Annotated in this window: 54 protein-coding genes, 1 other RNA gene and 1 pseudogene (2 of these 56 only partly in view); 21 read left to right on the top strand and 35 right to left on the bottom strand. The window is 65.9% G+C overall.

All coding sequences use genetic code 11. The features are described from left to right. The 6 genes from ilvN to miaA form a co-directional block, all read right to left on the bottom strand. A protein-coding gene (gene ilvN, locus QW881_RS02385; protein ID WP_315756361.1) for an acetolactate synthase small subunit crosses the window boundary here: on the bottom strand, positions 1-12 show its 5' portion. 531 nt of this gene lie to the left of the window's left edge; the window shows 12 of its 543 coding nt (coding positions 1-12); its start codon is at positions 10-12; its stop codon lies off the left edge, out of view. A 151-nt stretch (positions 13-163) separates the two neighbouring features. Beyond that, positions 164-1,147 carry a threonine dehydratase gene (locus QW881_RS02380; protein ID WP_315756362.1) on the bottom strand — a complete coding sequence of 328 codons (984 nt, stop codon included), beginning with the start codon at positions 1,145-1,147 and terminating at the stop codon, positions 164-166. 257 nt (positions 1,148-1,404) lie between these two features. Further along, positions 1,405-3,174 (bottom strand): acetolactate synthase 3 large subunit, encoded by a 1,770-nt coding sequence (locus tag QW881_RS02375; RefSeq protein ID WP_315756363.1) that lies wholly within the window; start codon positions 3,172-3,174, stop codon positions 1,405-1,407. Between the two features lie 826 nt (positions 3,175-4,000). After that, positions 4,001-4,576: a hypothetical protein gene (locus QW881_RS02370; protein WP_315756364.1), complete on the bottom strand. Its 576-nt coding sequence runs from the start codon at positions 4,574-4,576 to the stop codon at positions 4,001-4,003. 78 nt (positions 4,577-4,654) lie between these two features. Continuing rightward, the gene (locus tag QW881_RS02365; protein ID WP_315756365.1) at positions 4,655-4,915 is read right to left on the bottom strand and encodes a FitA-like ribbon-helix-helix domain-containing protein; all 261 of its coding nucleotides are present in this window, start codon (positions 4,913-4,915) and stop codon (positions 4,655-4,657) included. 31 nt (positions 4,916-4,946) lie between these two features. Beyond that, entirely contained in the window at positions 4,947-5,864 is a 918-nt protein-coding gene (gene miaA / locus QW881_RS02360; RefSeq protein WP_315756366.1) for a tRNA (adenosine(37)-N6)-dimethylallyltransferase MiaA, read from the bottom strand. Positions 5,865-5,867: 3 nt separating this feature from the next. Here miaA and serB point away from each other — a divergent pair, with 3 nt between their 5' ends. From serB to arsH, 7 genes are all read left to right on the top strand, one after another. Beyond that, entirely contained in the window at positions 5,868-6,758 is an 891-nt protein-coding gene (gene serB / locus QW881_RS02355) for a phosphoserine phosphatase SerB (protein WP_315736884.1), read from the top strand. 563 nt (positions 6,759-7,321) lie between these two features. Continuing rightward, positions 7,322-7,585 carry a hypothetical protein gene (locus QW881_RS02350; protein ID WP_315756367.1) on the top strand — a complete coding sequence of 88 codons (264 nt, stop codon included), beginning with the start codon at positions 7,322-7,324 and terminating at the stop codon, positions 7,583-7,585. A 459-nt stretch (positions 7,586-8,044) separates the two neighbouring features. Continuing rightward, entirely contained in the window at positions 8,045-8,341 is a 297-nt protein-coding gene (locus QW881_RS02345; RefSeq protein WP_315713353.1) for a metalloregulator ArsR/SmtB family transcription factor, read from the top strand. 53 nt (positions 8,342-8,394) lie between these two features. After that, positions 8,395-9,390 (top strand): permease, encoded by a 996-nt coding sequence (locus QW881_RS02340; RefSeq protein ID WP_409998988.1) that lies wholly within the window; start codon positions 8,395-8,397, stop codon positions 9,388-9,390. Positions 9,391-9,406: 16 nt separating this feature from the next. Further along, a complete protein-coding gene (locus tag QW881_RS02335) occupies positions 9,407-9,643 on the top strand; it encodes a thioredoxin family protein (RefSeq protein WP_315756369.1) in 237 nt (78 codons plus the stop codon). Continuing rightward, complete coding sequence (locus QW881_RS02330; protein ID WP_315756370.1) at positions 9,628-10,143, top strand: heme-binding protein; 516 nt, start codon at positions 9,628-9,630, stop codon at positions 10,141-10,143. Before QW881_RS02335 ends, QW881_RS02330 begins: the two co-directional genes overlap by 16 nt. A 78-nt stretch (positions 10,144-10,221) precedes the next feature. Then, complete coding sequence (arsH, locus tag QW881_RS02325; RefSeq protein ID WP_315756385.1) at positions 10,222-10,923, top strand: arsenical resistance protein ArsH; 702 nt, start codon at positions 10,222-10,224, stop codon at positions 10,921-10,923. Positions 10,924-11,860: 937 nt separating this feature from the next. Here the strand turns inward: arsH and QW881_RS02320 are convergent. From QW881_RS02320 to QW881_RS02265, 12 genes and pseudogenes are all read right to left on the bottom strand, one after another. Beyond that, positions 11,861-13,363 (bottom strand): Do family serine endopeptidase, encoded by a 1,503-nt coding sequence (locus QW881_RS02320; RefSeq protein WP_315736881.1) that lies wholly within the window; start codon positions 13,361-13,363, stop codon positions 11,861-11,863. A 226-nt stretch (positions 13,364-13,589) separates the two neighbouring features. Next, positions 13,590-13,796: a DUF2065 domain-containing protein gene (locus QW881_RS02315; RefSeq protein ID WP_008960820.1), complete on the bottom strand. Its 207-nt coding sequence runs from the start codon at positions 13,794-13,796 to the stop codon at positions 13,590-13,592. A 120-nt stretch (positions 13,797-13,916) separates the two neighbouring features. Continuing rightward, positions 13,917-14,855: a protease modulator HflC gene (hflC, locus tag QW881_RS02310; protein WP_315736879.1), complete on the bottom strand. Its 939-nt coding sequence runs from the start codon at positions 14,853-14,855 to the stop codon at positions 13,917-13,919. Continuing rightward, entirely contained in the window at positions 14,852-15,979 is a 1,128-nt protein-coding gene (gene hflK, locus QW881_RS02305; protein WP_315736878.1) for an FtsH protease activity modulator HflK, read from the bottom strand. The genes hflC and hflK overlap by 4 nt, the downstream gene beginning before the upstream one ends. Positions 15,980-16,227: 248 nt before the next feature. Further along, positions 16,228-16,740, bottom strand: coding sequence for a dihydrofolate reductase (locus QW881_RS02300; RefSeq protein WP_315755145.1), 513 nt, complete (start codon positions 16,738-16,740; stop codon positions 16,228-16,230). Beyond that, a complete protein-coding gene (locus tag QW881_RS02295) occupies positions 16,737-17,222 on the bottom strand; it encodes a GNAT family N-acetyltransferase (protein ID WP_315736874.1) in 486 nt (161 codons plus the stop codon). Before QW881_RS02295 ends, QW881_RS02300 begins: the two co-directional genes overlap by 4 nt. A 3-nt stretch (positions 17,223-17,225) precedes the next feature. Continuing rightward, the gene (locus QW881_RS02290) at positions 17,226-18,020 is read right to left on the bottom strand and encodes a thymidylate synthase (protein ID WP_315755144.1); all 795 of its coding nucleotides are present in this window, start codon (positions 18,018-18,020) and stop codon (positions 17,226-17,228) included. Positions 18,021-18,209: 189 nt separating this feature from the next. Further along, positions 18,210-18,389, bottom strand: a pseudogene (locus tag QW881_RS02285) (tripartite tricarboxylate transporter substrate binding protein BugD); the annotation flags it as partial. Between the two features lies 1 nt (position 18,390). Next, complete coding sequence (locus QW881_RS02280; protein WP_315755143.1) at positions 18,391-19,905, bottom strand: tripartite tricarboxylate transporter permease; 1,515 nt, start codon at positions 19,903-19,905, stop codon at positions 18,391-18,393. Between the two features lie 7 nt (positions 19,906-19,912). After that, the gene (locus QW881_RS02275) at positions 19,913-20,692 is read right to left on the bottom strand and encodes a tripartite tricarboxylate transporter TctB family protein (protein ID WP_315755142.1); all 780 of its coding nucleotides are present in this window, start codon (positions 20,690-20,692) and stop codon (positions 19,913-19,915) included. 97 nt (positions 20,693-20,789) lie between these two features. After that, the gene (locus QW881_RS02270; RefSeq protein ID WP_315713367.1) at positions 20,790-21,323 is read right to left on the bottom strand and encodes a chromate transporter; all 534 of its coding nucleotides are present in this window, start codon (positions 21,321-21,323) and stop codon (positions 20,790-20,792) included. Continuing rightward, positions 21,320-21,916, bottom strand: a complete 597-nt coding sequence (locus QW881_RS02265) for a chromate transporter (RefSeq protein WP_315755140.1) — start codon at positions 21,914-21,916, stop codon at positions 21,320-21,322. Before QW881_RS02265 ends, QW881_RS02270 begins: the two co-directional genes overlap by 4 nt. A gap of 95 nt (positions 21,917-22,011) precedes the next feature. On the opposite strand from QW881_RS02265, the gene ssrA reads away from it, so the two are divergent. The 7 genes from ssrA (at position 22,012) to feoB (ending at position 27,690) form a co-directional block, all read left to right on the top strand. Then, positions 22,012-22,366, top strand: a transfer-messenger RNA (tmRNA) gene (gene ssrA, locus QW881_RS02260). Positions 22,367-22,645: 279 nt separating this feature from the next. Further along, entirely contained in the window at positions 22,646-23,176 is a 531-nt protein-coding gene (locus tag QW881_RS02255; protein WP_315755138.1) for an SspB family protein, read from the top strand. Positions 23,177-23,273: 97 nt separating this feature from the next. Continuing rightward, positions 23,274-24,698, top strand: a complete 1,425-nt coding sequence (gene fumC / locus QW881_RS02250; RefSeq protein WP_315755137.1) for a class II fumarate hydratase — start codon at positions 23,274-23,276, stop codon at positions 24,696-24,698. 238 nt (positions 24,699-24,936) lie between these two features. Continuing rightward, a complete protein-coding gene (locus QW881_RS02245) occupies positions 24,937-25,122 on the top strand; it encodes a DUF4169 family protein (RefSeq protein ID WP_315736863.1) in 186 nt (61 codons plus the stop codon). Then, positions 25,122-25,409, top strand: a complete 288-nt coding sequence (locus QW881_RS02240; RefSeq protein WP_315755136.1) for a ribbon-helix-helix domain-containing protein — start codon at positions 25,122-25,124, stop codon at positions 25,407-25,409. The genes QW881_RS02245 and QW881_RS02240 overlap by 1 nt, the downstream gene beginning before the upstream one ends. Positions 25,410-25,516: 107 nt before the next feature. Further along, complete coding sequence (locus tag QW881_RS02235; protein WP_315713372.1) at positions 25,517-25,792, top strand: ferrous iron transport protein A; 276 nt, start codon at positions 25,517-25,519, stop codon at positions 25,790-25,792. A gap of 20 nt (positions 25,793-25,812) precedes the next feature. Continuing rightward, positions 25,813-27,690, top strand: coding sequence for a ferrous iron transport protein B (gene feoB, locus QW881_RS02230; protein ID WP_315736861.1), 1,878 nt, complete (start codon positions 25,813-25,815; stop codon positions 27,688-27,690). A gap of 16 nt (positions 27,691-27,706) precedes the next feature. Here the strand turns inward: feoB and QW881_RS02225 are convergent, their stop codons facing one another. Beyond that, positions 27,707-28,495: an NAD(P)H-dependent oxidoreductase gene (locus QW881_RS02225; RefSeq protein WP_315755135.1), complete on the bottom strand. Its 789-nt coding sequence runs from the start codon at positions 28,493-28,495 to the stop codon at positions 27,707-27,709. An 89-nt stretch (positions 28,496-28,584) separates the two neighbouring features. Between QW881_RS02225 and QW881_RS02220 the strand changes: the two genes are divergently transcribed. Continuing rightward, positions 28,585-29,508 (top strand): LysR family transcriptional regulator, encoded by a 924-nt coding sequence (locus QW881_RS02220; RefSeq protein WP_315755134.1) that lies wholly within the window; start codon positions 28,585-28,587, stop codon positions 29,506-29,508. Position 29,509: 1 nt separating this feature from the next. Here QW881_RS02220 and QW881_RS02215 read toward each other — a convergent pair whose 3' ends face one another. The 11 genes from QW881_RS02215 to QW881_RS02165 form a co-directional block, all read right to left on the bottom strand. Beyond that, positions 29,510-31,381 carry a bifunctional sugar phosphate isomerase/epimerase/4-hydroxyphenylpyruvate dioxygenase family protein gene (locus QW881_RS02215; protein WP_315755132.1) on the bottom strand — a complete coding sequence of 624 codons (1,872 nt, stop codon included), beginning with the start codon at positions 31,379-31,381 and terminating at the stop codon, positions 29,510-29,512. Next, positions 31,378-32,115, bottom strand: a complete 738-nt coding sequence (locus tag QW881_RS02210) for an ABC transporter ATP-binding protein (protein WP_315755131.1) — start codon at positions 32,113-32,115, stop codon at positions 31,378-31,380. Before QW881_RS02210 ends, QW881_RS02215 begins: the two co-directional genes overlap by 4 nt. A gap of 11 nt (positions 32,116-32,126) precedes the next feature. Then, the gene (locus QW881_RS02205; protein WP_315755130.1) at positions 32,127-32,870 is read right to left on the bottom strand and encodes an ABC transporter ATP-binding protein; all 744 of its coding nucleotides are present in this window, start codon (positions 32,868-32,870) and stop codon (positions 32,127-32,129) included. Further along, the gene (locus tag QW881_RS02200; RefSeq protein WP_315755129.1) at positions 32,867-33,865 is read right to left on the bottom strand and encodes a branched-chain amino acid ABC transporter permease; all 999 of its coding nucleotides are present in this window, start codon (positions 33,863-33,865) and stop codon (positions 32,867-32,869) included. The genes QW881_RS02205 and QW881_RS02200 overlap by 4 nt, the downstream gene beginning before the upstream one ends. Then, positions 33,862-34,737, bottom strand: a complete 876-nt coding sequence (locus tag QW881_RS02195; RefSeq protein ID WP_315755128.1) for a branched-chain amino acid ABC transporter permease — start codon at positions 34,735-34,737, stop codon at positions 33,862-33,864. Before QW881_RS02195 ends, QW881_RS02200 begins: the two co-directional genes overlap by 4 nt. Before the next feature lie 71 nt (positions 34,738-34,808). Beyond that, positions 34,809-35,945, bottom strand: coding sequence for an ABC transporter substrate-binding protein (locus tag QW881_RS02190; RefSeq protein ID WP_315755127.1), 1,137 nt, complete (start codon positions 35,943-35,945; stop codon positions 34,809-34,811). A gap of 79 nt (positions 35,946-36,024) precedes the next feature. Then, on the bottom strand, positions 36,025-36,906 hold the full coding sequence (locus tag QW881_RS02185; protein ID WP_315755126.1) for a shikimate dehydrogenase: 882 nt from the start codon (positions 36,904-36,906) through the stop codon (positions 36,025-36,027). 121 nt (positions 36,907-37,027) lie between these two features. Beyond that, positions 37,028-37,969 (bottom strand): LysR family transcriptional regulator, encoded by a 942-nt coding sequence (locus QW881_RS02180; protein WP_315713383.1) that lies wholly within the window; start codon positions 37,967-37,969, stop codon positions 37,028-37,030. A gap of 31 nt (positions 37,970-38,000) precedes the next feature. After that, entirely contained in the window at positions 38,001-41,768 is a 3,768-nt protein-coding gene (locus QW881_RS02175) for an AsmA-like C-terminal region-containing protein (protein ID WP_315755125.1), read from the bottom strand. Between the two features lie 169 nt (positions 41,769-41,937). Next, complete coding sequence (locus tag QW881_RS02170) at positions 41,938-43,170, bottom strand: cytochrome P450 (RefSeq protein ID WP_315755124.1); 1,233 nt, start codon at positions 43,168-43,170, stop codon at positions 41,938-41,940. 70 nt (positions 43,171-43,240) lie between these two features. Beyond that, on the bottom strand, positions 43,241-44,542 hold the full coding sequence (locus QW881_RS02165) for an MFS transporter (RefSeq protein ID WP_315755123.1): 1,302 nt from the start codon (positions 44,540-44,542) through the stop codon (positions 43,241-43,243). A 457-nt stretch (positions 44,543-44,999) separates the two neighbouring features. On the opposite strand from QW881_RS02165, the gene QW881_RS02160 reads away from it, so the two are divergent. Next, positions 45,000-46,376, top strand: coding sequence for an IS30 family transposase (locus QW881_RS02160; protein WP_315715219.1), 1,377 nt, complete (start codon positions 45,000-45,002; stop codon positions 46,374-46,376). Between the two features lie 391 nt (positions 46,377-46,767). On the opposite strand, the gene QW881_RS02155 is transcribed toward QW881_RS02160, so the two are convergent. From QW881_RS02155 to QW881_RS02145, 3 genes are all read right to left on the bottom strand, one after another. Continuing rightward, a complete protein-coding gene (locus tag QW881_RS02155) occupies positions 46,768-47,580 on the bottom strand; it encodes a class III extradiol ring-cleavage dioxygenase (RefSeq protein WP_315755122.1) in 813 nt (270 codons plus the stop codon). Between the two features lie 214 nt (positions 47,581-47,794). After that, complete coding sequence (locus tag QW881_RS02150) at positions 47,795-48,229, bottom strand: DoxX family protein (protein ID WP_315755121.1); 435 nt, start codon at positions 48,227-48,229, stop codon at positions 47,795-47,797. A 232-nt stretch (positions 48,230-48,461) separates the two neighbouring features. Continuing rightward, entirely contained in the window at positions 48,462-49,160 is a 699-nt protein-coding gene (locus QW881_RS02145) for an outer membrane protein (protein WP_315736843.1), read from the bottom strand. A gap of 354 nt (positions 49,161-49,514) precedes the next feature. On the opposite strand from QW881_RS02145, the gene QW881_RS02140 reads away from it, so the two are divergent. The 4 genes from QW881_RS02140 to QW881_RS02125 all read left to right on the top strand — a co-directional run bounded on the left by QW881_RS02140 (position 49,515) and on the right by QW881_RS02125 (position 53,150). Then, positions 49,515-50,432 (top strand): LysR family transcriptional regulator, encoded by a 918-nt coding sequence (locus QW881_RS02140; RefSeq protein ID WP_315755120.1) that lies wholly within the window; start codon positions 49,515-49,517, stop codon positions 50,430-50,432. Positions 50,433-50,474: 42 nt separating this feature from the next. After that, positions 50,475-52,178: a SulP family inorganic anion transporter gene (locus QW881_RS02135; RefSeq protein ID WP_315755119.1), complete on the top strand. Its 1,704-nt coding sequence runs from the start codon at positions 50,475-50,477 to the stop codon at positions 52,176-52,178. A gap of 200 nt (positions 52,179-52,378) precedes the next feature. Next, positions 52,379-52,609, top strand: a complete 231-nt coding sequence (locus QW881_RS02130) for a hypothetical protein (protein WP_315755118.1) — start codon at positions 52,379-52,381, stop codon at positions 52,607-52,609. A gap of 268 nt (positions 52,610-52,877) precedes the next feature. Beyond that, a complete protein-coding gene (locus QW881_RS02125; protein ID WP_315736838.1) occupies positions 52,878-53,150 on the top strand; it encodes a GCG_CRPN prefix-to-repeats domain-containing protein in 273 nt (90 codons plus the stop codon). 176 nt (positions 53,151-53,326) lie between these two features. Here QW881_RS02125 and QW881_RS02120 read toward each other — a convergent pair whose 3' ends face one another. Continuing rightward, on the bottom strand, positions 53,327-54,748 hold the full coding sequence (locus QW881_RS02120) for an FAD-binding oxidoreductase (RefSeq protein ID WP_315755117.1): 1,422 nt from the start codon (positions 54,746-54,748) through the stop codon (positions 53,327-53,329). Positions 54,749-54,820: 72 nt separating this feature from the next. Here QW881_RS02120 and QW881_RS02115 point away from each other — a divergent pair, with 72 nt between their 5' ends. Continuing rightward, positions 54,821-55,327: a thioesterase family protein gene (locus tag QW881_RS02115; RefSeq protein WP_315755116.1), complete on the top strand. Its 507-nt coding sequence runs from the start codon at positions 54,821-54,823 to the stop codon at positions 55,325-55,327. A gap of 16 nt (positions 55,328-55,343) precedes the next feature. On the opposite strand, the gene QW881_RS02110 is transcribed toward QW881_RS02115, so the two are convergent. Continuing rightward, positions 55,344-56,410, bottom strand: the 3' portion of a protein-coding gene (locus tag QW881_RS02110; RefSeq protein WP_315755115.1) for a helix-turn-helix domain-containing protein. It continues 472 nt past the right edge of the window; only the last 1,067 of its 1,539 coding nucleotides appear in the window; its start codon lies beyond the right edge, outside the window — the gene reads right to left on this strand; the stop codon is at positions 55,344-55,346.

The raw sequence follows: 56,410 nt of genomic DNA, 5'->3' as shown, positions 1-56,410 counted from the left end.
TGGCTGGTTCATTGGTGTCCCCTTGTTCCCTCTGCCGTCATGCCCGCGCAGGCAGGCATCCGGTCGACGCCGGCCGTCGTGAGACTCACGATTGCCGCGGCGTACTGGATCGCCCGGTCGCGCCGGGCGATGACAGTGGTTTGTGTGGCAGGCCGGGTGCGCATCATGCAGCTCCCGCTTCGGCATGAGCGGCCGCCGGCATCACCCAGCGCCTGAACAGGTCGAGATCGATGTTGCCGCCGGTCAGCACCAGGCCGACGCGCTTGCCGGCGAGCCTGCCCTTTTCCTGCAACGCACCTGCGAGCGGTGCCGCGCCGGCGCCTTCGGCGAGATTGTGGGTGTCGGTCCAGAGAATGCGCACGGCCTCGGCGATCTCGGCGTCGCTGACCTGCACGATGCGCGAGGCGCCTTTAAGAATGATCGCCAGCGCATCGGCATCGGGACTGCGGGTGGCAAGGCCGTCGGCGTGCGTATCGGCGCTGTTGGTCGTCACGACGGTGCGGGCCGCAAACGACAGCGCGTAGGACGGCGCCTCGGTCGATTGCACGCCGACGATCTCGGTCTTCAGGCCCAAGAGATCACGCGCCAGGATGCAGCCGCAGATGCCCGAGCCCTGCCCGATCGAGACGTAGAGCACGTCGAGATCGGGCCCGCTGCGGAACAGCTCCAGCGCGTAGGTGGCGACGCCGCGCACGAGATCGGGATGGAACGACGGCACCATGTGCAGGCCGTCGCGCGCGGCGTGGCGGCCAGCCTCCTCGCGCGCCTCCTGGAAGTCGCTGCCGTGCTCGATCAGCTCGGCGCCGAACGCCGCCATGGCGCGGTTCTTCTCGACCGAATTGCCACGCGGCACGTAGATCGTCACCGGCAGGCCGTTGCGGCGGCCGGCAAACGCAACGCTCTGGCCATGATTGCCGCGCGTCGCGGTGATCAGGCCGCGGACGTCCGGCCGCGTGCGCTTGAGGTTGTCGACATAGACCAACCCGCCGCGCACCTTGAAGGCGCCGGCCGGCGTATGGTTCTCGTGCTTGACGACGACATGCGTCCCCAGCCGCTGCGCCAGCAGCGGCCACGCATGCGCCGGCGTCGCCGGCACCGCGGCCGCGACGATGGCGTGGGCGGCTTCGAGCTCGGCTAGTGTGAACACGGCCGCCTCCTGATCACAGTTGTCATGGCCGCGAAAGCGGGCATCCAGTACGCCGTCGCCGTCGTGGGACTCATGATGGCCGCGGCGTACTGGATCGCCCGGTCCCGTCTTCGCCAAGGCTTCGACGAGACCGCGCGTTCAGGGCGCGCCGAAGCTTTAGCGAAGGCGGCAAGCCGGGCGATGACGGCGGAGTTTGAGGTGGGCATCCTGCTCACGATCGATTCTCACATCAGCGCTTCATTGCCACCAGGTTCAGCTCACACCAGCGCCTTGCCGCCCGCGAACGCCGCGGCCGGATCGCTCGCCTCGGCGGGCAGGATCATCTCGTTGTGCGCCTTGCCGGACGGAATCATCGGGAAGCAGTTCTCCAGCGCCGCGACGCGGCAGTCGAATAGCACCGGCTTCTTGACCGAGATCATCTCCTTGATCGCGCCGTCGAGATCGCCGGGCTTAGACACCTGCAGGCCGACGCCGCCATAGGCTTCCGCCAGCTTGACGAAGTCCGGCAGCGCCTCCGAGTAGGAATGCGACAGCCGGTTGCCGTGCAGGAGCTGCTGCCACTGCCGCACCATGCCCATGTATTGGTTGTTGAGGATGAAGATCTTGACCGGAAGCTCGTACTGCACGGCCGTCGACATCTCCTGCATCGTCATCTGCACCGAGGCGTCGCCGCCGATGTCGATGACGAGGCTGTCGGGATGCGCCACCTGCACGCCGATCGCGGCCGGCAGGCCGTAGCCCATGGTGCCGAGCCCGCCCGAGGTCATCCAGCGGTGCGGCTCCTCGAAGCCGTAGAACTGCGCCGCCCACATCTGGTGCTGGCCGACCTCGGTGGTGATGTAGGTGTCGCGCCCGCGCGTCAGCTCGAACAGCCGCTGGATCGCATATTGCGGCATGATCACGTCGCGGTTCGGCTTGTAGGCCAGCGAGTTGCGCGCGCGCCAGGTGGCGATCTGCTGCCACCACGCCTTGATGTCGGGCTTCTTCGCCTCGGCCCTGAACACCTGCAGGATGTCGGCGAGCACGTCGCCGCAATCGCCGATGATCGGCACGTCGACGCGGATGTTCTTGTTGATCGAGGACGGATCGATGTCGATGTGGATCTTCTTCGAGTTCGGCGAGAACGCGTCGGTGCGGCCGGTGATGCGGTCGTCGAAGCGCGCGCCGACGCACAGCATGACGTCGCAATCATGCATCGTCATGTTGGCCTCGTAGGTGCCGTGCATGCCGAGCATGCCGAGCCAGTTGGTGCCCGACGCCGGATAGGCGCCCAGCCCCATCAGGGTCGAGGTGATCGGGAATCCCGTGACCTCGACCAGCTCGCGCAGCAGCTTCGAGGCTTCGGCGCCCGCATTGATGACGCCGCCGCCGGAATAGATCACAGGCCGCTTGGCGCCGGCCAGCAGCGCCACCGCCTTGCGGATCTGCATCGCATCGCCCTTGACGCGCGGGGCGTAGGAGATGTGCACGTCGGACTTGCGCGGCGGATGATAGGTGCCGGTCGCGAACTGCACGTCCTTCGGCACGTCGACCACGACCGGGCCCGGACGGCCGGTGGTGGCGACGTAGAACGCCTCGTGCAGCACCTTCGCCAGATCGTTGACGTTGCGGACCAGCCAATTGTGCTTGGTGCAGGGCCGGGTGATGCCGACCGTGTCGCATTCCTGGAACGCGTCGTTGCCGATCAGATGCGTCGGCACCTGGCCGGTGATGCACACCAGCGGAATGGAATCCATCAGCGCATCCGCCAGCGGCGTCACCATGTTGGTGGCGCCGGGGCCGGAGGTCACCAGCACCACGCCCGGCTTGCCGGTCGAGCGGGCATAGCCCTCGGCAGCGTGGCCGGCGCCCTGCTCGTGGCGGACCAGGATGTGCTCGACCTCGCTCTGCTGGAAGATCTCGTCATAGATCGGAAGCACCGCGCCGCCGGGATAGCCGAAGAGGTGCTGCACGCCGTGGTCGATGAGCGCGCGCACGATCATCGCGGCGCCGGTCATCTGGTTCGGATCGTGGCTCTTGTCGGTCATGGCAGGCTCCGGATCGCTTCTGTCAGCGGCTTGTCGTCTTGGTCGGTCGGGTCTAGCGGATGGTTTCGGTCAGTGGCTCGGCTGGTCGGTTCGATGGCTTCCGGGCAATAAAAAAGGGCCCTGGAAGGCCCTGCGCACCGCTCGGAATTTGGATGGCCGCTAGCCATCCCCGGCGGTGCGCCTGGGTACGACGGCGATAAGGAGAATGGAAATAAAGTTGCGCATGATGCCGAGCGAGCTTCCCAAAGGTTGCGCGAAACATAGCCAGCCATGCCCCAATGTCAAGGCAAAGCCAGCCTGCACGCGCGATTTTGTCAGGTTAACGCGGAATTCGCCGTTCGGCGAGCGGTAATTTGGCCACCCCGGGCGTTCCGCGGGAGTGCCCGCGACGGGTCAATCCCAAGGATTGATCAACGAAAGCCCGAGCCCGGCGAAATCGCCGACATTTTGCGCGGGGCCGGACAAGCAAAGTGTCAGCTGGCAACGGCTACTCGGCCCAGCTTTCTCAATACTGGTTTTTGACATTATAAGCCATTGAAAAAACGCCGGATTTGAGAATCCTTGCGAAATCTCAGGCATTTAACTATACTAAAGGGCGTGACGCTGCACCAATGTGCAAGATTGGTACAGCGCCACGCCTATACTATGGTGGTTGCATTGCTCCCACCTCCTTCAAGTCCCGACGCCTTCCGTGGCTGCGCCGGGGTAGTTTCTGAGCTGGCGAAACCAACCCTGCCACCCTCATGGTGGCTGCCCCTTGCATCGGTGCACACGGCCTGAAAGCAAGAGGGATTCATGCGGCGGGCCCTCGGCCCGCCGTTCGTATTTAGTTATCTCGCTCCAGCTGAGTTATGGAGTAGCGGCGACGTCTCGGGGGCTGACCACCGCGCAAGCGTACGAAAAGTTTGCCCTCTTTGCTGAACCAGTGCTCCTTGGCAATGCAGCGGTATACGGTCGGCATGATCGCATTGCTGGGAACACCGGACCACCAGCGCTTTTCAACCCCCTCAAGAATTTCAGCTGAAGTCAAACCGCGCTTGCCCTGCTGTTCGGCGTCAAGCAGTAGCCGTGTCACCATTTCAGGAACGGTCGGGATGCCCTCGGGGCGAGGTGAACCCAGGCCCGGGGGCCTTCTCGGGAGAACAGATGCCTCCACGCTCCCGGAAGCCGACTCCGGATTGTCGTCCGCAGAACCGGCATCGGCAGTCGCAACCTGACTGGCATTTTCGTCTGCCCAGCGCGCTAGGACGCGCTCGACCATTGCCACTTCTTCTTCTTCCTTCGCCCGCTTGGCGGCCAAGGCTTCCAGCCGAGCGCGCTCGGCCGCTTCTTTGGCGCGAAGCTCCTCAATCTTGGCCTTACGGGCCCGCAAGAGTTCTAGGGGATCAGTGACATTTGCCATGTTCACCTTATGGGCCTTCAGGCCAATGTGCGCAAGCCGATCCAATAGTCCAACGAAGTCTGACAGTGGATTAAACGTTCACGAGTCTGTGAAGACGGACGTGTTCCACGTTTTGGAGAGCCAATGCAGACCTTCCTCCAAGTCGACGCCGGGCCTGGACAGAGCGTAGAGCCAGCTGCCGAACGGCTGGGCATCGTCGAGCGCGGCGGTTTCATCTTGTGCGAGCCCTTTCAGCGCTTCCAAGAGAAACGTTTCGAGGCTGTGACCGTGACGTTGCGCTCGACGCCGCAGCAATTCCATCGTTCGGTCGTCCACGTCGCCGATGAGAATATCTGCCATCTCACGTCTCCCCGCGTTGGTGCTTTCCCGTTCACCAGTTCGCCACCCACGCCCGCGCCTGCTCCGGCGTCATCCACCCGAACTCCGGTAGCTGATGCCGAAACCAGGTGAACTGCCGCTTGGCGTAATGGCGGGTGTCGGCCTTGCCGATGACGGCCGCCTCCTCCCGCGTGATCTCCCCGCGGAGATAACGGATCAGCGCCGGCACGCCGTGCGCCTTCATGGCCGGGAGCAGCGGATCGAGCCCGCGGGCCGCCAGCTGTTCAACCTCCTCCGGCGCGCCGCGATCCAGCATCAGATCGAACCTCGCGTCGATCCGCGCATAGAGCGTCTCGCGCTCCGGCGCGATGAACAGCGCCCGATAGCTGCCCGCCGGCAGCAGCGGCGGGGTGGTCTCGGCATGCCACTCGGCCAATGGCCGACCGGTGGCTTCGATCACCTCCAGCGCGCGGGCGACGCGGGTGCGGTCGCGCACGTTCAGCCGCGCGCCCGCCGCCGGATCGCGCCGCGCCAGCTCGGCATGCAGCGCCTCGACCCCGTCGCGGTCGAGCCGCAGGCGCACCGCGTCTCGGACGTCGTCAGGGACGGGCGGGACCGCCGCCAATCCCCGTGTCAGCGCTTTGAAGTACAGCCCGGTGCCGCCGATGAAAATCGGCAGCCGCCCGGCCGCGTGCACCTCGGCAAGAACGACCGCGGCATCCTGGACATAGTGGCCGGCCGAGTAGTTCACGGCTGCGTCGACATGGCCGTAGAGCCGGTGCGGCACATCAGCCTCGTCGTCAGGTGTTGGCCGCGCCGTCAGGATTCTCAGGTCACGGTAAACCTGCATGGAATCGGTGTTGATGACGACCCCGCCCGCTTTTTGCGCAAGTTCCACCGCCAGCGCCGACTTGCCGCTGGCGGTCGGCCCTGCGATAAGCACGGCTTTGTTGATCCCTGGCAAAGTCACCTGATGTCTCTCGTCGCCACCTTCATCTGCAATCCCGCCGATCCCGCGCTTGATACCACGATCGTGGAGGCCTTCCTGGCCGTGCTGCCCTCGCCGGGCACGCCGCGCTGGCTGTTCGACGAGGTCGCGATCGACATCCCCTTCGCCCACGACGGCGAGGTCCACAAGCTCGAGGCGCGCCTGCGCGACCTGCGCGGCGACATGCCGATCGACATCGTCGTGCAGCCCGAAGCCGTCCGGCGCAAGAAGCTTTTTCTCGCCGACATGGATAGCACCATGATCGGCCAGGAATGCATCGACGAGCTCGCCGACTTCGCCGGGCTGAAGCCGCGTGTCGCCGCCATTACCGAGCGCGCCATGCGCGGCGAGATCGCGTTCGAGCCGGCGTTGCGCGAACGCGTCGCATTGCTGAAGGACCTGCCGGTGAGCGTCGTCGACGAGGTCCTGACCAAACGCATCAAGCTGACGCCGGGCGGCCGTCATCTGGTGATGACCATGCGCGCACACGGCGCCTATACCTGCCTGATCTCCGGCGGCTTCACGCTGTTCACCAGCGCCATCGCGGCCAAGATCGGCTTCCAGGAGAACCGCGCCAATGAGCTCGTCATCGATGGCGGCAAGCTCACCGGCGAGGTGCGCGAGCCGATCATCGGCCGCGACGCCAAGCTCGCCACCCTGATCGAGCTGCGCGAGTCGTTCGATCTCGACGAGATCGACACCCTGGCGGTCGGCGACGGCGCCAACGACCTCGGCATGATCGAGGCGGCCGGCCTCGGCGTCGCCTATCACGCCAAGCCCGCGGTCTCGGCCGCCGCCTCGGCCCGCATCGACCACGGCGACCTCACCGCCCTGCTCTATGCGCAAGGCTACACGCGCGATCAGTTCGTCGACTGACGAGGCCGCCGTCGCGGCGCGGATGTCAAACGACGCGTGCAAACGAAGCGCAAATACAGCGCCCTCTTCCCTTGTTGTGAGAGAGGACGCATTCATGGGCAGCCGCCAGGCCGTCATTGCGAGCGCAGCGGCGCAGCGAAGCAATCCAGAGTCGGACGCAAGGCTCTGGATTGCGTCAGCGCTTCGCGATCAGCGCGGCCTGCTGCGCGTGACATCTGATCAAAGTTTTGCGAATGCTCGGCGATCGCAATCGGACGCCGTATACGAATCGCCACCGCAAGCAAAGCCGTTACGAAAAGCCTGATCAGCACATAATTAGGATTTTATTTCAATCCAATGCACTCGCACGTAACTTCATTCCAATCTCATCTCAGATCGCAGATCAGATCATTCGCCCTCCGCATCAAGGCGGGGCGCGCAGTGTCGTTTTAACCGCATCACCAATCGATGAATTGTCAAATCATGCTGCAGCGCATATAAAGCTGACAAGGCTAGGGAGTGTCCAAGGAAACGAAAGCGATTGCACGCGATGCAATCGATCATCGTCACAAAAGGACCTCCCGATGACCATCAAGCACATCATTCCCGGCTCTCTTCTTGCCCTCGCGCTGCTGACCGGCGCGGCTGTCGCCGGTGAGCTGCCGAGCTACGAAGTCGGCGCGCTGCCGGCCACCCCGCACCAGCTTTCTGTCGTCGGTGCATCCGCCGCGCAGCAGACCATCGCCGCGGACAGCGCCGCCTCCCCGCACCAGCTCGCCGTGCTCGCCCAGCACCGTCGCAGCGCCGCTCTCGTCGCTCCGACCACCGTGGGCAGCGCTCGCAACTGAGCGACGCGAGCAACCCATCGTCACATAGGCAGCGCGCGTCTCGCTCGGCGAGGCCGCGCTCCCTATCCGAGAAAACGCGTGGCGTCGCGCGTGGTGAAGATCCTGGACATCCGCTCCGCGGACAGCCCAGACGCCCGGCCCGCTGCACCTTTGGGTCTTCGAGGCCAACATCGCCGCTCTCCGCTTTCATGCCCCGCTCGGCGGCCGCGTCGTCGAGACCAGTCGCACGGACATTCCGGCCGCCGGCGGCAAGACCATCCTGCGCGTGCATTGGCCTGACGCCAAGCAGCTCGCCTAATTTCCCAACCTGGATCTCGCAGGGCGTCGCCGCGCGGGCCATGCATCACCAGCCATTGTCAGCCTGACGCCGCGCGCCGCGCCGATTGCCGGTCAAACCGGACATCCATAACCATTATATGCGCTATTGCGCAAATACGAAAATACGCATATATCGCCGCCATGTCCGATCCTGTCCCGCTGCTCGCCGCTCTGGCCGAGCCGACCCGTCTCGCCGCCCTGCGCATCCTTTGGGACGGCGGCGAGCATTGCGTCTGCGAGCTCATGCGGCAGCTCCGAGCAAGCGCATCGCGCATGAGCCGGCACATGTCCGCCCTCAAGGCCGCCGGTCTCGTCATCGACCGGCGTGACGCCCAGTGGGTCCGGTATCGGCTGAGCCCTGACCTGACGCCCGATCGCCGCGCCATCCTCGACGCCGTCATGGCGGCCATGCCTGAGCCGAACAGGAGCGCAGCATGAAAACCGAAGCTTCGACCTATCCTGACGGGTCGGCATCGGCTGCGATCTGGATCATGGCGACGGCAACTGCCGTCGCGATGTGGTTTGCGATCTACTGGCAGCTTGAGGCGCTCTCGGCATGGCTGGTGTCGTTGCTGCCGGTGCCCCGCGGCAGCCATCTGGAACAAGCCACGCGCTTCTTCGTGTTCGACGCGCCCAAGGTGCTGATGCTGATGACGCTGGTCGTATTCGGCATGGGCGTCGTGCGCAGCTTCTTTTCAGCCGAGCGAACCCGCGCATTGCTCGCCGGCAAGCGCGAGGGCCTCGGCAACGTCGCGGCTGCGATCCTCGGCGTATTCACTCCCTTCTGCTCGTGCTCGGCGGTGCCGCTCTTCGTCGGCTTCGTCTCGGCGAGCGTCCCACTCGGCGTGACCTTCTCGTTCCTGATTGCGGCGCCAATGGTGAACGAGGTCGCGCTCGGCCTGCTGTTCGCGCTGGTCGGCTGGAGGATCGCCGCGATCTATCTGGCCTTCGGCCTGGCGGTCGCGATCGTGGCGGGATGGATCATCGGACGACTGCATCTCGAAGGCTGGCTCGAGCAATGGGTTCGCGACGTGCGCGCAGGACAGGCGGAGCTGCAGCCCGATTCACAGACCGTCGCCGATCGGATCCGGGCCGGGATCGACGCGGTGCGCGACATCGTCGGCCGCGTCTGGGCCTGGATCATCATCGGCATTGCGGCGGGCGCATTCATTCACGGCTATGTCCCGAACGACCTGCTCGCCTCGATCATGGGCAAGGACCAATGGTGGTCCGTGCCGGCCGTGGTGCTGATCGGCGTGCCGATGTACGCCAACGCTGCGGGCATCATTCCCGTCGTCGAGGCGCTGCTCGGCAAGGGCGCGGCGCTCGGAACGGTGCTCGCCTTCATGATGAGCGTCATCGCGCTTTCGTTTCCCGAGATGCTCATTCTGCGCAAGGTGCTGACGCTCCGGCTGATCGCTGTCTTCGCGGGCGTCGTCGCCGCCGGCATCGTCGCCGTCGGCTATCTCTTCAACGCCCTGTTCTGATGAAAGGACAAGCCCCATGAAGAACGTCAAAATTCTCGGCTCCGGCTGCAAGCGCTGTGTTCAGACCGCAGCAATGGCCTCCTCGGAAGCAAGCAAGCTCGGCATCGAGATCGAGCTGGAAAAGATCACGGACTTCGCCGACATTGCCCGGTTCGGCATCGCCTCGACGCCGGGCGTGGTGATCGACGGCAAGGTCGTCCATGCGGGCGGCCTGCCGAAGCCAGAAGACATGGCGAAATGGCTGTCAGCGTGATGGTGTTGCGTCCGCTGCTCACAGCGGTCCTCCTGCTCGGCCCGGCTGTCGTGGCGCGCGCCGACGACCCCACGTGGACGCGCCGGATCATCGCGCCGGACACGGCGCTCAAGGCGGCACAGGCGGCGCTCGCGGAGTGCCGCAAACGCGGTTGGCAGGCTGCCGTGACCGTGAGCGATCCGTCGGGGCTCGCGCTGGTCACCCTGCGCGACCGTTTCGCCGGCTGGCATACCCTTGAGGCCGCGACGGGCAAGGCGAGGACAGCCGCGAGCTGGCGCGAGGCGACGAGCACGCTCGCAGCCCGGCTGGCACGACCGGACGCCGCGGAGCGGGCCATCGTCAATGTTCCCGGCGTTGTCATGGTCGGCGGCGGCATGCCAATAGAGGCCGCTGGCCAGCAGGTCGGAGCGATCGGCGTATCCGGCGCGCCCGGAGGCGACAACGACGACATCTGCGCGAAGGCCGGCATCGAAGCGGTCGCTGCGGACATCGCGTTCTGAGCGCTTGTACCGGCGGATCTCGAACGAGGACGGCCAACGCCGATCATTTTGCCGGAGGATACCGCGTTGTCTGACACGATGCCTCAATTGGACGAAACCTCATTCCGTGCCATCGACCGCGCGAAGCTGCTGGAGCCTGCGCTCTCCTCCCACCCTCCGCGAATCCTGTTGCTCTACGGATCGCTCCGGCAACGCTCGTTCAGCCGGCTGCTGACCGAGGAAGCGGCGCGCATTCTCGTGCGCTTCGGCGCGGAGACACGGACTTTCGATCCGCGCGGCTTGCCGCTGGTCGACGACGCCGAACCGGATCATCCGAAGGTCCGCGAGCTGCGCGATCTCGTGACCTGGTGCGAAGGCATGGTGTGGTGCTCGCCGGAGCGGCACGGCGCGATGACCGGCGTGATGAAGACCCAGATCGACTGGATCCCACTGTCGCTCGGGGCCGTCCGGCCGACGCAGGGCAAGACGTTGGCCGTGATGCAGGTCAGCGGCGGCTCGCAGTCGTTCAACGCGGTCAATCAGCTTCGGGTGCTCGGCCGCTGGATGCGGCTGATCACCATCCCGAACCAGTCATCGGTGCCAAAGGCGTTCGCGGAGTTCGACGACACCGATCGCATGAAGCCGTCGTCCTACTACGACCGCGTCGTGGACGTCATGGAGGAGCTCGTCAAGTTCACGCTGCTGACGCGCGACCGGGCGGACTATCTGGTCGACCGCTATTCCGAGCGCAAGGAAAGTGCCGAGGAATTGTCGAAGCGGGTCAACCAGCGGTCGCTGTGAGACTCCGGCCGCGCGCTCCACCCTGCGCCGGAACGTCGTCGCCGGCCAGCCGGGGGCGGGGCAATGGCTTCTGAAAAAAATAATATTCTTGCGCTTTATCTGAAATCATGATTGTCTATGCGCATCCCGCCTCACCGCAGAGGGGCGTAGCGCGCGATCGTCACGACACGCGAGGTGGGGATGCGATGGCCGCGTTGTTGCCGCAGCGTGTCTTCGGGCACGCCGACGAACGGCGATGCGCGGACGTGAAGTCGCAGCGTCCTGATACCCCGATGCTGGTATCACGCGCAGTGCGCGCAAGCGCATTGTCGCAATGGTGGCCAACAAGCCCGGCGCACCAGGGAGACTGCGTATAAGCGTGAAGACCGTCGCGCAGGGAATGCCGGTTGAATCGGCTTTGCCTGTGGTACCTGCCGCCTGCATTTTTTCCGCAGGCGGGCCATGGGTGAGGCCTTCACCCGGCATTCCCTGCGCCCTCTGCATTTCGAGAGGGACGAACTGATTGCAGACCTCGGGCGCGATGCGCCGCGAGACTGCAAAGCTATGTCGATCGCTGTTTGAGCCGTGAATTCGCCTTGCGAACCGTCGTCGTCCCGGACAAGCCACGGCGCGCGCCAGCGCGTCGGGGCGCCGATCCGGGACCCCTACGCCGCGGCCGTCGCGACGAGCAAACGGCCAATGATCAGCCCGCCCCAAACTGCTCCCTGGGGCTATGGGTCCCGGCTCAAGGCCGGGACGACAGCGGAGTGTGTGGCTGCCGTAGGGTGGGCAAAGCGGCCGTCCGCAGGGCGGCAGCGTGCCCACCGTCGTGCAGCGAACGCAGAAGCCACATGGTGGGCACGGCGCGCGAGGGAGCGTCGCACCAAGCGTAGGTCACGGTGCGCCTTTGCCCACCCTACGCACCGTGCCCCGCGATGTGGAGGCGTGGACTCCTGCCCTACTGCAAACTCAACGCCACGAAGCGCAGCTCGCCGTCGGCGTTGGAGACGAGCAGCAGCACCGACTTCTTGCCGTCCTTCTTGAGCTGGTCGACGCGCTTCTTGATGTCGACGCCCGAGGTCACCGCCTCCTGGGCGACCTCGACGATGACGTCGCCGGCCGACAGCCGCTTCTCGGCGGCATCGGAGGCCTGGTCAACGCCGGTGACGACGACGCCCTTGACGCTGTCCTTGATCTTGTAGCGGGCGCGCAGGTCCTTCGACAACGCGGCGAGATCGAGCCCGAGCGCCTTCTGGGTCACCGGCTTCTCGGCCGGCTCGTCCTTCTTGATCGCCGCCTGCTGCACCTTCTCGGTATCCTCGAGCCGACCGAGCTTGACCTTGAGCGTCTGCTCCTGGCCCTTGCGGATGACGATGACGTCGACCTCCTTGCCGACGGCGGTGTCGGCGACGATGCGCGACAGGTCCTTCGGCTCCTTGATGTCATGGCCGTCGAACTTGACGACGACGTCGCCCGGCTCGATGCCAGCCGGCTTGGCCGGTCCCTTGTCGTCGACGCCGGCGACCAGCGCGCCGCGCGCCGGCTTGATGTTGAGGCTTTCCGCGATCTCGTCGGTGACGCCCTGGATGCGTACGCCGAGCCAGCCGCGGCGCAGCTCGCCGAACTGGCGCAGCTGGTCGACGACGCCGGCCACGGTCTTCGACGGCACCGCGAAGCCGATGCCGATCGAGCCGCCCGACGGCGAGATGATCAGCGTGTTGACGCCGATGACCTCGCCCTCGAGGTTGAACAGCGGGCCGCCGGAATTGCCGCGGTTGATGGCGGCGTCGGTCTGGATGTAGCTGTCATAGGGTCCCGACGAGATGTCGCGGTTCTTGGCCGAGACGATGCCGGCGGTGACGGTGCCACCGAGGCTGAACGGGTTGCCGATCGCGACCACCCAATCGCCCAGCCGGAGCTTGTCGGAGTCGCCGAACTTGACGACGGTCAGCGGCCGCGGCGGCTTGAACTTGAGCACCGCAAGGTCGGTCTTCTTGTCGACGCCGACGAGCTCGGCCTTGATCTTGGTGCCGTCGTTGAGGATCACGTTGATCTCATCGGCATCGGCAATGACGTGGTTGTTGGTGACGACAACGCCCGAGTCGTCGACGATGAAGCCCGAGCCCAGCGAGTTGGTGCGGCGCGGCGAGTTGTCGGCACCGCCCCGGCCGCCCGGACCGCCGCGGCGGTTCTTGAAGAAGTCGTCGAAGAACTCCTCGAACGGCGAGCCCGGCGGCACCTGCGGATTGGCGTTCCGCCCCTCGGACGAGCCGCCCTTGGGCTCGACAGTCTGCGAGGTCGAGATGTTGACGACGGCGTCGATCACCTTTTCGGCGACATCGGCGATCCCCTCCGGCCCCCGCGCCGAGGCCGGGGCCGGCGCGAGCGCCCAGCCCGCGGCAAGAACCGCCGCGGTCAGGATCGGGCGCAGTCGACGGCTGAAAGCAAGGGTTGCGGTCATCGGGCGGATCTCCAGAAAAGTCGGCAAATTCAACCGTTACAGTGCGCCGGAACCGGCGGGGGACGCAAGCACGCCGGATCGGACCGCGGATTCATCATTGAGGGCGACCTAATACGGCAAAATGGCGCAGCCATCGCCTCACAATGGCGTTGGCCGGCCGGCGGACCGTCGTTTGCCGCGGCCGCCCCTCGTTCGGCGAACGCGCAAACGCACAACAATCCGCCGCTCAGATCGGTCGCCGGATCACCCAGATCAGGACCAAACCGGCCACCGCGGAGCCGATGCCGACCGCGCGCAGCACGTTGTCGGGCGTGGTCATCGCGGTCTTCATGGCCCGCCGCATCCACTCCGGACTGGCCGCGAACATCAGGCCTTCGAGCACGAACAGGATACCTAATCCGATGAGGAAATCGGAAAACGCAATGGACCTCATCCGACCCGGACCTCCCGTTCGACCTTCTTGACATGTAACGGGGCGAAGCAACGGCTTCGCCCCGTCCATGTCAACTCCTATTCGCCCGGATCAACCGCCCTGGGCATCAGGCAGGTGCCATCAGGGCTTGGGCGCCGGCACCGCGACGGCCGCGGTCGAGCCGGCGGTGGACGACGTCTCCGCCGCCGGCTTCCCCGAGGGGTTGGCGAAGTAGCGGAAGAACTCCGAATCGGGCCGCAGCAGGAAGCGGGTGTCGCCGGATTTCAGGCCGTTCTCATACGCCGTCATCGAGCGATAGAAGGCGAAGAAGTCGCGGTCCTTGCTGTAGGCCTCGGCGAACAGCCGGTTGCGTTCGGCATCGCCGGCGCCGCGGGTCTGCTCCGCCTGCGAGTTGGCCTCGGCGACGATCACGGTGGCCTCGCGATCGGCCTTGGACCTGATCTCCTGGGCCTTCTGGCCGCCGAACGCCCGGAACTCCTCGGCCTCGCGCTGCCGCTCGGTCTTCATCCGATTGTACACCGCCTGGCTGTTGGCCTCCGGCAGGTCGGCGCGGCGGATGCGGACGTCCACCACCTGGATGCCATAGGCGTCGGCCTCCTTGTCGAGCTGATCGCGGATCTTGCGCATCAGGCCCTCGCGCTCGTCGCGCACGACTTGCGTGAAGGTGACCTCGCCGAGCACGCGGCGCAACGAGGCGTTGAGCAGCGTGCCGAGCTGGACGTTGGCGGTCTGGATTGAGCCGACGCTCTGGTAGAATTGCAGCGCGTTCTTGATCTTGTAGCGCGCGAAGGCGTCGACGACGAGCCGCTTCTGGTCGAAGGCGATCACTTCCTGCGAGGGGTTCTCGAGGTCGAGGATGCGCTTGTCGATCGAGATCACGTTGTCGATGAACGGCGCCTTGAAGTTCAGGCCAGGCTCGGTGACGACGTCGACCGGCTTGCCGAACCGCACGACCAGCGCCTGCTCGGTCTGCTGCACGGTGAACAGCGAGCTGTAGCCGATGACGACGAGCACGAGCACGGCGACGAGCGCGACGATGCCTGCAACGGGGGACCTCATCGGACGCCTCCCTGCTGAGCCGCCGGCGCCGTACGGCGCGGCAGGAGATCGCCGAGCGGCAGCAGCGGCACGGGGCCGCCGGAGGCACCGCTGTCGAGCACGAGCTTCTCCGAGCCGCCGAGCACGCGCTCCATGGTCTCGAGATAGATCCGTTCGCGGGTCACGTCGGGCGCCTTCTTGTACTCGTCATAGACCTTGAGGAAGCGCGCGCTCTGGCCCTTGGCCTCGGCGATCGCCTGCTCCTTGTAGCCTTCGGCGACCTGCAGGATCTGCGCGGCGCGACCGCGCGCATCCGGCACGACCTTGTTGGCGTAGGTCTGGGCTTCGTTCTGGAGACGCTCGAGGTCGGCACGCGCCGCCTGGACGTCGCGGAACGCCTCGATCACCTGGGCCGGCGGATCGACCTTCTGCATCTGCACCTGGGTGATCTGGATGCCGGAGCCGTAGTTGTCGAGCGTCTTCTGCATCAGCTCCTGCACGTTCTGCTCGATCACGGTGCGGGCGCCGGTGAGAATCGGCTGGATGTTCGACCGGCCGATCACCTCACGCATCGCGCTCTCGGCCACCGCCTTCACGGTGCCCTCGGGGTTCTGGATGTTGAACAGGAAGTCGGCGGCGCCCTTCGGCTTGATGCGCCAGAGAACGGTGACGTCGACGTCGACGATGTTCTCGTCGCCGGTCAGCATCAGGCTTTCCTCGGGGACATCGCGACCGCCGCGGCCGCGCCGGCCGGGATCGTCATTGGCGGTGATGCCGATCGAGATCGAGTTGACGCGCAGCGCCTTGGGCAGCAGCACGGTCTCGATCGGATAAGGCAGGTGATAGCGCAGGCCCGGCTGCTCATCGCGGACATATTTGCCGAAGCGGAGCACAACGCCGAGCTCCTCGGACTGCACGCGGTAGATGCCGGAGGCGAGCCAGATGATGATGGCGCCGAGCACGATCAGCAGGACGCCGGCGGTGCCGAAGCCGCCACCGGGGATGAACTGCTGCAGCCGGTCCTGGCCGCGCCGCAGAAGATCTTCCAGGTCGGGCGGCCTTGGACCGACCGGTTGCGGTCCCGAGCCCCAGGGCCCCTTCGGACCCTGACCCCACGGGCCTCCGCCCTGATTCTTCCACGCCATCGATCGATCTCCTCCGAGAGGCTGAGTGTGCACCAACGCCGGCCCCGACGGTCGCCGGGTTATAAGGGACGGCCCCGCCCCTTACAACGTAGCGCTCCAGCTAAGCCCGAACCGGGTTTTGTCAATGTAAACAGGGCCGGAAGCGCCGGTTTGCCGCGGCCTCAAATCCGCCACGCGGCCAAACAACGCGACTTCATCATTAACGGACGGTCTTGAACGGCCGTCGCGCCGGTCCCACTGGCAAACGCTCACCGCCGCCGGCGATAGGTGACGTAGGAGAATTCGGCCTGATCGTCAGGCCCCGAGGCATGGCGCTCCCGCGCCACCTCCTCCCATTGGGCCGGGTCGATCGCCGGAAACACGGTATCGCCAAGCGGGCTCGCATGCACCTCGGTGATCTCCAACCGGTCGGCGATCGGCATCGTCGCAGCAAAGAGCTCGGTGCCTCCGATGACCGCGATCTCCGCGGCTGAACGCCGCAGCGCATCACCACGCGCGATGCCGAGCGCTTCATCAACGGTATGGGTCACGATCGCGCCCGGCGCGCGAAACTCGGAATCGCGGGTGACGACGATGTTGGTGCGGCCCGGCAGCGGCCGGCGCGGAAACGAGATGAAGGTCTTGCGGCCCATCACGATCGGGCGCCCCATGGTCATCGCCTTGAAGCGCTGCATGTCACTCTTCTGCCGCCACGGGATCGCACCGGCGGCGCCGATGATGCCGTTGTCGGCGACTGCGACGATCAGCACGATCTCGATCACGGCGCCCTCTCCGCGAGCTGAGCGAGCGCCTCGCCCATGACCTTGCAGAGCTTCCAGTCGTCCATCAGCTCGGCGCCGAGCGACTTGTAGAAGGTGATCGACGGCGCGTTCCAGTCGAGCACCGACCATTGCAGCCGCGCCCAGTTGCGCTCGACACAGGTGCGGGCGAGATGGCCGAGCAGCGCCTGGCCGATGCCGTTGCGGCGGAACGCGGGGCGGACGAACAGGTCCTCGAGATAGATGCCGGGCTTTCCGGCGAAGGTGGAGAAATTGACGAACCAGACCGCAAAGCCCGCGACCTCGCCGTTCCACTCGGCGATGTCGCAGAACAGCGTGGGATGCGCGCAGAACAGCGCCGCGGCGATGTCCGCCTCGCTGGCTGAAACCTCGTGCGAGAGCTTCTCGTAGTCGGCGAGCTCCCGGATCAGCGCGAACACGCTTCCGATGTCGTCAGGCCGGGCGCTGCGGATCGACAGTGGCATGCGTCAGACCGCGACCTCGGCCTTGATATGCGGATGCGGATCGTAGCCGGCGAGCGCGAAGTCCTCGTAGCGGAAGCCGAAGATGTCCGTGACGTCCGGATTGAGCGTCATGGTTGGCAGCGGACGGGGCGCGCGAGTGAGTTGCAGCCGCGCCTGCTCGATGTGGTTGGAATAGAGATGCACGTCGCCGAAGGAGTGCACGAATTCGCCGGGCTTCAATCCCGTCACCTGCGCCACCATCATCGTCAGCAACGCGTAGGAGGCGATGTTGAAGGGCACGCCGAGGAACACGTCGGCCGAGCGCTGATAGAGCTGGCACGACAATTTGCCGTTCACGACGTAGAACTGGAACAGGCAGTGGCAGGGCGGCAGCGCCATCTTCTCGACATCGGCCGGGTTCCAGGCGGTCACGATCAGCCGGCGCGAATCCGGGTTGCGCCTGATCATATCGATCACGCCCGCGATCTGGTCGATATGGCCGCCGTCCGGCGTCGGCCAGGAGCGCCACTGATAGCCGTAGACGGGGCCGAGATCGCCATTGGCATCGGCCCATTCGTCCCAGATCGTGACGCCGTTGTCGTGAAGGTATTTGATGTTGGTGTCGCCCTTCAGGAACCACAGCAGCTCGTGCACGATCGCCTTCAGCGGCAGCCGCTTGGTGGTCACCAGCGGAAAGCCGGCCGCAAGGTTGAAGCGCATCTGGTGGCCGAACACCGACAGCGTGCCGGTGCCGGTGCGGTCGTGTTTCTCGGCACCGTCGGACAGGATGCGTTCGAGCAGGTCGTGATACTGGTGCATGGTGCGCGCTGGCGGCCTTTCGCAGAAGGCGGCGAATTTAACGGCAGGAATCGCCCGGCCCTAGCCTCGACTCGGCCCGGTCACCAATTATACCCCGAAAATTGTCGGCCGCCGCCGCAAATGACGCAAATGAGAAGGGCGGAACCGTCCGTTTCGCCCTGCCCCTTCCGCCTCGATGGTCGTCTCGCGCTAGCTCGCCGGCTTGAGCACCGCGGTCCATTTGATGATTTCCGCCTTCACCAGCGCCGCCAGCGCTTCCGGCGTGCGGTCCGCAGCACCGGGAATGACGCTATCGAACTCAAGCAGGCGCTTGCGGACGCCCTCGTCGTCGAGCGCCTGGGCAGCGGCGGCGTTGAGCTGGCCCGCGAGGTCAGCCTTCGCTTTCCACGAAAACCTCGTCGCGCTTGCGGCGCAGCGTCGGCAGCACCGCCAGCACCAGCAGTCCCGCGGCAATCGCGAGCAGCACGGCGGACAGTGGCCGCGTCAGGAACACCGACCAGTCGCCGCGCGAGATCAACAGCGCGCGGCGCAGGTTCTCCTCCATCAGCGGCCCCAGTACCATGCCGAGCAGCAGCGGCGCCGGCTCGAAATCATGCTTGATCAGCCAGTAGCCGACGAGGCCGAACGCGCCCGCCAGGACGACGTCGACCGGCGCGTTGTTGACGGAGTAGATCCCGATCGCGCAGAAGATCACGATCGACGGGAACATCAGCCGGTATGGCACGCGCAGCAGCCGCACCCAGATGCCGACCAGCGGCAGGTTGATGATGATCAGCATGAGATTGCCGATCCACATCGAGGCGATCATGCCCCAGACCAGATCAGGCTGCTTCTGCATCACCTGCGGGCCCGGCACGATGCCGTGGATGGTCATCGCGCCGACCATCAGCGCCATGACCGCATTCGGCGGAATGCCGAGCGTCAGCAGTGGAATGAAGGAGGTCTGGGCCGCCGCATTGTTGGCGCTCTCCGGCGCCGCGACGCCCTCGATCGCACCGCGACCGAACCGCGACGGATCTCGCGCGAGCTTCTTCTCCAGCGTATAGGCCGCGAACGAGGCGATCACCGCACCGCCGCCCGGCAGGATGCCGAGGATCGAGCCGAGCACCGTGCCGCGCAGGATCGCCGGCGTGGAGTCTTTCAGATCCTTTCGGGTCGGCATCAGGCCGGTGATCTTCTTCTGCACGAGGTCGCGGTCCATCTCCGCGCCGGCATCGAGATTGCGGATGATCTCGGCAAAGCCGAACACGCCCATCGCGACGGTGGCAAAGCCCAGGCCGTCGGCGAGCTCGGGAATATTGAAGGCCATGCGCGAGACGCCGGTCTCGATGTCCGAGCCGACCATCGACAGCAGCAGGCCGAGCACGATCATTGCGATCGCCTTCAGCACCGAGCCCTTCGCCAGCACGACTGCGAAGATCAGGCCCAGCACCATCAGCGAGAAATACTCGGCTGGGCCGAACGCCAGCGCGAGCTTGGTCAACGGCGCGCCGAGGATCGCAATCAGCACGGTGGCAACGCAGCCGGCGAAGAATGAGCCGATCGCGGCAATCGCCAGCGCCGGACCGGCACGGCCCTGCTTCGCCATCTGGAAGCCGTCGAGCGCGGTTACCACCGACGTCGCCTCGCCAGGAATGTTCACCAGGATCGACGTGGTCGAGCCGCCATACTGCGCGCCGTAATAGATGCCGGCCAGCATGATCAGCGCGCCGACCGGCGGCAGGCCGAAGGTGATCGGCAGCAACATCGCGACGGTGGCGATGGTCCCGATGCCCGGGAGAACGCCGACCAGCGTGCCGACCAGCGCGCCGATCAGGCACATCAGCAGATTGATTGGCGACAACGCGACGGCGAAACCGTGGGCGAGATTAGCAAACAGATCCATCACGCCCTCACTGCAAAAGGAAACGCGGCAACAGCGGCATCGGCAACCCCAGCACGTAGGGGAACAGCAGCGCGCAGCCACCGGTCAGGCAGATGCCGACGATCAGGGCCTCGCGCCAGCGCGTCTCGGGGCTGCCGATCGCCGCGATCAGGAAGCTTGCAAGCCCCGTGACCAATAGTCCGAGCGGGCGAATGGAGACGGCGAAGGTCAGGATCGCGAGCGAGACGAACAGCGGTCCGCGCCAGTGATAGGTCGCAAGCTGCGCGCCTTCACTCACGACGCCGATCACGGCCACGGCAGCTCCGAGCCCCAGCAGCAGCAGACCGAACATCCGCGGCGCAGTTCCGGCACCGAACGAGAAGCCGCGCATGCCCTGCAGATCGCTGGAGGCCCACAACGCGAACAGCGCGATCGCCATCAGCACGACACCACCGAAATAGTCCTGCGGCGCGCGTGGACGTACCATGAATGTGAACACCGCGACCGCGATCAGCGGATAGGTGTAGATGAGAGCCAGCAGAACATCGGAAGACAGCGATGTCTTGCCGCTTGCGGCATATTGCTGCGCCAGGCTCGGGATCGCAATTGACAAGGCCGACGCATGGGCCGCAATGACCTGCAGCGGACCGCGTCCGGATAGTGGCGCCACGAGACCCGCCAAGGCGATCAGCAGTTCGATGATCTGTGGCGCGAAGGCAAGGACCAGAATGATCGATGCGCCGGTCGCGCTGCGGGCAGCCGGCATGCCCGCCGTTTCGCCCGACAATTGGCCCGTGGTCTCGGCCATGCCTCGCCCTCCCCGATCGGCCTTGATGGCCGGCACTGTTTTCGTTCGGCGGCCCGGAGCAAACCGGTCGCGCTTCTATTTTGCCTAGCGACTTTCCCTAGAGAAGGCCAGCAAAACCAAGACAGCCGCCCGCGGCGAGCAGCCAGAGCGGATTGAGTCGCGTCATAGATGCAACGACTGCGGCAAGGACCGTCAGCGCGAACGCCCGCCACGTCTGGTCGGAAGCCTGACCGAGAATCCATGCGCTCGCCGCCATCAAGCCGATCGACAGCGGCACCAGCGTCGCCTGCAGCATGGCGGGCCAGCGCGCATCCCGCGCATTCGAGAGCCAGCGGCTGACAAAATAGGAGAGCACGGCGGTGGGACCGCACATCGCGATCGTCGCGACCGCCGCACCTGCCACGCCTGCGACCGAATAGCCGATCAGGGTGACGATCAGAACGTTGGGCCCGGGCGACAATTGCGAGAGTGCGAACAGATCGGCGAACTGTTTGTCCGTCATCCAGTGCCGGGCCTCGACTGCAACACGTTGCAGTTCGGGAATCGCCGCCACTGCGCCGCCAACCGCAAACAGCGAGATCAACGCAAAGGTCCAGAACAGCTGGAACAGCGGATTGTCGTCCCCGCTCATCGTGCCCGCCGCGTCTTGGCATAGGTGACGGCAAGGCTGAGCGGCACGGCCACCAGCAGAACCTCCTGAAGCGGCAGGCGCGCCAGCCCGATCGCCACGAACACGCCGACCACGACGACGAGGCCCGCCACGTCGCTCTTCTTGAGGAGCGGCGAGATCATGCGAAACACCACCGACGCCAGCAAGCCCACGGCCACGCAGGACACGCCAGCAAGCCCCCGTCGCCACGTGTCGGCTTGTCCAAAATGACCGTAGATGGCGCCGAGAGAGGTGATCAGCAGCATCGGAGGCCCGAGCAGGCCGGCAAAGGCAGCGATTCCGCCCGGGACACCGCGCAACCGCGCGCCGAACACCACGGAGAAATTCACGATGTTGGGTCCGGGCAGGAAATGGCAGAGCGCGAAGGTCGCGTTGAACTCCTCCGCCGTCATCCAGCGATGCTCATCGACGATTGCACGCCTGGCAAACACCAGCACGCCCCCGAAGCCCGACAGCGACATTTTCGCGAATGCGAAGAAGAGCGTGCGAAGGTTGGGCGGGTGTTCGGCGATGCCGGCCGCGGGAGAGGCAACCCGCGCAACTTCGGAAGGCATGCCGCACTGTAGGAGGACAAAAACCAGAATGCCAAGGTTGAACCAGAGGGTTCCCGGCAGCCGCCCACATTTTTGTCGCGCGCCGCGGCGTTTCGGCCCTGTGCATCCGCCGGCCGGGGGCCTATATAGAACCTGCCGGCTTGCCGGCTATGGAAATAAATCGCCGTCGAAATAAACCATTCGGACCCGGGGGCGGTACCCGGCGCCTCCACCAAAGCCCACCGACAGATGGGTTTTGGCGGGGGCGAAATAGGATCGACGAGGGCGTAAAGGGCGAGCTTTTTCCCGGTATTGTTCCGCCGTTATCGGGCTACTGCAATAGTTGCCAACGACAACTTTGCTCCGGTTGCTCAGGCTGCGTAACGCAGTTTGAAAGACCACCTTAAAGTCCTAACGGGTTAAGCTCCGTTAGGCGGGGTTCGGAGGCACCTGGCAACAGAAGCCTCCACTTTCACGTTCCTCCGCTTTAACCTGTCTTCGCTTTAACTCATCTCCGCTTCAGGGCCGTGCTGTCCCCAGCTTTTTGGCGCGGCTTCGATTCATTCCTTCGTTGACCGGACTTCCGCCAGCTTCTACCCGTTCCCATATCTGGCGATCGACCGGCATGGCTGCTGACCTCAGCGCCGATGCCGGCTACGATGTGATTGACGCGAGTCGGGAATGCTGCTGCCTTGCCGGGCGCGGCGGCCCGAAGCGTCGGGCGCAGCCCTACACGACACAGGACCGATCATGGCGACGGATCATATTCGATACGATGTGCTGGCGCGCGACGCGTTGCGCGGGGTGCTGCGCCGGGTGCTGAGCGACGCTGCCGCCCATGGGCTCCCAGGCGAGCATCATTTCTTCATCACCTTCGTGTCCAAGGCCGAGGGCGTGAAGCTGTCGCCGCGGCTGCTGGCGCAATACCCGGAGGAGATGACGATCATCCTGCAACACCAGTTCTGGGATCTGGTGGTTTCGGAGGATCGGTTCGAAGTCGGCCTGTCGTTCGGCGGCATCCCTGAGCGCCTCGTGGTGCCGTTCCACGCCATCAAGAGCTTCTTCGATCCGTCGGTGCAATTCGGACTGCAGTTCGAGCCGTCGGAGGCGATTGCCGAGACGCCGGCTGCGCCGAAACTGCCGGCCGCCCCGGCGCCGTCGGCCCTTGCCGGTCCGTTGCCTGCGACGCCGGCCGAAGCCGGCGACGACAAGCCGCTCCCGCCGGCCACGCCAGGAGAAGGCGCCGAAGTCGTGCGTCTGGACCGTTTCCGCAAGAAGTAGGCGCATTCGCCCCCGCGCGGAACGACGGTGGGATCACTAGATTGAAGCATGCTCGAACCGGTCGACGCCGGTTCGCAACCAATGACGGGCATGCTTCATGGCACATTCAGCTAGTTCATCATCGCAGGGATCGACGCGCACGGAGACCGACAGCTTCGGCCCGATCGAGGTCGCCGCCGACCGCTATTGGGGCGCGCAGACCGAGCGCAGCCGGCAGAATTTCCGCATCGGCCACGACCGCATGCCGATCGGCATCGTGCGCGCGCTCGCGCTCGTGAAGATGGCTGCGGCGCAGACCAATCGCGAGCTCGGCCTGCTCGAGCCGCGCATGGCGGACGCCATCGTCCAAGCGGCGCAGGAGGTCATCGACGGCAAGCTCGACGACCACTTTCCGCTGGTCGTCTGGCAGACCGGCTCGGGCACCCAGAGCAACATGAACCTCAACGAGGTGATCGCCAATCGCGCCAGCGAACTGCTCGGGGGCGAACGCGGGACCAAGAAGCCCGTACATCCGAACGATCACGTCAACATGAGCCAGTCGTCCAACGACTCCTTCCCCACCGCGATGCACATCGCCGCGGCACGGGCGATCTCGGGCCATCTGGTGCCGGCGTTGTCGGAGCTGCTGGCGGCGTTGCGCGCCAAGCAGGACGCGTTCGCGGACATCGTCAAGATCGGCCGCACCCACACCCAGGACGCCACGCCGCTCACGCTCGGCCAGGAGTTCTCCGGCTACGCCGCGCAGGTCGAGAGCGCGATCGCAAGAATCGAGACGGCGGCGCGAGATCTCTTGCCGCTGGCCCAAGGCGGCACCGCCGTGGGCACCGGCCTGAACGCGGATCCGAAATTCGCGAAGCTGTTCGCCAAGCATGTTGCCGACATCACCGGCTGGCCCCTCACCAGCGCCGCCAACAAATTCGAAGCGCTCGCGTCCAACGACGCCTATGTGTACGTACATGGCGCGCTCAACGCGGCGGCCACTGGCCTGTTCAAGATCGCGAACGACATCCGCTTTCTCGGATCGGGCCCCCGCTCGGGATTGGGGGAATTGATCCTGCCGGAGAACGAGCCCGGCTCCTCGATCATGCCGGGCAAGGTGAATCCGACGCAGTGCGAAGCACTCACGATGGTGTGCTGCCAGGTGTTCGGCAATCACACGGCGATCACCATGGCCGGCAGCCAGGGGCATTTCGAACTGAACGTCTACAAGCCATTGCTCGCACATTGCATGATGCAGTCCATACAATTACTAGGTGATTCAGCGCGTTCATTCAGCGAACATTGCGTGACGGGAATTCGCGCCGACGAGAATCGGATTCGAGAGCTGATGCAGCGCTCGCTGATGCTGGTGACGGCGCTTGCGCCGAAGATCGGCTACGACAATGCGGCCAAGGTCGCCAAATCAGCGCATCAGCACGGCACGACGCTGAAAGAGGAAGCTTTAAGGCTCGGTTTCGTGTCTGAGGACGAATTCGACCGCCTCGTGCAGCCCGAGAAGATGACGCGGCCCGGACGACCCTGACGGTAGCCCCGTAGTACTACGGGGGGTGATGCAATTCTCGCCGTTAACCCCTAAAGGATACTCTCGACTACAAGTTCTGCTGCGTTTGGTGAGTAAACAAATCCCGCTCGCAACGACGCGACTGGCCCTCGAACTATCAGGGAGCGATGACGTGATTGTCTGGAGAACGCCTGAGCTCATCCGCGCAATGCGCATGCTCTCGTCACGACGTTCGATGGCTTAGATGATTGGAGCAAGCATGGGTGATGTCATCAACTTGAAACGTTTCAGAAAGCGCGTGGAGCGCGATGAAGCAGCGAAGGTTGCCGAAAGCAACCGCGCTCGCTTCGGCAGGACGAAGTCCGAACGCGCAAATGACGCGCAACGCGACAAGCGCGCGAACGAATTACTCGATCAACATCGTATCAATGGCGAGGACGCGTGATGAAGTCGCCCGTCGTAAAACGTTCAATCGTGGTCGCTGGCCACAAGACCAGTGTCAGCCTCGAAGAGGCCTTCTGGAACGGCATGAAGGAGATTTCGGGTCTCCGTAACATGACCCTGTCCGAGCTGGTCGGAGAGATCGACAACAATCGCCAGCAGGGCAACCTGTCCTCGGCGATCCGGCTGTTCGTGCTCGACCACTTCAAGAGCCGCGCCGCAGCTTCTTCGGGCCTCGAGCCGAAGGCGGCGGTGGACACCCGGCACACGGCAGCCGTCGCGGCTCCTTGAGGCAGATCAGACGGCGGTCCGCCCGGCCTGTTTAAAATCGCTCTAAGAAGCCGCTGCATTGCACATGCCGCGCTTGACCTCTTGGCACGCGATTGAAAATACAGGCTATGAGCGAAATCTGCGATACAAGGCCGCCTCAGCCGCTCGGTCTTGCCCGGCGAGGCTATACCGGAACAATCCAGCATCTGGCCGCGGGCGGCGCGAGCTCGTCCCTGCCGGACGTCGAATTGGAGAGCCGGCTGATCGAACTGGGCTTCGTCGAGGGGGCCCGGGTCGAAATTCTGCATGAGGGGATCGTCGGGCGCGATCCGATCGCCGTGCGTGTCGACAACATCACCGTCGCGGTCCGCCGGCGCGAGGCCATGGCCGTCATCGTGGCATAGGCCGCGCGGAAAGCGTCGTCATGGAAAGCCCTCTGCTGCATCTGGCCCTGGTGGGTACGCCCAACAGCGGCAAGACCTCGCTGTTCAACGCGCTGACGGGAAGCCGCCAGAAGGTCGCGAACTATCCCGGGGTCACGGTCGAGCGCAAAGAGGGCGCATTCGTCACCCCGCAGGGCCGCCAGGTCTCGCTGGTCGACCTGCCCGGCACCTATTCCTTGCGCGGTCGCAGCCCTGACGAGGAAATCACCAGGGATTTCGTGCTGGGACGTGCCACCGGCGAGGTCCTGCCCGATCTGGTGTTGTGCGTCGCCGACTCCACCAACCTCAGGTTGACGATCCGGCTGCTGCTCGAGCTCAAGAGTACCGGCCGGCCGCTGGCGCTGGTGCTCAACATGTTCGACATCGCCAAGCGGCGCGGCGTCACGGTCGACGTCCCCGCCCTGTCGCTAGCGCTGGGCGTGCCGGTGGTGACGTCGATCGCCGTGCGCAAGGGCGGCACCGACGACCTGCTGCGGCTGACCGACGAGCTCCTCGCCCGGGCGGCCGCGGCCACCGGAGAGCGCGCCAACACTTGGCGTCCTCTCACGGTCCCGGAGCTGCGCGCCACCCAGCGCGAGGCCGACCGTATCATCGCGGAGACGGTCAGCTTGCCCGAGCGGCCCGATACCTGGACCGCCCGGATCGATGCCATCGCGCTGCATCCGGTCGGCGGCCTGCTGATCCTGCTGGCGATCCTGTTCGTGATGTTTCAGGGGGTGTTCGCCTGGGCCCAGCCGCTGATGCAGGTGCTATCGGCGGCCTTCGACGCGCTCGGCCAGCTCGTTCACGACGAGCTTCCCGAAGGCCTGCTGCAGAGCTTCCTGCAGAACGGGGTGATCTCCGGCGTCGGCAGCGTCATCGTCTTCCTGCCGCAGATCATCATCATCTTCCTGTTCATCCTGCTCTTGGAAGATTTCGGCTACATGGCGCGCGCCGCATTCCTGATGGACCGCATCATGGGCGGCGCCGGGCTGCATGGCCGCGCCTTCATCCCGCTGCTCTCGAGCTTTGCCTGCGCCATTCCCGGCATCATGGCGACGCGCGTGATCGATAACCGCCGCGACCGGCTCACCACGATCCTGATCGCGCCGCTGATGACCTGCTCGGCGCGGATCCCGGTCTATACGCTGATCATCTCGGCCTTCATCCCGCCGACCAAGGTGTGGGGCCTGGTCAACCTGCAGGGCCTGGTGATGTTCGGGCTCTACGCCGCCGGGATCATCAGCGCGCTGCTGGTGTCGTTCCTGGTGAAGTTCTTCCTGATGCGCGACTACCAGCCGGCGCCGTTCATGCTGGAGCTGCCGGACTACAAGATGCCGCGGCTGCGCAGCATCGCAATCGGCGTCTACACCCGCGCCAAGATGTTCTTGCAGCGCGCCGGCACCACGATCTTCGCGATGATGGTGCTGATCTGGTTCCTGGCGTCGTTCCCTCAGCCGCCGGAGGGGGCGACCGAGCCCGCGATCAATTACAGCCTCGCGGCGATGATCGGCCAGGCGATCGCCCCCCTGCTCTCGCCGGTCGGCTTCAACTGGCAGATCGCGGTGGCGCTGGTGCCCGGCATGGCCGCCCGCGAAGTCGCAGTCGCCGCGCTCGGCACCGTCTATGCGATCGAAGGCGGCAAGGAGGCCGCCGAGCAGATCGGACAGGTGCTGGCCAGCAAATGGAGCCTCGCCACGGCGCTGGCGCTGCTCGCCTGGTACATTTTCGCCCCGCAATGCGCCTCGACGCTCGCCGTCATCCGCCGAGAAACCGGCAGCTGGCGCTGGATGGCCGTCACCTTCTTCTACATGTTCGCGCTCGCCTATGCGGCCGCGTTCGCGACCTACCACATTGCGGTCGCGATGGGCGCGGGCTGAGCCCGCGCCCTCCACGTCAGCGCGCGGCGTCGACATGCAGCGCGAAGCCGCGCGCGTCCGGCGCGCCGAGCTCGGGACGAAGCTGCATCGACGGGATCAGATAGTCGCCGTGGTTCTGCCGCCGGTACGGGGTCGGCTGATCCGTGAACAGCGTCCGCATGCGCTCGCGCAGCCGCTCGGCGATCGCGGCAAAGCCGGCATCATCGAGCCGGTTGACCCGGTGCGCCACGAACGCCGGCAGCACGTCGAAGCCGGGATAGAACAGGATGCCGTGGTTGATCGGAAACAGGAGATCGTCGATCGGCCCGTTGATGCCGCGCTCCGAATAATGCTCCTGCCAGCCGCCGGTGGTCACGACCAGCATCGCGCGCTTGCCGGCAAACACACCCTCGCCATAGCGGTTGCCCCAGCGCTTGTCGCTGTGCTCGCCGACGCCATAGGTGAAGCCATAGGAATACACCCGGTCGACCCAGCCCTTGAGGATCGCCGGCATCGTGAACCACCACAGCGGAAACTGCAGGACCACCGCGTCGGCCCAGAGCAGCTTGTCCTGCTCGGCCCTGACGTCCTCGGTCAAGGTGTGGGTCTTGAAGGCCTCGCCAGACGCGGTGGCGACGTTCAGAGGCCCGTCCGGCGGCAACAGCGGGAAGTCGGCGCGGTCGGTGGCCGACTTCCAGCCCATCGCATAGAGATCTGAGACCCGGATCTCGTGGCCCTGGGCCTTGAGCTCGGCGACGGCGACCTCGCGCAGCGCACCGTTGAGCGATCGGGGTTCGGGATGGGCGAAGACGAGCAGCACGTTCATGGCTTGGATCCTTTGCTGGAACAGCCGGAACATAGACGTGCGCCAACTTATCCACTATATGGCCTATATCGATAACATTAAGCTGTTTTATGGATAAATCAGACATCAGCCTCATCAACATGCGCAGCTTCGTCCGGGTCGCCGAGCGCGGCAACCTGTCGGCCGTGGCGCGCGAGCTCGGGCTGGGCCAGTCCACCATCTCGCGTCACCTTCAGGAATTGGAGGATGCGATCGGCGTGCCGCTGCTCAGCCGCACCACCCGGCGCGTCACCCTGACCGACGAAGGCAGCCGCTACTACACGAACTGCGTCCAGATCCTGCGGCTTATCGAACAGGCCGGCGACGAGGCGCGCGGTGCGCGCGGCGCTGCCAGCGGCATCATCCGGATTTCCTGCACGGCGGCCTTCGGCATCCTGCATGTCGCGCGGCTGGTCTTCGCGTTTCAGGATCGCTATCCGGACATCGCGATCGATCTCAATTTGACCGACGAGCGCATCGACCTCGTGCGGGAGGGTGTCGACATCGCGCTGCGTCTCGCTCCGCTCACCGACAGTTCTCTGAAGCTGCGGTCGCTCGGCCACTCGCACCGGCTGCTGGTCGCTTCTCCCGACTACCTCGCGAGACGCGGCACGCCGCGCACGCCGCAGGAACTGATCGGGCATGACGGCATCCGCATGACCAACGTCGCGGGTAGCGAGTCGCTCGTCGTCATGGGACCCGATGAAGAACGCCATGAGGTGCCGTTCAGAGGCTGCTTCCGCACCAATCACGGACTCGCGGTTCGAGAGGCCGTGCTGTCCGGGCGCGGTATCGGCGGGAGCCATGCGTGGCTGGTCGACGATCTCATCGCGGCTGGCAGGCTGACGGTCATCCTGCCCGACCACCGTCTGCCATCGACTCCCCTCAACATGCTGATCGTCCCGGAGCGCGCCGGCATCGCGCGCGTGCGGCTGCTGATCGACTATCTCGCCGAGGAGATCGTCCGCCTGCCCGGCATCCGGCCCGAGCCCTGAGCTACAGCCGCGGCATCGCGTCCGGCCGCACCTCGCGCGCCTGCGCGGCCAGCCGGATCGCGGCATTGGCCGCACCGAAGCCCTGATAGTTGCGCCGCTGCACGATCTCGAAGAAGAAGCGCTCCTCGAAGATATGGGTGTAGACCTGGAAGAACTCGGCGTCGCCGTCGCGGTCGTACAGGATCTCGTTGGCACGGAGCGCTGCGATCGTCTCGGGCGCAAGATCATACTTGGCTTCGAGATCGTCGTAGTAGTTATCGGGAATGTCGAGGAAGCCGGCGCCGCGGGCGCGCATCTCGGCCACGGCGGCAAAAATGTCGTCGCAGGAGAACGCGATGTGCTGGACGCCGGAACCGAAGAACTCGGAGATGAAACGCGAAGATAAGGTGCGCGTCGCCGAGGAGCCGTTGAGGATGAAGCGCAGGCTGCGATCGCCGTTGACGATCGCCTGGCTCTGCACGAGGCCTCGGGGGTCGGCGATCTCCATCTGCGGCAGCCGCGAGAAGTCGATGATCCCGGCATAGAACAGCAGCCAGGACAGCATCTCTTCATACGGCATCGACTGGGCGATGTGATCGACTGCGGCGAGACGGTCGGTGCTCTTGTCGCTGGCGACAGCTTCGAAATCGACGTCCCAGTGCCGCCCGTGCGTATCCAGGAAGTACAACAGGCTGCCGCCGACGCCGTGGATCGCCGGAATTTCCAGTTCCCCCGGCCCGACCGGCTGCGTGAAGGTGCGCGTCTTCAAGGACTGCGCCCGCGCCATGGCACGAGCGGCGCTGTCGACGTCCAGCGCCAACGCGCAGACACCTGCCCCATGCGTGACGTAATGCGAATGCGCAAAGCTGGCCGGCTCGCAGTTGATCACCAGCTCGATTGCGCCCTGGGACCAGCGCTGCACCGCCTTGCTGCGATGACGCCCCGTCTTGCGGAAGCCAAGCTGCCCGAACAGTTTCGCCAGAGACTCCGCTTTGTCCTCGCTGACCGCGAATTCCACGAAGCCGATGCCGTGGCTCTTGACCCGAGGCTCGAAGCGCGCGGCCGATGACGCCGGTATCTTTCCGGCGAGGTCATCCTGCAACAGCAGCAGCGAGCGCATGCCGTCGAGCGCGGTGCGCGGCGCCGAGCCGGCGCGGAACTGATCGTTGAAGATCTCCAGCGACAGCGGCCCCGTATAGCCGGTCGCGGCCACCGCCTCCATGAACGCCCCGACCGGCAGATCGCCTTGCCCCGGAAAACTGCGAAAATGCCGGCTCCAGGACAGCACATCCAGTTCGAGCTTCGGCGCATCGGCGAGTTGCACCAGAAAGATCTTGTCGGCCGGAATGGCGCGGATCGCGTTGGTCGGCAGCGACGGTGCGAGCGCATGGAAACTGTCGAGGATGACGCCGATGGCTTTGTGATCGGCGCGGCGCACGATCTCCCAGGCATCGCGATAGTCATGCACGTGACGGCCCCAGGCCAGCGCCTCATAGCCGACACGCAGGCCACGCTTCGCGGCGCGCTCGCCGAGCTCGTGGAAATCGGCGGCGGCGCGGTCGATGCCGCCGAGCGAGGCCGGCGACACGCTGCTGCAGATCAGCAGCAGGTCCGTGCCGAGCTCCTGCATCAGGTCGAACTTGCGCTCGGCGCGGATGAAGTTGCGCGCGCGCTGCGGCTCCGGCATGCCCTCGAAATCGCGGAACGGCTGATAGGCGCAGATCGCAAGGCCGAGGTCGCGGCACATCTGGCCGATCTCGCGCGGTCTTGCACCGAATGCCAGCAGGTCGTTCTCGAAGATCTCGACCGTCTCGAAGCCCGCGGCAGCGATCGCCTTGAGCTTCTCGTCGAGCGCGCCAGAGATGGAGACCGTTGCGATCGAGCGCTGGTTCATGCCGCCGTCTCCTCCATCGCGCCGCCCAGGAACAGCTGGCCGATGCGCGGATCGGCCAGCACGCGGTCGGCCTTGTCGATGATGCGGGTACGGCCGAGCTCGAGCACGATGCCGTAGTCGGAGATCTCCAGCGCCGAGCGCGCATTCTGCTCGATCAGGAGCACCGAGACGCCGCGCTCGCGCAATTGTTTCAGCATGTCGAAGGTCTGCTGCACCATCAAGGGCGACAGGCCAATCGAGGGCTCGTCGATCAGCACCAACTGCGGCTCGAGAAGCAGCCCGCGCGCGATCTCGAGCTGCTTCTGCTCGCCGCCCGACAGGGTCGAGGCCTGACGGTCCGCCTTCTTGCGCAACACCGGAAAGACGTCGAGCGCGGCCTCGACGCGGGCGGTCAGATCGAGATCGCGCGAAGCGGCGACGCCGCCAAGCTCGATGTTGTGACGCACCGACAGCTCGCCGAAGATGTTGCGGCCCTGCGGGATGTAGCAGATGCCGGCGCCGAGCAGCGCGCGCTGGCTCAAGCCGGTGACGTCGCGGCCCTTGAAGACCACCTTGCCTTCGCGCAGCTTGAGCAGGCCGAAGATCGCCTTGAACACGGTCGACTTGCCGGCGCCGTTCGGACCGATGACGGTGGTGATCGAGCCCGCCGGCACCGAGAAGGTCGTGCCGTTGAGGATCGTCATCTTGCCGTAGCCGCCGACGAGGTTCTGGACATCGAGAATGGGATCGCTCATCGCCGGCTCCCTCAGTGTCCGAGATAGGCTTCGATCACGGCCGGGTTGGCCCTGATCTCGTCGGGTTTGCCGATCGCAAGTACCTTGCCTTCCGCCATCACCATCACGCGCGAGCACAGCGACATCACAAACTCCATGTTGTGCTCGATCACGACGAAGGTGGCGCGGCGCTCGCGATTGATCGCGATCAGCCGCTCCTTGAGGTCGCCCAGCATGGTCGGGTTGACGCCGCCTGCAGGCTCGTCGAGCAGCACCAGCCGCGGGCCGCCCATGAAGGCCATCGCGGCATCGAGCAACTTCTGCTGACCATAGGACAAGCCACCGGCCGGCTCGTCGGCGAGGTGCTCCAGCTTGAAGAAGCCGATCATCTGATCGGCGGTCGTGGTCAGGCCGGCATCCGACGGACCGAACAGGCGCGACAGCATGCTGCCGCGATGCTCCTGTCCCGCAAGGATCAGATTGTCGCGCACCGAGAGTTTCGGGAACACCTGCAGCAACTGAAACGTGCGGCTGACGCCGAGCCGGTTCAGCTCCGCCGGACGCTGCCCAGTGACGAGCTTGCCGTCGACCCTGACCTCGCCCGCGCTCGGCACCAGCTGGCCGAGAATGCAGTTGAACAAGGTCGACTTGCCGCAACCATTGGGGCCGATGAGACCGAGGATCTCGCCCTCGTGCACGTCGAAGCTGACGCCATCGACTGCGGTGATGCCGCCAAAGCTCTTCTTGACGTCGCGAACGTCGAGGACTGCGGTCATCGCGCGGCCTCCAGCTTGGATTGAGCCGCGGCCCGCAGCGCGGATGCCGCCTGGGTCCGGCGTGAGCTGAGATAGCGGTCGAGAATGCCGAGGATGCCGGTGGGCGAGTAGATCAGCAGCAGGATGACCGCCACGGCATAGAGCATCAGGTAATAGCCCTCGGCAACGCGCAGCCACTCCGGCAACAGCACCGCGATCATGGCGCCCAGGAACGGCCCGAGCATGAAGCCAGCGCCGCCGACGATCACCATCATCAACAGATCGAGCGAGAGCTGCAGGTTGAACGGAACGGGATCGACATATTGCGTCAGCGGCGCATAGAGCACGCCGGCGATGCCGCCGAGCACGGAGCCGATCGCGAACGCCATCAGCGTGTAGCGCCTGGTGTCGATGCCGAGCGACTGCGCCCGGATCGGATTTTCGCGCAGCGCCATGAAGGCGCGGCCCCAGGGCGAGCGGATCAGCCACCACATCGCGAGCGTCACGAGGCCGAGGGAGCCGAGACAGAGATAGTAGAACGGCAGCGGCTTGCGGGTCGGGTAGCCGAAGATCTCGGGGCGCGGAATGTTGCTGATTCCGTAGATCCCGTTGGTGAGCCAGCTCTCGTTACGGAACACGAGGAACGCCAGCGTCGAAAACGCGAGCGTGACGAAGGCGAGGTAGTGATGCTGCACGCGCAGCGCCGGATAGCCGAGGAGCCAGCCGACGATGAAGCAGATCACGATGACGAGGCCGAGCGCCGCAATCAGCGGCCAGCCATGCGTGGTCAGGATCGCCGCCCCATAGGCGCCAATGCCGACGAAAGCGCCCTGCGCCAGCGACACCTGCCCGGCATAGCCGAGCGTCAGATTGAGCCCCATCGCCGCGATGGTCATCACTGCCCACTGGCTCAGGATGTACAGGCCGTAGCGGTTGAAGTTCATCGGGACGATAATCAGGCCCGCGATGATGACGAGACCAAGCGCGACGAGAAGCAGTTTGCTGTGCTTGCTCATACCGTACGCTCCTCGGCGCGTCCGAGCAGGCCCTGCGGCCGGAACAGGATGACAAGGATCAGCAGCACCATCGGAACGGCGGCGCGATACTGAGTGGAGACGTAGGCGGCAGCTAGGTTGTCGACGACGCCGATCAGGAGACCGCCGGCAATGGCGCCGCGCACCTGGTTGAAGCCGCCAACGATCGCGGCGATGAACGCCGCCTGCCCGAGCACCTCACCGCTGGAAAACTTCGCGAGATAGATCGGCGTGATCAGCAGCGAGGCCAGCGCGACCAGCACGGCATTGATCAGGAAGGTCAGGAGGATCATACGCTCGACGGGCACGCCGATGATGCGCGCCACCGTGGGATTCTGCGCGGCCGCCTGCATCTGATGGCCAAGCGAGGTGCGGTTCAACAGCGTGGTCAATCCGACGACCGCGAGGATCGCGACTGCGAGCACGCCGAGGCTCTGCAGCGAAATCGCCCGGCCCAGGACGGTGACGTCACCTACCGGCACGATCGAAGGGAAAGGCGAGGCCTCGGCGCTGAAGAACTGCTTCACCGCCTCCTTGATCCCGACCGCCAGCGCCATGGTGGCGATCGCCAGCGGCAGCACGCCATGCCGCAGCATCGGATCGACCAGCAGCATCTTGAAGGCGAGACCGAGCAGCAGTGCCGACAACAGGATGCCGACGAGAACCGCGAGCCAGAACGGCGCGCCGAGATGCATCACCGCGAGCATCAGGAAGGCCGGCAGCATCACGAACTCGCCCTGGGCGAAGTTGATGGTCTGCGAGGTCTGCCACAGCAAGGTGAAGCCGACGGCAACGAGCGCGTAGATGGCGCCGGTGGCGAGACCCGCCACGATCAGGTCGAGCAGATTGGACATCGTTTCCCCCTAAGCCTTTGGGTGACGGCGGCACTGGCATCCCCTCCGGCGCCGCCGGTCGACCGTTGTCCTCAGTTGAGCTTCGGCAGCACCTGCTTCACGACCTGCTTGCCTTCGACCACCTCGACCAGGAAGCCCTGGCGATCGATGTCGCCGTTCTGATCGAACGTGACATCCATCAGGATATTCGGCTCGGTCGAGGTCTTGATGGTCAGGCCGTGCAGCGTGTCGGCGAAGGCCTTGGAATCCACCTTGCCCATCTTCTCGGTCGTGGCCTTGACCATGTAGATCGCGAGATAGCCCTTGAGGCCGTTGTGATCCGGCACGTAGTTGTACTTCTTCACGAAGCGGTCGCGGAACGCCTTGATGGCCTCGATCGGTGCGTCGGTGGTGAGACCGACATGGCCGCGGGCGCCGTTGGCGGCATCGCCGGCGAGCTCGATCACCTTCTGGCCGACCAGCGTGGTCTCGCCGATCAGCGGCGCGGTCACGCCCTGGCGCTTGATCTCCTTGAGGATGCGCGCGCTCTCTTCCTCGTTGACATAGATGAAGACCGCATCCGGCGCCGCCGCCTTGATCTTGCTGACGTCGGCGGCGAAGTCGGCCTGGCCGGCTTCGGTCGAGAGGTCGGCCGCGACCTTGATGCCGAGACGGTTGAACTCCTTGGTGATGACGTCGCGACCGCCGCGGCCGAAATCATTGTTGACCCAGACCACCGCGACCGACTTCGCCTTCAGCTCATCGTTGATGTACTTCGCGACCTTCGGCATCGACGATTGCTGGCCGAACGAGGTGCGGAACAGGAACTTGTTGCCGGCCTGCGTGAGCTCGGCCGCTTCGCCGCCCATGATCTGGGTGATGCCGGCCTCGGCCGCGAGCGGCGCCGTCACCTTCACCGAGCCGGAATAGCCGGGCCCGAGCAGCACGTAGGGCTCGCCATCGAGCGCCTTCTGCACCTGCGCACGCGCAACGCCGGGGTTCGACTGCGAGTCGGCATGGCTGACCTCGATCTTGCGGCCGAGGATGCCGCCCTTGGCGTTGACCTCCTCGACGGCAAGGTCGATGCCGTTCTTCCAGTTGTTGCCGACGGTCGCGCCGCCGCCCGAGAGCTCGGCGACATCGGCGATCTTGATGGGGGCGCCGGACTGCGCGTAGGCGGCTCCGGACAGCACGGCCGAGCACAGGCCAGCCAGGATGATCGATCTCACGTTGTTTCCTCCTCTGTCTTAAACGCTTGTTTGCGTTTCTTGCTTGAACGACTTGTCCGGCGCGTATTGGCCGGTTTGCTCAGGCGGCGTCAACCGCCGGATATCTCTCCGCCATGTGGTTGTCGAAGGCCGCCCCCATCGCCTCTGTCGACGGCGCGAGCCCCGTGAACAGCTCGAACGCGTCCGCCGCCTGATAGATCGCGAGCTCGCGCCCGAGCAGGACGTGGGCGCCCCGGGCCTTGGCGGCTTTCAGGAGTGGCGTCCACAGCGGCGAATAGACGGCGTCCGCGACCCAGAGATCGGCGCGCAGCAAGTGTTCCGGCACCGGCGTACCGCGGTTCGGCAGCATCCCGATCGGTGTGCCGTTGACGACGCCCACCACCCCCTGCAGCGCCTCTTCGACGCTATCGGCCACCGTGATGGATTTGCCGCCCGGAAGCAGGTTCGCCAGCTTCTCCGCACGCGCGCGCTCGGTGTCGTAGATGTGCAAGCCTGCGACGTCGAGGTTCGCAAGCGCGAACGCAATCGCTTTACCAACCCCGCCGGCCCCAATCAGCGCCACGACGCCGCGACCGGTCTGGCTGACCAGCGGCGCCACTGCCCGCTCGAAGCCGGTGGTATCGGTATTGTGGCCGATCAGCCGGCCATCGCGCACGACGACGGTATTGACGGCGCCCATAGCCGCCGCCTTCGGCGCGAGCTCGTCGAGCAGCTCGACCACAGCTTCCTTGTAGGGATAGGTCACATTGACCCCGGCAAAGCCGAGCCGGCGCACGCCTTCAAGCAGCGTCGCCAGACCCGCGCGATCGGCACCGGCCACCTCGATCAGCTGGTAATGGCAGCGCACGCCGAGCGCCGCCGCGGCATATTCGTGCATCGCGGGAGACGCCGAATGCGCGATCGGCGCACCGATCAAGCCGGTCAGGAATTTGCGGGCTTTGAGCGCGGAAAGATCGGGCACGTTCGCTTTTGTCTCTTGCTGCTGTGACGTGCGAGCGTCGCACGCGCGGATTTCGATGCAGACGATAGCGCGTTCGCTCGCTAACACAATTACTCAAATATCGGCTGAACCTAACATCATGTTATTTTTTGCCGCCGCCGGATTTCGCCGGTTTGGCCACCTGACGTCGGCCGGGCTCCAGCGCGCGCATCTCCGCGCGCAGGCAGTCGATGAAGTGTTCGGCGTAGAGCGACAGCGGCGTGCCGCGCTTGACGGCGATGTAGGTGTCGAACCGCGTGGGCTCGGCAATCTTGATCAACTCGATGCCGGGATAGCCGCCATGCGCGACCGTAAACTGGTCGATCACCGCGATGCCGAGCCCGGCCTTCACCAGCGCGCAGACCGTGGTGCCGAAGCGCGCCTTGATCGAGATGTTGTAGCTGAGTTTGTTGCGCGCGAAGATCTCCGCCATGATCCGGCCGTAGGGGTCGTTGGGATCGATGCCGATCAGCGGATAGCGCGTCATCTCGGCAGCCGACACCTGCTTGCGGCCGGCGAGCTCGTGTCCCGGCGGCACGATGCAGAACAATTCGCCTGAGGCCAGCGGCAGGAATTCGAGCCCGGAATGATCGAGTCGGTAGCTCATCGCCACGCACTCGCCCTTGCCCAGCATCAGATAGTCAATCGCTTCCTCGATCTTGAGAATGTTGATGTCGATGCCGAGATCGGGATAGCGGCGGCGGACGCGCTCGATCGCGCGCGGCACCATCACCTGGGAAATGCTGGGCACCGAGCCGACGCGCAGTTCCGACAGCGCGCCGCGGCCGATGTTGGAGATGATGTAGCTGAGATCGTCGACCTTCTCGTAGACGCTGTTGATCTGCTCGAAGATGTTCTGCGCCTCGGGCGTCGGGAAGTAGCGGCCGTTCTGGCGCTGGAAGAAGCGGATGCCGAGCGAGCGCTCGGTGTATTTCACCAGACGGCTGACGCCCGGTGCCGACACCTTCAGCAGGCGCGCGGCGCCGTTGATGGTGCCCGTCACCATGACCGCGCGAATGACCTCGACCTGTCGCAAGGTCATCATCGGCGCGGTCTCCGCACGCCGTCAGCCGGCATCATGGACTGCCCGGTGGCGTCAGCACGACCGGCGGACGCGGCACCGGCCGTGGGCGCGGCGGCAGCGCACCCGGCGCGGGCTTGATCTCGACCGGCGGCGGCAAGGGCGCGACCTGCGGCTGGCTCGATGCCACCGGTGCCGCCGGCTGAGGCGCGGGAGCGGAGAGCGGCTGGGTCAGCGGCGGCACGACGGCGCGGGGACCGCCGAGCTTGGCGCGCGGCTCACGCCGCGGATCACGCCCGGGAAGCGGCACGTCGGCCGCGCTCGGCGCGGCCGGGCCAGCCTCGGGTGCACCGGGCAGCGACGCGGTGGACGACGGATAGGCCGGCGGCACCTCGCCGCGCGCGATCGCATCCAGACGCCGCGTTTCGCGATCGATCGCACGCACCGCGAGCCACGACGACAGCGAGGTGACGTCGACCGCGCGCGTCATCGCCACGGACGTGCCGATCACGAACAGCTGGATCTCGGGACGGCTGTTGGCGTTGCCGACGGTGTTCGCGCTCAGGCTGGCGCGAATGTCGGCCTGGTCGGCAGGAATGTCGAAGCCACCGGACACGACGGCGCGGGCGCCCTGCGCTTCGAGCGTGGTGGCGCCGACACGCAGCCGGCCATCGCGGATGATGAAGGGGATCTGAGCAGACGCGACCGGCAACGTCCCCGATGTCAGCACCGGCTCGATCACCTGCCGCAACTTGCCGTCGTCGCTCACCTGGCCCGCGTCGGCCGCGCGCAACGCCGCATCGAACGCCCGCGGGTCGAGATTGGGGAGCGCCGCATTGTCGAGCGTCACCGTGCCATTGCCCGAGAGCGCGTTGACCAGTGCCTGCACGCTGCGCCCTTCGGCGGCGAGCGTCATCTGCGCCGAAACCTTGCCGGCCGGCATCTTCAGGCTGTGATAGCGCAGCGCGTTGCCGTCGATGCCGGCGAGCTCGACGCGGCCGTTCAGGACGAGACCATTCGCGTTGGAGCGCGCATCGACGGTCGCGGTGACGTCGCCGCCGCCGAGCTTGCCCTTGACGTTCTCGATGGTCAGCGACTGACCGTCGCTCTTGATGGCGCCGCCCAGCGGACGCAGATCAGTGCCGTTCAGAATGGCGCCGCTGAGGGCCTGGAACGAGACCCGCCCGCGCCATCCCTTCAATAGACCTGCGCCGAGAGGCTCGGCCTGCTCACGCCCGGCTGCGCCGACCAGCACCGAGAACACTTGCGGCACGTCGAGCGCGTCCAGCCCGAGTTCACCATCGATCTGCTTGTCCTCGTCGAGCACCAGGGCGAGCCGGCCACGCAGCCGCGATCCACCGACCGTGCTGTCGATGTCGTCGAGCGTCACGCGATTGTTGGAAAGACCGAGACGGCCGAACAGGCGGATGTTCTGCGCCGCCGGATCCTGCGGCTTCAATCCGAACAACGGCGACAGATTGGCGCTGCGCAGGCGCAGATTGACGTTGGCCTTGGCGGTGTCCCCCCAGGGATCGACGGAGCCTTGCGCATCGCCATCGAGCCCGGCGCCGGACAGCTTCGCATTCACCCGCAGCGGCGTGCGCCAGCTGCCGGTCACGCTGGCGTCGAACTGGGCCGGACCGTTGCCGGCCGCCGCGACGCGATCGAGCCCGAGCAGCGCCAGCACGACATTGCCCTGCTCGGCCGCGACGCGGCTCTCGATCCCAAGCTCGGTTCGATCGATCGCGTCGACCTCGAAGCTGCGCAGCGCGGCCGCCGACGGTTTGGCCGTCAGCGTCGCCGAGCCCTTGAGTTGCGGCGCATCGAGATCGAGCACCGCCTTGGCCTGGCTGCGGTCGGCATTGGCAGGATCCTTGGCGAGATCGAGCGTGAGCTTCAACCGGGCAGCGCCGGCAGGCGTGCCGAGTGCATCGAAGCGCGCGGCGATCTGCGGCGCGAACGGCTGCACCAGCGCCGTGATCTCCTTGAGCGAGCCGGCCATCGAGGTCACGACCAGCCGCCCGGTCGCGTCGGCGCGATCGAACCGGCCGGAGCCCTCGCTCGTCACGCCGCTGCTTTGGCCGAACTTGATCTGGTCGATGGCGATGGTCTTGGGATCGTAGGAAAAGCGCGCGGTGAGCGGACGCAGCTCCTGGCCGCTGAGCTTGGCGCGGCCGACGTCCAGCGCCACGGTGGCCTCGGCGGGCCACTCGCCGGTGACGCCGACCAGCGACCGGGTCACGGCCATCGCCGCGTCGAGGTCGAGCCGGTCGCCCTTCAGCACCGCTTCGAAACGCGAGCCCGGCCCGGCCGACCGGTTGACGAGAGCGACGCGTCCATCGACGGAGCCGCCGTCGATATCGGCCTTGAGGCTGTCGATCGCGATCCGCTCCGGCGCCACGTTGAGGTCGCCGCGCAGCCGCAGCGGACGCTGGGTGCGGTAGCTGCTGTCGCTGCGGCCCTGCAGCCAGGCCACCAGCGTGTCGGGCTCCGACGATTCGAGATCGAGCGCGCCGGTGAAGCCCGATGTCACCGAGGTCGAGATGCCGATGGTCCGGAAGGTCAGCCGCGTCGAACCGGGCGCGCGCAGATCGACCTTCTCGAGGCTCCATGCCGACGGCTCGTTGTGCAGGTCGGCGGTGAAGTTCTGCACCGGGCGGCCGGAGAGCATGATCTGCTCGGTCGCGAACTGCACGTTGGCCGGCATCGGCAAGGTCGGCAGTTGTGCAATCCAGTTGCGCAGCGCCGGCAGCACCAGCGCGGGCGCAATCGCCCGCCGGTCCTTGACGTCGTCACCGCCGGCCAGGAGCTTGTCGGCATCGAGCTGGCGTGCGGACAGTGAGGCTTTCAGCACGGGGGCGGCGCCGAAACGGATGTCGCCGCTGCCCGCGAATTTCAGCGAGCGATCCTCCTGGCCGAAGCTGACCTCGATCTGGTCGAGCTTGGCCGTCGCCTGGTCGCCGACGATCTTGGTGGCGATGCGCCAAGGCGTCGCGCCGGCCTGGTTCAGCGGACGGGTCTTGGCCTGTTGGGCCTGCTTTGCGGACGGCTCCTTCGCAGACTGGGCGGGCTTGTCGTTGTCGGCGCCCTGCTCTTTCGGGGGCGACGACAGCGTCAGCGCGCCCTCGAACTTCGGCGAGCGGTTGGGAAAGCTGATGAGGCCTTCGATGTCGGCCATCACGGGACGCTCGCCCGGGTCGATGTTGAGGTGGACGCGCAGGCCGTTGGAGTCCTTGTCCTGGCTCGACGACACCCGGAACGGGTAGCGGCCGCCACGGATCGACACGGCGCCATCGCCGCGCAGGGAGCCAGCCAGCGAGCGCACGTCGCCGGAGAAGACGATGTCGGTCAGCTCCAGCGTCGAACGGCTGGCTGCGTCGTGCAGGGCGACGCGGCCGGTGAGATTGAGCCGGTCGATCGCGAGCGCGGCCAGATTGAAGCGGCCGGAGGCAGCCGGCAGGTCGACCAGGCCCTTGGCATCGAGGCCGAGATCGGCGGCCATGCCGCCGATGGTGAGCTCGTTCGCCCGCCATTCCCCGCGCATCAGGTCGCCGAGGCTGAACTCGACGTCGAGCTTGTCGGCGCGCAGCTTGCCGAGATGGTTGGCGCCGCCGAACGTGACCTGGCGCAGCCTTAAGGTCGGCGTCGGTAACAGCCGTGCATCCAGCGCACCGGCGACCCGCACGGGCACGCCGATGACCTGGCTCGCCTCGGCCTCGAACTGCGGCCGGAACTGGTTCCAGTCGACGAAGTACGGGCCGATCAGCGCAGCAAGGAGCGCAAGGATGAAGGCAATCGCCAAGCCGAGCAGGGTCGTCTGCACGGGGTCTCCCTCAAAGGACAACGCTCCGGTGTCCCAACCTTAAAACCAATGCGGCCGCGGCCCACTGGCATCGATACCGGAGCGCTGCATCATATAGGATTAAGTATGGCGAAGTCACAGCGCTGTCGGTCTTTCCGGGGGCGTTGCACAACTCCGTTAACGAAGATGGTTACCAGTGGGCCGGCAGCCGCTTGAGGCCGCGCAGCACGAAGGTCGGCCGCCATTCCGGGTTGTCCGGATCGTCCAGCTTCAGCTCCGGCAGCCGCCGCAGCAGGGTTCCGATCGCGATCTCGGCCTCGATCCGGGCAAGCTGCGCGCCCAGGCAATGGTGGATGCCGCCGCCGAACGACAGCGGCTTCACGTTTGGCCTGGTGATATCGAGCTGTTCCGGATTGTCCGGATACACGGCGGGATCGCGGTTGGCCGAGCCGAGCAGGCACAGTACGCTCTCGCCCGCAGGAATCCGCCGGCCGCCGAGATCCTCGATATCCTCGAGCGCGACCCGCCCGGTGAGCTGCACCGAGGAATCGTAGCGCAGGAACTCCTCGATCGCGTTGGTGATCAGCGCCGGCCGCGCCTTCAAGAGCGCCAACTGGTCCGGATTGCGGTGCAGCGCCAGCAGGCCGTTGCCGATCAGGTTGACAGTGGTCTCGTGTCCCGCGCCGAACAGCAGGATGATGTTGGCGGTGAGCTCCTCATGGCTGAGCTTGGCACCGTCCTCCTCGGCCTGCAGCAGCTGCGTCGTCAGATCGTCGCCGGGATGTTTCCGGCGCAACTCGAACAGGTGCTGGAAATACGCCTTGGACACGGCGTTGCCGGCATTGCCCTCGGCGATCTCGGCCTTCGACAGCGGCACCGGCTCGAGCAGCCGGCCGCCCTCGCGCGAGCTCTTGTAGAACGCCTCGCGATGCTCCTCGGGAATGCCGAGCATGTCGCAGATCACGGTGACCGGCAGCTTGAACGCGAAGTCCTCGATCAGGTCCATCCGGCCCTGCGGGATCACCTGATCGAGCGTGCGGTCGACGATCTCCTGGATGCGCGGCCGCATGTCCTCGACCCGCCGCGCCGTGAACGCCTTCACGACCAGGCCGCGCAACCGGGTGTGGTCCGGCGGGTCCTGCTGCAGCATCCAATGCCGCATGCTCTGGAACACCGGCTCCTGCATGATGTCGGGGCCGTAGCGCCGGATCGAACGCGCGACGAAGTCCTTGCCGAAGCGCTTGTCGCGCAGCACCAGGCTCGATTCCGCGTGCCGGCTGGCGAGGAACGCCCCGAACGGCGTCACATGCATCGGATCGTTGTCACGCAACTGCGCATAGAAGGGATAGGGGTCGCGGATGAACTCCGGCGACAGCGGGTTGAACAGCGGCGCGGCCTTGGCGGCCTGGACATGCTCGTTCATGTGGTCCCTCCCTTGGATTGGCCGATTAGCTCACGGCCGCGCGGCGATGGCAAGTCGGCCGGATCACACATCACGGCGTGGCCCCCGCCGTCCTTAACCTGTGCAATTGGCCGGCGACGAGGCGGACCCTGCGGGGTGCCGCGATCCAGATCGCCGCCGCCGAGACGAAGGCGCCGAGGAAGGCGATCACGAAGCCCGGCGTGTAGCTCAGGGTATAGTCATAGAGCACGCCGGTCACCCACGGCCCTGCTGCGCCGCCGCACAGCCCGATCAGCATCAGCGTTCCGAAGATGCTGCCGAAATTCGCGCCCTGGAATATTTCCAGCGCGACCGCGCCCATCACCGAGGTCAAGCCGTAACCAAGCGCGCCCTGCGTCGCCACCATGACGTAGATCAGCACGAGCGACGGCGCGGCCTTGAGCGCGATCAGCGCGGCGAAGCAGATCGCGAAGCCGAGACAGCCTAATCCCCACACCGCCTCGCGCCCCAGACGATCCGACAGATGGCCGAGCGCGATCTGGCCGGGAATCCCGAGCAGGCTGACGGCCCCGAGCGCCCACACCGCGACGCTCGAGCTGAAGCCGATCTCGAGCAGGTATTTCGTCTGGTGCACCTGCACCGCGTACCAGACGTAGAGCCCGAAGAAATAGCCCAGCGCGAGCCACCAGAACCGGCCCGTGCGCAGCGCACGCGACAACGTCCAGTCGGTGCCGGCCCAGGCGGCATCGACGATGTTGGAGACCGGTTTGGCCGCATTGGCGAGCGGCGCGACGTCGCCGTCGGGACGCAGGCCGATCTCCTCCGGCTTCTTGCGCAGCAGCAGATTGATCGGCGCCAGCACGACCAGCACGACGATGCCCATCGCGGTGCAGGCCGTGCGCCAGTTGGTCTGCGCGATCATATGCTGCACCCACGGCAACAGCGTCATCGAGCCGATGCCGACGCCGGCAAAGGCGATGCCGATCGCCAGCCCGCGGCGGCGGATGAACCAGTTCGGCAGGAACAGGGACTGGCCGGAATAGCCGAGGCAGACGCTGCCGGCGCCGACCATCACGCCGATCGTGATGTAGAGATGCCAGGGCTGCGAGGTCAGCGGCGCCAGCAACAGGCCGCCGGCCATCAGCGCGACGCCGAGTTCCATTACGGCCCGCGGGCCGGTGCGATCCATCAGCCGTCCGATCAGCGGACTGACGATTCCGGAGGCAACGAAGCCGAACGAGAACGCGCCGGCGGTGACGCCGCGGTCCCAGCCGAATTCGGCGAGGATCGGCGGATAGAACAGCGAGAACGCCGTGCGTGCATTGACGCCGACGGCCATCGTCACGAAGGTCACGGCGACGATGACCCAGCCATAGTAGAACGGCAGGCGCATTGTTGTTTCACTCCCTGGTGCATCCTTCGCATCATCTGCATGCCGAAGGGTCAAGGATTTTCTGCGCGGGCGACGGCGGTGTCAGTTACCTGCGAGGTCATGTGTGCGGCGCACCTTTGGGAACGCTGGCCTCTCCTCCGTCATTGCGAGCGCAGCGAAGCAATCCAGGGCTGTGGACGGGACTCTGGATCGCTTCGCTGCGCTCGCAATGACGACGCTGAGATATCTCGCGTTCATCGAACAGACCGACGCGCGTCTACAATTCCGCGGCATGACATGCCCGGGCTATGCAAGGTCCGCTCACCCTCCTTCAACAGGAGGGCGCAGGGAAGGCCGGGCGCTGGCCGCGCCCGTGGCCCGCCTGCTCAAAAAAATGCAGGCGGCAGGTACCACAGGTTCAGCCGAGATCACCCGGTGGATTCAATTGGTCGTCGCAACACTCGATGAGGAGGTTGCGATGGGCATTCGAAAGAAACGGTCAACGCGGGGCAAGCTGGGATCATTGGGGCGCCCACCAGTTGCGGGGCGTGCGGAACAGCAGAAATTTTGGCGTGGGATTGCCGCTGGATTGAACAGCGAGAATGCTGCGCTGGCTGCTGGATTATCGGATGCTGTCGGCCCCCGATTATTTCGAAAAGCGGGCGGCGTGGCACCGGCAATGTTCCGACCTTCAGCGAAGCCGCTCTCCGGACGGCACCTCTCCTTTTCTGAGCGCGAAGAGATTGCGCTGCTGAATGCGCAGCGCCATTCTGTACGAGAGATAGCACGGCGCCTCAATCGGTCTCCCTCGACCATCTCCCGTGAACTCGATCGCAATGCAGCCACGCACGGCGGCAAGATGGCCTATCGGGCGACGGCCGCCCAGTGGCATGCAGATCGATCGGCCCGGCGTCCTAAGCCGAGCAAGCTTGCAAGCAACGCCGCCTTGCGCGCTTATGTTGAAGAGCGGCTTGCAGGGTTTGTCGCGCCTCCAGGCGGCGTTCGGCGGAAGGCCGGTCGTGCGGGCTCTAGCCAGGATCAGGGGTGGACGAAAGCGTGGAGTCCCGAGCAGATTGCCCGGCGCTTGCCGATCGACTTCCCGGATGACGAGGCGATGCGCATCAGCCACGAAGCCATTTACCAGGCGCTTTTTGTTCAGGGCCGAGGAGCGCTGAAACGCGAGTTGTCGTCCTGTTTGCGAACGGGACGTGCGCTGCGCGTGCCCCGAGCGCGTACGCGGAAGCGCAGCAAAGGCTTCATATCGCCGGAGATCATGATCAGTGAGCGTCCGGCCGAAGTCGCGGATCGAGCTGTGCCGGGACATTGGGAAGGAGATCTGATCGTCGGCTCCGCCAGCTCGGCAATCGGCACGCTGGTCGAACGCAGCACGCGGTTTACAATGCTCCTACACCTTCCACGGTTGCCGGGGTTTGACGACGGCCCACGTACGAAGGATGGGCCTGCGCTCTCCGGACACGGAGCTGAAGCGGTACGCGATGCGATCACGCGCACCATCGTCACCTTGCCCAAAGAACTCCGCCGCTCGCTAACCTGGGATCAGGGGACCGAAATGGCTCAACACAGTGACCTCAAGATCGATACAGACCTTCAGATCTACTTCTGCGATCCAAGAAGCCCCTGGCAACGTGGCACGAACGAGAACACGAATGGCCTGCTGCGGCAGTACTTCCCGAAAGGTACCGATCTGAGCGTCTACGATGCTGACGAGATCGCCGCCGTGGCCGCAGCGCTCAATTCCCGACCGAGAAAGACGCTAGGATGGAAAACTCCAGCAGAGGCGCTTGACGAGCTGCTGTCACGAATGAAAACACTTGGTGTTGCGACCACCGCTTGAGCCCGCCCCCGGCCCTCCCTGCGCGATGGTCTTCACGCTTATATGCAGGCTTCCTGGCGCTCGGCTTGTTGGCCGCCATGCGCGACAACGCGTTTCACGCGTTGCGCGGTGATACCAGCGTCGAGGTATCAGAACCCTGCAACTTCACGTCCGCAAGAGCATCGTTCGTCCGCACATCGAAAAGGACATGCTGCGAGTTCTCGCGGCCACCGCTCCCCGCCTCGCGTGTCGTGACGATCGCGCGCAACGCCCCTCCGCAAGTGAGGCGGGATGCGCGGAAGGATCGCGGTGATTTGCCCGACGACACAAGCGAAATCGCCTGCGACATAGTAACCCGACGGGCAAAATGAGCCCGACGGGCAGATGCAGATCGAACTAACAAGTCAACGGCTCACGCCGCAGCCTTCGCCTCGTCTGCGGCGTGGAACGCATACACGTCCATGCGCAGCACGCCGTAATTGGCGCTGTTGTGCAGGCGCTCCACGCGGGCGCCCTCGCCGGCGGCGCCGAGCGCGGCGAACAGCGGCAGGAAGTGCTCGTCGGTCGGATGGTTGTCGCGCGCATGCGGGGCGAGACGGCGGTAGTCGACGAGATCGTCGACGCGGCCCTCGATCGCGGCCTGGTGCACCCAGTCGGCGAAGTCGACCACCCAGGACGGCGCGGGATCGTCGATGTCGAGCCGGCGCTTGCGGAACTCGCCGAGATTGTGGGTGAAGCTGCCGCTGCCGATGATCAGCACGCCCTCCTCGCACAGCGGCGCCAGCGCACGGCCGAGCGCGAGATGATGCGCAGGGCCCCGCTCGGTCTGGATCGAGAGCTGCAGCACCGGAATATCGGCCTGCGGATACATCAGGAGCAGCGGCACCCAGGCGCCGTGATCGAGGCCGCGCTCGCGATCGATGCCGACCGGCAGGCCGGCCGCCTGCAACCGCGCCGCGACGGCCCGCGCGAGATCTGGCGCCCCTGGCGCGGGATAGCGCAACTGATAGAGCTCGCGCGGAAAGCCGTAGAAGTCGTAGATGGTCTCGTTGACGGCGACCGCATTGACGGCGGGGATGTCGGTCTCCCAATGCGCCGAGATCACCAGGATCGCCTTCGGCCGCGGCAGGCTGCCGCCGAGGCCGACGAGGAAGTCGCGGGCGGCCGAATCCGTGAGCGGCAGCATCGGCGAGCCGTGCGACAGGAAGATGCTGGGCAGGGTCATGTCATGGCTCCTCGTTCTCTAGACGGATGTTCAGCTGCCAACCCAACCCACAGCTGTCGTCCCTGCGAAAGCAGGGACCCATACCGCGTGATCGGCATTTGAGGCAGGCTGCGCGTCGACCAGCGTGCTCAACCCAAGTCCGCTTGTGGTTATGGGTCCCCGCGTTCGCGGGGACGACACTGAGATTGTCGCGGCAGTCAACCAACCATGACGATCAATGCGCGTTGCGCAACTGCCCGCCGGCAAGACCGCTGCGAAGGCTGCCCAGCGCATAGGCGCCGTCGCCGAGCAGGGCCTGGATCACCAGCGTGACGGCCCAGAACGCCGGATACTCCCAGCCGCCCTTCGGATTGTTGAAGAAGAACCCCGCGGAGCCATGGACGGTGAAGATGGCGCCGAGCAGGATCGGCACGGCGGCGAGCGCCACCCAGCGGGTGTAGACGCCGAGGATCAGCGCGATGCCGGCGAGGATCTCGGCCGTGATGACGAGGTAGGCGAACTCGGGCGGCAGGCCGATGCTGCCGAAGAATTTTGCAGTGCCGGCCGGGCTGAACACGAACAGCTTGAGGCTGGCATGGGCCAGGAACAAGCCACCCAGCGTCAGGCGAAGCAGCAGGGCGGCGTAGGGTGCAGTGCGCGAATCGATCATCTCGGGCTCCCAATGGATAGTGCCGAGACATAGATCATTCCCTGGGAGACGATAATCTGGCCGCCAGGAAAGACAGCTCAAACCATTGAGGTGAGGTGGCAGGCGGTTCGTCGTGGACGTACCGCCTTACGCACCGACGCCACGGCGCCTCGAATGCCGACGCCCCGTTCGTCCACCGTTGCATGACGCCGACATGCCTCCGGAAACCGGGGGCACATGCCGCCGCTCCCGATCAGAACCGGTAGCTCGCGCCAACGCGGATCAGGTGGAGTTCGTTCTTGAAGTCGGCACGGTTGCCGTCGCGATTGAACAGCGTCACGTTGCCGTAGTCGGTGTAGACATATTCACCGCGTCCGACCCAGTTGCTGGTGAAGGCGTATTCGACACCGACGCCTGTCGTGAGGCCGGCCTTCACCTGATCCTCCCACACCACCTGCTCGCCGGCGTTGCGGCCCTTTTGGATATTGTTGGTCAAGTTGGCGATGCCGACACCGAGCGTGCCGAAGACCAGCAAGCGGTCGAACGCATAGCCGGCGCGCGCGCGGACCGAGCCGAACATGCCGTATTTGGCGTAGGACGAATCGTTGTCGAAGATGTCGTTGCTCTGCGACGCGGTGGACCGGCCGAGATCGACCTCGGCGCCGACCACGAAGCGATTGGCGAACTGATAATTGTAGCCGCCATAGAGGCCGAAGGCCACGCCATCAGCGCCCTCCTCGGCATGGCCGTGATTGTTGTTGCGATAGAAGTCGATGGTCCACAGCCCGTGCGCGCCCCCGGCGAATGCGCCGGCATAGAAGCCGGTCCAATTGTAGTACGGGGCATCGTAGACTGCTACGGGCCGCTGGACCCTGAAATCTCCTGCCTGCGCGACCGTGCCGGCAAGCAGGACGCCACAGGCGGCAACAGCAAGAGTGTACACTGCTTTCATCAACCCATCCTCACAAACTCAATACATGTGCAAGCGAGTGCATCCCCAGAAGGCGCTCGCGCGGGGCGGAAACTGAAAACGAAGTCGGGCACCAAGTTGACCCGCTTTGGGTCAGGAAGTGATCAAATGCGGCATTGTTCGGGACTGCACTGTGGCGCGGCAACTGATACCGGCGAGAACCCGAATTTGTTGCGACATCTTTTCACTTGCAGCGCGATGACGCGAAGGCAGCGCGACTGATTCGCGCCATCGTTATGACGGACGCCCACCCCCGCCCCCGTCCGCAAGAGTGATGATTCCCCGCACCTCACGAGTCTGCTAGCGAGACACCTCACACCCGGCGAGTGAGGCTGAATGCTGGACCGTCTGACTGGACTGGAAGTGATGTCGCGGATCGCCAGTTCTGGCAGCCTGTCGGCGGCCGCGCGTGCGCTTGGCATGTCGCCAACGATGGTCACGAAACATCTGGCAGCGCTGGAGACGCGACTCGGCACCAAGCTGTTTCACCGCACCACGCGCCGGCTGACCATCACCGAGGCCGGACGCCGCTATCTCGACCTTGCCGAGCGCGTGCTCGGCGACTTCGAGGCGGCCGAGAGCGCGATCGCGGCCGACCGCGTCGAGCCGCGCGGGCTGTTGCGCCTCAATGTCCCGCTCGCCTTCGGCACGCGCCAGATCGCACCGCTGCTCGCCGGCTTCGCCGCGCTCCATCCCGGCGTCAGCGTCGAGCTCGGCCTCAACGACCGGCTCGTCGACCTGATCGAGGAAGGCTGGGATCTCGCGATCCGCGTCGGCACGCTCAAGGATTCCAGCCTGGTGGCGCGGCGGCTCGCGCCGTGCCGGATGATGGTCTGTGCCGCGCCGTCCTATCTCGCGGCGCATGGGACACCGCGCACCACGGCCGATCTCGCCGACCACAACTGCCTCGGCTATACGCTGGCGGCGGCCGGCCCATCGCGCTGGCGCATGGGCGGCAAGGCGGCGGTCGACGTCACCGTGAGCGGCAATCTGCGCGCCAACAATGGCGATGCGCTGCTCGCCGCCGCCCTGGCCGGGCAAGGCGTGATCTACCAGCCGACCTTCATCGTCGGCGACGAGATCCGCGCAGGACGGCTGGTGCCGCTGACGCTCGACGTGCCGCCATCGGACCTGCTGGCGGTGCATGCCGTCTACCTGCCGGATCGCACGCCATCGGCCAAGGTGCGCGCCTTCATCGACCACCTCGCCGCGGCGTTCGCGCCCGAGCCACCTTGGGATCGCGATCTTGCGTGAGCGGACGAACAGCTCGGCCGCGATGCACTCGGAGACATCGACATGAGCGAGCAACCAAGCCACGACGGCAATCATCATTGGCCGATGCTCCGCTCCCTGCGAGGCTGGCGGATCAGCGCCCTGCCCGCCGATCTCGCCGCCGGGCTGACGCTGGCGGCGATCGCGATTCCCGAGCAGATGGCGACCGCCAAGCTCGGCGGCTTCACGCCCGAGACCGGCTTCTTCGCCTTCATGGCGGGATCGCTGGGGTTCGCGCTGTTCGGCGCCAACCGCTTCCTGTCCTGCGGCGCCGATTCCACGATCACGCCGATCTTCGCCGGCGGCCTGGCGCTGCTCGCCGCCGGCGGCACGCCCGAATACGGCAGCCTGGCCGCGGCGCTGGCGCTGCTGGTCGGGGTCATGCTGGTGCTGGCCGGCGGCTTCAGGCTCGGCGGCATCGCCAACCTGCTGTCGGTGCCGGTCACCGTGGGCTTCCTGGCCGGCATCGCCGTGCACATCATCGTCTCGCAATTGCCGGGCGTGCTCGGCCTGCCGTCACCGAGCGGGCCAACGCTGGCGCGGATCGCCACCTTGGCGGGCGAACTCGGCAAGGCCAACGCGTACACGATGCTCATCGGCTTCGGCGTGCTCGCGACCATCACGATCTGCGAGCGGATCAGCGCCCGCATACCCGGCGCGCTGATCGCGCTCGCGGCCTCGACCTTGTTCGTGCTGTCGGCCGGGCTGCAGGGACGCGGCGTGCCCGTCATCGGCGAGATCGCCGGCACGGTGCCGATGCCGTCCGTGCCGCTGATCGGACCGGAACAATGGGCGAAGCTGATCCCGCTCGCCTTCCTGATCGCGGTCGTGGTGATGGTGCAGACATCGGCGACGACGCGCTCGTTCCCTTCCGATCCCGATCGGTCGGCCGATGTCGACCGCGACTTCCTCGGCGCCGGTGCCGGCAGCCTGCTCGCCGGATTGTTCGGCGCGTTTCCGGTCAATGCCAGTCCGCCGCGCACCGGCATCGTGGTCGAGACCGGCGGCCGGTCCCAGGTCGCGGGCCTGCTCGCCGCCGGGATCGTGCTGCTGCTCGTGCTGTTCGGAGCCCGGCTGCTTGCAAATGTGCCGGAAGCGGCGCTCGGCGGCGTGCTGCTGTTCGTCGCGCTACGCATCATCCGCGTCGCGCAGATCACAAGCGTCTATCGCGCGTCCAAGGGCGAGTTCCTGCTCATCCTGGCGACCGCGGTGGCGATCGTCGCGCTGCCGATCGAGCAGGGCGTCGCGCTCGGCATTGCGCTGTCGCTGCTGCACGGCATCTGGAGCACGACACGCGCCCACCTCATCGCCTTCGAGCGCGTGCCCGACACGACGATCTGGTGGCCGGCGCATCCGCAGATCAAGGGCGAGGAGCTGTCCGACATCACCGTGGTCGGCTTCCAGGCACCGCTCAGCTTCCTCAATGCGGCGACGTTCCGCGCCGACATGCGGCGCATGCTGCGCAGCCGCAAGCCGCGGCTGGTGGTGTTCGAGGCCAGCGCCATCGTCGAGATCGATTTCACGGCCGCGCAGACTCTGCGCGACGTGATCCACACCTGCAGCGAGACCGGCGTCGTGTTCGCGGTGGCGCGGCTGGAATCGCTGCGGGCCCAGGAGGCCTTCGAACGATTCGGCCTGTACGACGTGCTGCCGCGGGATCGCGTGTTCCACAGCGTCGATCACGCGCTGCAGAAGCTGCGGGCCGTTGCGTCGGATGTGCACGTTTGAGGGAAGGGTGGTCCGAGAGCGCCGTGGTCAACGACGACCTCGGCGGCAGGTCGACGCTTGCGTTCTAAGCGGTGACCTCGTGATACAAACCGTTACACGTCGCGGCGACGGTCGACATACCCGCGCTAAATTCATCGGCGAGACATCCGCCTCACGATGCCCGGCCCGTCGGCCGCGGCAAAAGCAAGGGATCACCGATCATGCACAAGCTGCTTCCGCTGCTGTTGATAGTCATCTTCAGCACCGCCGCCCAGGCTCAGGACAGGAGCGCCATGCGCCAGGCCTGCGGCGACGATTTGCGTACGCTCTGTACCGGAATCATGCCGGGCGGCGGCCGCATCAAACAATGCATGATCGAGAAGTTCGACAAGCTCTCCGACGGCTGCAGGACGGCGCTCAAGGACGCAAAGGCGCAGCAAGGCGGCAAATGATGCCGCCTGCGACGAAAGCCAGCGGGACACGTCGCCGATCGTTCATGTTCCTTGCAGCGAATGTCTGCTAGAAGACCGCACGGCGGCAGTCGACACTGCAGCGATGCGCCACATGATCGGCAGAGCTGCATCGGGCGACCGGCGTCGTGGAGAGCTCCATGGTACTGGGAAGAGGTTTCGCGACGTCGAAAAAATTGCGAAACCAACACCTGTCCAACGACGTCTAAGGACTGCACTGCTTCGAAACCAACGAGAGGACCGCACTGCAATGCGCAATCTGTTCACCTCCGCCCTGCTCGCCGCGACCGTCATGTTGGGCGCGTCGGCCGCGCAGGCCTTCACGCTGCCGGCTCAGCCGGCTGCTCCGGACAGCAATGTCGAGCGCGTCGCCGGCGGCTGCGGTCCCGGCTGGTTCCCGGACCGCTGGGGCCGTTGCCGGCCCGCCCCGCGCGTCTATCGTCCCTATGGCTATGGCGGCTTCGGCCCGCGCACCTGCTGGGTGCGGCCGACCCCGTGGGGACCGCGCCGCGTCTGCCGTTGATCTGAATGGAAACAAAATGCCGCCGCGTGTCGAACGCGGCGGCATTTTCTATTTGGTGAATCGTGATGCATTCCGACATCTCCCGCGAGCTGGGAGATGTGAGCAGCGGCCCTATGTGAGCAGCGGGCCTGCACGCCGAAGCCAAATCCGAAACTCAGCTCGGCTTGGATTGCCAATCAGCGCGCCGGGATGATCTTGCCTGGATTGAAGATGTTCTGCGGATCGAGCGCCTGCTTCACCGCGCGCATCGCATCGAGCGCTTCCGGGCCGAGCTCGGACTCGAGATATTTCTGCTTGCCCTGGCCGATGCCATGCTCGCCGGTGCAGGTGCCGTCCATGGCCTGCGCGCGCTCGACGAGGCGATGCATGAACTCGTCGCCGCGCGCCATCTCATCGGCATCGTCGACATCGCACATCAAGGAGCAGTGGAAATTGCCGTCGCCGACATGGCCGACGATCGGCGAGGTCAGCTTGAGACGCGCAAGATCCTCCTCGGTCTCGGTGACGCAATCGGCGAGCCGCGAGATCGGCACGCAGACATCGGTCGCGACCACGCCGACGCCGGGCCGGATCGCCTTCACCGACCAATAGGCGTCGTGACGCGCCTGCCAGAGCTTGGTGCGGTCCTCGGGCTTGGTGGTCCAGGCGAAGTCGCCGCCGCCGCACTCGCGCGCGATCTCGGCGAAGTTCTTCGACTGCTCGGCGACCTCGGCCGCGCTGCCGTGGAATTCGAGCAGCAGCAGCGGCGTCTCCGGCAAGGTCAGCTTGGAATAGGCGTTGCACGCCCTGACCTGCGCGGCGTTGAGCAGCTCGATGCGCGCCATCGGAATGCCGGTCTGGATCGCGAGGATCGTCGCCTGGCAGGCGCCGCGCACGGTCTCGAACGAGCACGACGCCGCGGCGATGGTCTCGGGAATGCCGCGCAGGCGGATCGTCATCTCGCAGATGATGCCGAGCGTGCCCTCGGCGCCGATGAACAGGTGCGTCAAATCGTAGCCGGCGGCGGACTTCTTGGCGCGGGTGCCGGTCTTGATGATCTCGCCATCGCCGCGCACGACCTTCAGCGCCAGCACGTTCTCGCGGATGGTGCCGTAGCGCACGGCATTAGTGCCGGAAGCCCGCGTCGAGGCCATGCCGCCGAGGGACGCGTCGGCGCCGGGATCGATCGGGAAGAACAGGCCCTGGTCGCGCAGATATTCGTTCAGGGTCTTGCGGGTGATGCCGGGCTGGATCACGCAGTCGAGGTCCTCGGCATGCACCTCCAGCACCTTGTTCATGTCGCGCATGTCGATGCAGATGCCGCCGGCCGGCGCATTGACCTGGCCCTCCAGCGAGGTGCCGGCGCCGAACGGAATGATCGGCACGCCCTTTGGCGCGCAGATGCGGACGACATCCTGGATGTCGGCGGTTTCCTGCGCCAGCACCACGCCATCCGGCGGCTGCGTCGGCAGCCAGGTCGTGGTATGGCCATGCTGCTCGCGCACGGCCTGCGAGGTGATGAGCCTGTTGCCGAAGCGGGCCGCGAGCGCGTCGAGCGCACTTTTCAGCGCCTCCGGCGCGGGCCGCTTCAAATCGTGATGGGGGATCGTCGTCGCCACTGCTTCCTCCGAAAGTTGGGCGGACCGTGGCAAAGGACGCAACAGGGGTCAAGGGAGCAAACGGAAGAGCCGATGAGCGATAATGCAGTGCCCGCAGCGCAAGGCGCCGGACCGTTTCTGTCACAGGTCATGCAGATCGAGCCGCAATGGATCGACTACAACGGCCATCTCAACATGGCCTACTACAACGTGATGTTCGACCGCGCCATCGACCAGATCTGGGCCGAGCTCGGCATCGGTCCCGCCTACATGAAGGAGCGCCAGGGCTCGACCTTCACCGCCGAATGCCACGTGCGGTACCTGCGCGAGATCCATCTCGGCGATCCCGTCCAGATCGCGGTCTGGCTGATCGCCGCCGACGAGAAGCGGCTGCACACCTTCGAGGAGCTGCGCCATGCCGAGGAAGGCTGGGTCTCCGCCACCTCGGAGAATATGTCGGTGCACATCGACATGACCAAGCGCAAGGTCGCGCCGTTTCCGCCGGACATCCAGGCCAACATCGCCCGCGTGCTGCAGGCCCATGCCGCGCTGCCGCGTCCCGACGGGCTCGGCCGCACCATCGGCATGCCGAAGAGATGACGGCGACAGGCCGCCGCTACGCCGGCAGGCCGGCGTCGGACAATCCTTCGAACACCCGGCTCGAATAGGCGTCCGGCAGCGGCGGCATGCCGCGCTGGACCTCGGCCAGGGTCAGGTCCGGATAGCCGGCACGCAGCGCCTGCAGGCTGCGCAAAGCCGCGGATCGCTCGCCCGCCAGCACGTGGGACGGGCACATGGTCCGGTGCACCCACAGCGACGACGGATGCTCGCGCAGGCCGCGCTGCTGCCAGCGCGCCGCCTCCGCGTAGGTGCCGGCGGCGAAATGCGCGCAGCCGATTCCAATGAGGGCGTTGAAGGCGAGCGGGTCCTGCGGCGCGAGATCCAGCGCAATCCGAAAGCGCTCGATCGCCGACGCGGCATCGCCGCGATAGACATCGAGCCAGCCGCTGCGGCTCCAGGCCCAGGCGGCACCGCCATCCAGCGCGAGCGCCCGGCCCACCACCTGCTCGGCCTCGGCGAGCTCATCCAGCAAGGTGAGCGCATTGCCGAGCACGCACAGCACGGTCGCATCCGCAAGCTCGGTCGGCACGCGCTGCGCCAGGGCGCGACCAAGCTGCCGATCCTGCCCGGGCGCGGTGCCGAAATGATAGACCGCGCGCTGGCCGTAGGCCCAGGCCGCGAGCGCCGTGGCCAGGGCATGACGGGGATCGCGGGCGATGGCCTGATGCAGCAGCTCGAGCGCACTGCGGTTGCCGTCGGCGTCGAGCGACAGCACGCCGGGCATGGCGCGCAGCGCGAGATCCTGCGCGGTCAGATCCTCATCCGGTTTGCGCAGCGCCCGGTCGATCTCGGCGCGGCGCAGGCTTTGCAGCAGCGATGCCGCCACGCGGGCGGCCAACCGTTCGTGACTGTCGGCCTCCCACCGCAGCATGACCTCGCCGCGATGCGCCCAGATCAGCCCGCCGCTGTCCTGGTCGATCAGCTGCAGCAGCAGCCGGGACGCGCCATCTCGACCGTGGAGCGACGCATTCATGCGGTAGCGCGCCGCGCGCGGCTGGGTCGTCACGGCAAATCCCGCGCGGGTCAGCGCCAGCGTGAGCTCGGCCGCGAGGTCGTCCGCCA

Origin of the sequence: Bradyrhizobium sp. SZCCHNS3016, from assembly GCF_032484535.1 — a bacterium.
In the GTDB taxonomy this organism is placed as follows: domain Bacteria; phylum Pseudomonadota; class Alphaproteobacteria; order Rhizobiales; family Xanthobacteraceae; genus Bradyrhizobium.
Note: the sequence above shows the minus strand (reverse complement) of the source record. Positions and strands in the feature narration are given on the sequence as shown.

Coding starts and splice junctions, on each gene's coding strand:
- QW881_RS02220 (WP_315755134.1), top strand. CDS start 28,585: ATGGATAAATCAGACATCAGCCTCATCAACATGCGCAGCTTCGTCCGG.
- QW881_RS02180 (WP_315713383.1), bottom strand. CDS start 37,969: ATGATGACCTTGCGACAGGTCGAGGTCATTCGCGCGGTCATGGTGACG.
- QW881_RS02210 (WP_315755131.1), bottom strand. CDS start 32,115: ATGAGCGATCCCATTCTCGATGTCCAGAACCTCGTCGGCGGCTACGGC.
- QW881_RS02345 (WP_315713353.1), top strand. CDS start 8,045: ATGTCCGATCCTGTCCCGCTGCTCGCCGCTCTGGCCGAGCCGACCCGT.
- QW881_RS02200 (WP_315755129.1), bottom strand. CDS start 33,865: ATGAGCAAGCACAGCAAACTGCTTCTCGTCGCGCTTGGTCTCGTCATC.
- QW881_RS02290 (WP_315755144.1), bottom strand. CDS start 18,020: ATGCACCAGTATCACGACCTGCTCGAACGCATCCTGTCCGACGGTGCC.
- QW881_RS02255 (WP_315755138.1), top strand. CDS start 22,646: ATGGCGACGGATCATATTCGATACGATGTGCTGGCGCGCGACGCGTTG.
- QW881_RS02335 (WP_315756369.1), top strand. CDS start 9,407: ATGAAGAACGTCAAAATTCTCGGCTCCGGCTGCAAGCGCTGTGTTCAG.
- hflK (WP_315736878.1), bottom strand. CDS start 15,979: ATGGCGTGGAAGAATCAGGGCGGAGGCCCGTGGGGTCAGGGTCCGAAG.
- QW881_RS02280 (WP_315755143.1), bottom strand. CDS start 19,905: ATGGATCTGTTTGCTAATCTCGCCCACGGTTTCGCCGTCGCGTTGTCG.
- QW881_RS02295 (WP_315736874.1), bottom strand. CDS start 17,222: ATGCCACTGTCGATCCGCAGCGCCCGGCCTGACGACATCGGAAGCGTG.
- feoB (WP_315736861.1), top strand. CDS start 25,813: ATGGAAAGCCCTCTGCTGCATCTGGCCCTGGTGGGTACGCCCAACAGC.
- QW881_RS02320 (WP_315736881.1), bottom strand. CDS start 13,363: ATGACCGCAACCCTTGCTTTCAGCCGTCGACTGCGCCCGATCCTGACC.
- QW881_RS02365 (WP_315756365.1), bottom strand. CDS start 4,915: ATGGCAGATATTCTCATCGGCGACGTGGACGACCGAACGATGGAATTG.
- QW881_RS02330 (WP_315756370.1), top strand. CDS start 9,628: ATGGCTGTCAGCGTGATGGTGTTGCGTCCGCTGCTCACAGCGGTCCTC.
- QW881_RS02315 (WP_008960820.1), bottom strand. CDS start 13,796: ATGAGGTCCATTGCGTTTTCCGATTTCCTCATCGGATTAGGTATCCTG.
- QW881_RS02275 (WP_315755142.1), bottom strand. CDS start 20,692: ATGGCCGAGACCACGGGCCAATTGTCGGGCGAAACGGCGGGCATGCCG.
- arsH (WP_315756385.1), top strand. CDS start 10,222: ATGCCTCAATTGGACGAAACCTCATTCCGTGCCATCGACCGCGCGAAG.
- QW881_RS02135 (WP_315755119.1), top strand. CDS start 50,475: ATGAGCGAGCAACCAAGCCACGACGGCAATCATCATTGGCCGATGCTC.
- QW881_RS02245 (WP_315736863.1), top strand. CDS start 24,937: ATGGGTGATGTCATCAACTTGAAACGTTTCAGAAAGCGCGTGGAGCGC.
- QW881_RS02130 (WP_315755118.1), top strand. CDS start 52,379: ATGCACAAGCTGCTTCCGCTGCTGTTGATAGTCATCTTCAGCACCGCC.
- fumC (WP_315755137.1), top strand. CDS start 23,274: ATGGCACATTCAGCTAGTTCATCATCGCAGGGATCGACGCGCACGGAG.
- QW881_RS02195 (WP_315755128.1), bottom strand. CDS start 34,737: ATGTCCAATCTGCTCGACCTGATCGTGGCGGGTCTCGCCACCGGCGCC.
- QW881_RS02350 (WP_315756367.1), top strand. CDS start 7,322: ATGACCATCAAGCACATCATTCCCGGCTCTCTTCTTGCCCTCGCGCTG.
- QW881_RS02145 (WP_315736843.1), bottom strand. CDS start 49,160: ATGAAAGCAGTGTACACTCTTGCTGTTGCCGCCTGTGGCGTCCTGCTT.
- QW881_RS02225 (WP_315755135.1), bottom strand. CDS start 28,495: ATGAACGTGCTGCTCGTCTTCGCCCATCCCGAACCCCGATCGCTCAAC.
- hflC (WP_315736879.1), bottom strand. CDS start 14,855: ATGAGGTCCCCCGTTGCAGGCATCGTCGCGCTCGTCGCCGTGCTCGTG.
- QW881_RS02340 (WP_409998988.1), top strand. CDS start 8,395: ATGGCGACGGCAACTGCCGTCGCGATGTGGTTTGCGATCTACTGGCAG.
- QW881_RS02375 (WP_315756363.1), bottom strand. CDS start 3,174: ATGACCGACAAGAGCCACGATCCGAACCAGATGACCGGCGCCGCGATG.
- QW881_RS02165 (WP_315755123.1), bottom strand. CDS start 44,542: ATGCGCCTGCCGTTCTACTATGGCTGGGTCATCGTCGCCGTGACCTTC.
- QW881_RS02240 (WP_315755136.1), top strand. CDS start 25,122: ATGAAGTCGCCCGTCGTAAAACGTTCAATCGTGGTCGCTGGCCACAAG.
- QW881_RS02150 (WP_315755121.1), bottom strand. CDS start 48,229: ATGATCGATTCGCGCACTGCACCCTACGCCGCCCTGCTGCTTCGCCTG.
- QW881_RS02265 (WP_315755140.1), bottom strand. CDS start 21,916: ATGCCTTCCGAAGTTGCGCGGGTTGCCTCTCCCGCGGCCGGCATCGCC.
- QW881_RS02115 (WP_315755116.1), top strand. CDS start 54,821: ATGAGCGATAATGCAGTGCCCGCAGCGCAAGGCGCCGGACCGTTTCTG.
- serB (WP_315736884.1), top strand. CDS start 5,868: ATGTCTCTCGTCGCCACCTTCATCTGCAATCCCGCCGATCCCGCGCTT.
- QW881_RS02205 (WP_315755130.1), bottom strand. CDS start 32,870: ATGACCGCAGTCCTCGACGTTCGCGACGTCAAGAAGAGCTTTGGCGGC.
- QW881_RS02270 (WP_315713367.1), bottom strand. CDS start 21,323: ATGAGCGGGGACGACAATCCGCTGTTCCAGCTGTTCTGGACCTTTGCG.
- QW881_RS02140 (WP_315755120.1), top strand. CDS start 49,515: ATGCTGGACCGTCTGACTGGACTGGAAGTGATGTCGCGGATCGCCAGT.
- QW881_RS02215 (WP_315755132.1), bottom strand. CDS start 31,381: ATGAACCAGCGCTCGATCGCAACGGTCTCCATCTCTGGCGCGCTCGAC.
- QW881_RS02125 (WP_315736838.1), top strand. CDS start 52,878: ATGCGCAATCTGTTCACCTCCGCCCTGCTCGCCGCGACCGTCATGTTG.
- QW881_RS02155 (WP_315755122.1), bottom strand. CDS start 47,580: ATGACCCTGCCCAGCATCTTCCTGTCGCACGGCTCGCCGATGCTGCCG.
- QW881_RS02235 (WP_315713372.1), top strand. CDS start 25,517: ATGAGCGAAATCTGCGATACAAGGCCGCCTCAGCCGCTCGGTCTTGCC.
- QW881_RS02370 (WP_315756364.1), bottom strand. CDS start 4,576: ATGGCAAATGTCACTGATCCCCTAGAACTCTTGCGGGCCCGTAAGGCC.
- QW881_RS02170 (WP_315755124.1), bottom strand. CDS start 43,170: ATGAACGAGCATGTCCAGGCCGCCAAGGCCGCGCCGCTGTTCAACCCG.
- QW881_RS02160 (WP_315715219.1), top strand. CDS start 45,000: ATGGGCATTCGAAAGAAACGGTCAACGCGGGGCAAGCTGGGATCATTG.